Raw genomic sequence first — 56,397 nt, forward strand, 5'->3', positions numbered from 1 at the left:
ACAACGCCATCGACGAGCTATTGCCCCACAACTGGAAGCCGGCTATACCTGACAAGGTGTGATTGCCGGACGCTTACCGTGCCTGGCCAGTTTTACTCATTTAAGGAGGCTCCTGGCAATGCGCTGGCATGGAAGGAGAGCGCAAATAAAATCCGTAATAATGTTATTCGAACGCATACTGTACTGCGCATAATGTATATTATGTTAAACGTTATGCACAGTATCTTTTAATCCATGGGCTATTGAGCAACTCAAGCCTGGCGCAGTAACTGTTAGCTTTCCTGAATACACCACCGAAGACCTTCCCTTTTTCTTCTTGAATGAGCCGTGACCAGTGCATGCCTTTTTAATTTTCTACTAAGGAGCATCAAAAAACATAAATGAAGCCAACACCGACTTCCGCCTCGTAGTCATTTCGAGAGATCGGACTGTCTGAAACATCACTGCCAAAAGCTTCGTAAAGAGCTTCACCGAAAATCTGCCAGTTCTCGTTCACGTAATTACGGTAGCTAACATTGAAACCGGTTGATCTGTACCCGCTATCAACATCGGTTTCCGGAAGACCTGAGTCTATGGATTGTTGAGTGTCCACACCAAAGTCCCGGTTGGCGAGTTCTCCATCGTGGAAAGTGACAACAGCGCCAATTTCCCAACCAGTGCCGTCAGGTTGGCAGGCCAGGCAGGTTCCTGCGCCGAAAATCCCGAGCGTACCAATTTCTCCCGCTGAAACACGGCCATCCAGAAAGTAACGCCAGTCTTCTGCAAGGGCATAACGCACCTCCAACAGCACTGTCGCCCCAGAACTCGATTCACCTAATCCATCCAGTCTGCCATCTTCCGAATCGCCCTCTTCCCGGCCTTCTTCGTAACCTAAAGATGTCTGAAACAACCAGGAATCCCTAGCCAAAGTCCGCCATCCAATGGCTTCACCTGCCCAGAAGAAAATGTTTTCGCCAGTTCGCCACTGAACACCCCCGGCTGGATCGACCTCAACCTCAAATTCGTCCGAACCCTCATACGCAGTCTCATATTCAACGCCCAGCCCAAGCCCAACACCCCAACCATCGCCATTTGTAAAATCGCCGATAGAGGGAAGCGGAACAAGAGGGGTTCTCGTCTCCGTCGCATTTACCGATCCAAAACATGAAAGAGCGCCAAGAAATGTGGCGACTTGAAGGACTATTTTTTTCATGGTTCTTTCCATTATCAAGCAGTAGTCGGTAATACGACTTGCTCATCACTATGGATGAGTATTTTTAACTCGCTCTCCAGTGCTTTTGTTATCATCGTTCCGCGACCACCCATCTGTCACTCCTTGAAATAGACCACCTGGTGCGTCGTAGCAAGAAGCCCACCTGCCCTGCTCCATACCTCCGCGCTCTGATCAAAAAAGCCCTTGCCGAAGTGGTTCGCCCGGGCAATACCCAGCACATGCTCAGTGCCCGCCGAGGCCAATTGTTCGCCGTTGGTATGGAAGTAAGTGGTCAGGGAGACAGTACCAATAGGTACCAGTTTCGGCCGGCGAACATAGATGCGGGGGAAGAAAGCATCACACAGTGCCGAAAGGGACACGTAGTCCAGTGGGCGTGGCGGCTGGTCCCGCATCCACACGCGGCTTCTGGAGGGATGGTCTTGGTCTGGTGCTTCCATCAGCTCGCCATCCACAAATCGCATATCGTAATTCCGGGTCCAGGGTGGCACTGACTTTTTTGAGAATATCGGCAGGTCTGAAGCCAGCGGAACGTCGGGGAATGCAGCCTCCGTTTGCTCCCAGGTATCGCGCCGGCGAGCAGTTACCACTGTGGCAAAGGCCACGACTTGCCCATCCTGAACCATTTCAGCCCACCAGTGCTGGCTGTTTCGGTTGGTTCGAAGGGGGCGCGCAACCACCTCGAAATTGCCGTCAGCCACCGGTGCGGCAAAGTTGACGGTCAGGGAAACCGGTTCGCCCAGGAGCTCCTCATGGGACAACACGCCCTGGAGAAGCGTGGCGCCGGTGGTACCACCAAACGGACCCACCATGTTGGCGTAGGCTTGACTGGTCGTTCCCTGCCAGCGCCCCTGATCGAGCGCCTTGAGGGCAACCGCCTGATCAAGTGGATGAACGGTTAATTCGTTATTTGTCATAAGTGCCTCATGAGCAGTCATGTGTGCGAAAGTAATGAGCTGTTTGCTGACTCGCGCAGCTCACTCGAAAGGGTGTCGTCATCCAGTGAACCGACTCGCTCGGAGACACATTCACTAGCCCCCCCTTTTTATTCACCAATCCTACCCCCACAGTCCCTGCTAAGGTGTTACCCAGACACCACAGCGACTTTCCATCAACCCAGGATGGAGGATTGATGCAGAAAACCATTACCAGTCTTTCGTCACTAATCCTCAGTATTATCCTGCTCATCATGGGCAACGCCTTCCTGATGACCCTACTCGGGTTACGTCTCAGCATTGAGGAATTCAGCGCCAGCGTTATCGGCTGGATTCTGGCGTTCTACTCCATCGGCTTCGTTGCCGGTACGCTCTACGCCGGGCGAATCATCGAGAAAGTTGGTCATATTCGAGCTTTCGCGGTTTTCTCCGCAGTACTCGCCGCCTCAATACTGATCTACCCGATGGCAATCGAAGCCAGCCTTTGGAGCTTATTACGGGCACTGGGCGGCTTTGCGATGGCCGGGCTAATGATTGTCATGGAAAGCTGGTTCAGCAGCAAGGCTGACAACCGCAACCGGGCCAGCCTGTTTGCCATCTATCAGGTTATCTTTTTCCTCTCCACCGCAGGCGGCCAGGTTCTGATCCGGGTGGCCGATCCCGCCGGTTTTATTCCGTTTTCCCTGGCAACGATACTGGTTGTCCTTGCTCTCACACCCTTGTCGATGACTCGACGGGCATCTCCGGTCATTACGCAGGGGGACCGGCTGTCGTTAACCAAGCTTTACCGGAAATCGCCGGTAGGCACACTGGGGGCGTTGATTGCCGGGCTTTTGATCAGCGCCTTCTACGCCATGGGCCCGGTGTATGCTGATCGGATCGGGCTGGATCTGGGTCAGCTTTCCAACTTCATGGCCTCCGCCATTGTCGCCGCCATGCTGCTGGCCTGGCCTATTGGCCGTCTGTGTGATCGATTCGACCGTTACCGGGTGATGTTGGTGGCAGCGGTCATTGCTGCCCTGTGCAGTCTGGTCGCCGCTGTCATCGGAAGCCTCAACATGATCGCGCTGGTGCTCTTTGTGGGGCTGTATATGGGTATCAGCGCTGCCATCTACCCCATCGCTGTTGCTATCACCAACGACCTGATGGAGCCCCATCGGGTTACTTCCGCCAGTACAGCCCTGCTACTGAGCTATGGGTTGGGCAGTATCATCGGTCCGCTGGTAAGTGCCCTGTTCATGGATTTTGTGGGCCCACGCGGGTTGTTTATCAGTAACACCCTCATTTTGGGTGGGCTGATCGCATTCATGCTGTTGGTGTCGAAACGCCGTCATCCTCCGGTTGCGCAACAGGAACAGTACTACACCACAACCCCCGAAGCGGCGCTGGGCCTGTCAGAGCTTGATCCCAGGAATCCCGAGTTTGAAGAATCAGGCGAAATGAAAGAGGGAGAAATATCCGAAAACATCAATGAGCAGGAAGCAGAGGAAGAAAGGAATACGCCCGGGCGCTAACACTCTGTTATCTGGGGAGAAGACGAGGCTGCCCAAGCGCGGGGCAGCCTTCCAGACGTTTACTGCTGGAACCGGTCAGGCGGCGCGTTTCTGGTCAAACCAGTCCTTGGTGCCGCCTTCGTAATCGTAGACATTTGTAAAGCCGGCCTCTTCCAGCTTCTTGGCCGCCTTGGGAGAGGCGTCACACTCAAAATTCGCGCAGTAGACCACGATCTTCCGATCCTTACTGCCGGTAACCGCCTCTACCTGCTCCAGAAACGAGGGTTCTTCCACCGGAATATTGATGGATGTCCGGATGTGTTCCCGGTTAAAGACGTCCCGTGGCAGGACGTTGATGAGCACAAAATCCTCATGCTCGGTTTCGTTCATTTGTTTGAGGTCGTCACGGCTAATGCTTTTCATAGCGTTTCTCCTTCGCTGAGGAAATGTCTACCTCACCCCTATACCGTGATGATTTCTGAATCGATTTCAAGGCATTCAGAGAAGAGTTTCAAGAGAATCCGGAATTGGCCCGGACCACCTCTTTTACACGTTGTTGCAAGAAATACGACCATAGGTGTATTCGCCAGTTCTATTAGCTGTATAAACTGACAAGTTCTTGAGACTGTATTCCAGGATACCCGTAAATGACGTGCCGACGGTTTCTTGCGCTTGCAATGGTTGGGACACTCCTGTTGTTCAGCCAGGCGCTGTTTGCTGCACAAACAATCAGGATAGCCACGGGCCACTGGCCGCCCTACCTTAACGAGGACTTGCCAGATGATGGGTTCCTCGCTGAGATTATCCGGGAGTCGTTTGCGAACGAAGGCATTGAAGTGAAATTCTCCTTCCTTCCCTGGTCCAGGGCCCTGGCAATGGCCAAAACGGAAAACTACCAGGCATCCGCCGTCTGGTCGTGCACGGCATCGAGAAGCCTTGATTTCCTATATTCAGCGCGGATCCTGCCCTACCAGTACGTCTTCTATCACCGCGCGGGGGACGACTTCGATTGGGAATCCCTCGCAACGCTCAGAGGCGAAAAGATTGGCTTAACGCAGGATTACAGTTACGGCGAAACACTCAGTGGTGCTATTGAAAGCGGCCTGGTCAGTGCCGATGTGACGACGTCTGATCTTGCCAACTTCAAGAAGCTGCTTCTTGATCGCATCGACTTGTTCCCCATGGATCCTGTGGTCGGTGAGGCAATGATCAGAAACCAGTTTGCTTCCCAGGCCTCCCGACTAACATTTCACCCGAAACCGCTGAGAAAAGCGTTCTATCATTTGCTGTTTGCAAAGAAATCACCGGACGCTCCAGATCTGAAGCGCGCGTTTGACCAGGGGTTGAGAACCCTGCGGGAAAGCGGTCGCTATGAAGCAATTATTGAGAACGCTCTGACGGAGAACAGCTCACCGATAGCTGCGAAAATACTGGAGGAGAAACTGGTCAACTGGGAGGGTGAGTCGCTTCCCTGCCCGCCTCCTACTGGCGAGTAATACCGGCAGTTTGTTGCGATGCCTCCCGCAGGCCTTTTTACACTTGCTTATGCCACGAATGCGGCTAAACTCCTATTCAGCTTGCATTTTTTTCGCTGTTTGATCTATAAACACAAATCATTGCCACCCTTAAGCGCAGGATTTGTCGGGAGCGAGTCTCGGAGTGCAACCATTGACTGAATCGTTTCAACCAATGCAAAGACTAAAGTGCTGAGATGTCGCCATGCAGCAACTCCTATCGTCCCTGACCAAGCCTTCGCTTCCCTTTGCAGTTGCAAAGGTGTGCATCAGTGCCGGATGTATCACGTTTGCCAGTACCGTTTCCGCTGCTGATGAATCGCTCTGGGACATCCCACTGGAAGAGCTCAGTCAGATTCGAGTCGTCTCTATTGCCTCGGGAACCGAAACGCCGTTGGATAAGGCAGCAGCAGTCACCTCGGTAATCAGTGCTGAAGACATTGCCGCAATGGGTGCGACAGATCTCGACCAGGTTCTGGAAACGGTGCCAGGTCTTCACGTAAACCATTCAGACCAGGGGTTTTCCCCTAAGTATGTTTTTCGGGGTATAACGTCAAGTAACAACGCACAGGCGCTTCTACTGATTAACGGCATTCCCACAACCACCATGATGTATGGCAATCGTGGCAATGCATGGGGCGGTATGCCTGTGAAGGCAATCGAACGAATTGAGGTTATCAGGGGCCCTGGCTCCGCGCTTTACGGTGCCGACGCCTATTCCGGCGTTATAAATATCACCACAAAGGGCCCGCAATCGATCGATGACCAGACAGTTGGTGGCAGACTCGGTAGTAATGATACGCGCGGCGGTTGGTTGGAGTCAGGCCATCAAGTGGGTGATTTGGGCTTGAGTATGGTACTGGAATACCAAACCACAGATGGCTGGGACGACACTATTGAACGCGATGCGCAGACGAGTTTTGATGAAACCTTTAACACCTCGGCTTCTCTCGCCCCCGGGCCAGTAAATACCGAGATGGATCAGTTGGATGCCCGCTTTGAAATGGGCACCGAACAATGGACATTGCGTGCAGGTGTTCAGGACCGCAGCAATCTCGGTACGGGCCCGGGCCTGGCCCAGGCTCTGGATCCGAAGGGCCAGTATTCGTCTCGCCGGGTAAACCTGGACTACAGCTACCGTTGGCCCGATCTTACTGAAGGGCTGGATGTGGAAACCAGAGTGTCCTACTTCAATATTACTCAAGAGCCGGAAAACGATATCGTTCTTTACCCGCCAGGTGCGTTCGACGGCGACTTCCCGGATGGCTTGATTGGCAGCCCGGGGTACAAGGAAAATCAGATTCGGTTGGATCTGAGCGCTGTTTATCGAGGCCTCAAGAATCATCGCATACACACTGGCTTTGGTACGCTTTGGGCTGACCTTTATGAGGTTACCGAACGTAAGAACTTCAATCCGGATTTCAGCCCCAAGGGTAGCGTAGTTGATGTATCTGACGATCCCGATGAAGTCTGGATGCCGGAGGAAGATCGCACAAATTATTACATGTTCGTGCAGGACGAGTGGAAGCTCGCGCAGAACTGGCAACTGGTCAGTGGCGTCCGTTTCGATGACTACTCAGATTTTGGCAGCACAATCAATCCGCGGGCTGCGCTGATATGGGCCACCACCGATACCATTACGACCAAACTCCTATACGGCCGCGCCTTCCGTGCCCCATCATTGAATGAGCTTTATGTCTCAAATAATCCGGTGTTTACGGGCAACGACGAACTTGACGCTGAAACCATTGACACCTACGAAATTGGGGTGTCCCATCAGGTGACCCCGCGTGCTCTATACGCTCTGAACCTGTTCTATTATGAGATTGACGATCTCATCAATGCGGTACCGATTTCTGGACTTATCGCTACCGAATATCGAAATGCGGGTCAGAGAACCGGGCATGGGGGTGAGCTTGAATTGGCCTATCAGGTTTCGGACGACTTGTCGCTAAAGGCCAATTACGCGTATCAGACCGCTAAAGATGAACGTACCGGGCAACCCGTAGGCGATGCGCCCAACCACCAGATTTACGCCCGGGCTGATTGGTCCGTATCACCACACTGGCTATTCAGCTCACAGGTCAATTGGGTGGGCGAGCAGAAAAGAACTGCAGCTGACCAACGAGAGCCCGTACCAGATTCCACTACCGTGGATATGACCCTTCGGACACAAGGGTTATGGCAGGGGCTGGATCTTTCGTTATCCGTAAAAAATATCTTCAACGAAGATGTGAGAGATCCAAGCCCCTTTGCCGAACCAACCCCGCCCATTCCGAACGATTTCCCGATGCCAGGACGTCGCTTGGTAGGAGAGCTATACTACAGCTTCTGAAGGCAAGGGGCCCGAATTCAATCACCCCAATCTCGCTTACCAACCCCGCCATAAACAATACTGTCACACCGAATTGGGAAGAAGCTGCCTTCTGGCCGACTCTTCGCATCTTTGAAGCACGGAGCCATTCCGGTTACGAAGCCTGGTGACAGGAGGAGTTGGTACTCCTCGCAACTGAAACCCATGTCTGCAGCCAGCGCGGCGTGCACTGCAGCAACATTCATCGAGTATCCGTACTCTCGGTTCAGGTGTTCATAGACTGCGAACGCCATTTTTAAATGGCGCCCCTCGGAGAAGCCGTATTCCTTTGCCTTGTCCAGCGTGAATTCAATGCGCTCATCGGTTTTCGCCAGCGGGCGTCCGTAGCCATAAAGGATACGCCCCAAGGATTTTTCATGATCGACAAACTCCTCCAGCTTTCCACCGTCATCGCACCACTTACCTGCCCGGTAGAAGAAATCGAGCGCTCGGACCTCGGGTCTGCGACCATAAATGGACGCTTCCGAGATGCTTAAACCTGCCATCAGGCCAAGTGAGGGAGTGGTGCGAACGGAGCCGGCCAAGGCTGCAACATGATTGGGCCAAATGGACGGATCCGGGTAGCTGCTACCAACCCAATAACAGTTCAGCATATTGGCGACGTTCTTACCTGGATCTTTTCCGAGAATGGCGTACAGATACAGATGAAGCCATTCGAGGTGATCCAGTTCATGGTGGAGATCTTTGCCGTGCATGACCACGCGTTCGGTAAGAAAGGCCTTTCCAATACGGGTTACTAGGTGGCTTTCGGTTTCATACAGTTGTTCGTGGTTCATTGGTTGCCCTCCGCACTGGGCTTTTTATAAGGGCCTGGGTCGTCTTCCAGTTCAATAGCAGGGCCGTAGAAGGGAAACTTTTTCCAGCCCATTTTCCGTTGTTCCAGTGCATGGACTGCCGCACCAGGCAATCGGAGCATGAGGTAGAGCATACTGCCCTGATCCTGATCCAGATCGAGATCGACGAGTGCTGCCGCCGCAACCGCAGTGACGGAAATGGGGCAATCAAAGAATGCCTCCAAGGTGTTGCGATGGCTCTGCAGCCAGGCCAAAGCCCCATCCTCCGGTGCAAACTGAACCAAAAGCTCCAGTGATTGGCGAAGTATCGTCGGAATGTTGTCGCCATTGGGATCGAAGCCCGGTGGGTGTTCTATGGCTGGCCATATGTCAGCCCTTTCGTCCTCCTGGGGAGCCTGAAGGCGGGCTTTCCAAAGCTCGATATCCTGACCACACTCTCCCCACAAGCGAATACAGATCTCAAGTTCCTGAGAGCCCCCATAAAGACCGGAACCCACTGCAAGAGATGACATAAGTGCAGAGCTATGATTAGTGCCAGCCACGCCGCCGTTCATAGCTGCACGAACACTGGCCTCCTTAGGGCCCTGATTGGCAAGGACCATGGCCAGCCGCTCTAGCAAAGCCGCTTCAGTGGGTTCCGGTCGTTCACCTTTGAACATCAACAACAGGTACTCAAACCAGCTTGCTTTCGCGATAACCTGGCCATACACGTCATAACCATGACAGTAGCAGGCCTTTGCAGCGAATGGATTGGATTCTTCCGGCTCTTCAAACCAGAAATTGGAATGATAAACGTAGTCTGATGGCACGCCAGTTCCCCTACTCTATTTGTCAGTTTGTATTGAGCTGGTTAACACCTTCATTCGTGAACCCAAAGGTGGCACCTGGTCACCATCAACGATGACATCCACAAGGCATGGACCAGGCCGAGACAAAATCTCGGTGATATCGAGGTCCGCCAACTGCTCCATGGATTCGACCCGGTAGGACTCAACTCCCAGTGCCCGGGCCATCATTGAAAAATCGACACTTGGCAAACGGGTTGCTACCTGCTCCCCGCCACTCAATTTTTGTCCATGGCTGACCATGCCCAATGAAGCGTCATTGAGTACCAGCATGAGAATATTCAGGTTTTCCTGTAGCGCTATGGTCAACTCCTGACCGGACATAAGGTAACTGCCATCTCCGGTAAAACAGACCACCGGATGCTGACGACCGGCGGCGGCCATGCCGACAGAGGTTCCGATTGCCCAGCCCATGGCCGCGAAGCCCAGCCCTATGTGAAAGTGGTTTATTTCCGGAGGCATATTGGTGGGGCGACGCACATTCCAGTAGTGGATCCCCCACAGAAAACTGTTCCCGGTGTCCATTAAAACCCGGGTATCCAGAGGGCATATCCGGCTCATATAAGTCATCAAAGCCTGGGACTTTATGCGCCCGGATCTATCGAAGCACTTGTCAGGATCATCAAGCCTGGTGTTGACTGGTAGACGCTCGTCGCTGGATATTGATCTGCTGGCCTGGCTCGTTGGCCGGATGCTCCAAACTTTTGCCAACGATTCGAAAAGGACTTTTGGCGAACCCAGTACCACCAATCGTGCCATGGTTGAGCGGCTTAGGTGTGCCGGATTGTTTGAGATATGAATTAGCCGATCAGACAATATTGTTGTTGGATCCCAGCCACAGGTCGACACTTCATCCAGCGCTGTGCCAATGGCTACCACACGGTCGGCATTTTCCACCTTGAGTGCGTCAGTAGCGCTATCGTGCCCGGCAAAGCCAAATACTCCGCGGTAAAGCGGATGAAAACTGTCGATCAGCCCCTTCCCGCGTGGTGTTGTTACCATCAGCCACCTTCGGGACTCCGCGATCCTGATCAGCAGTTCGCTGGCTTCTGCCGCACCCTCCCCCAGAACCAGAGTAACTTTCTTTGCAGGATCCAACTCGCCCAACGCTGATTGAATAAAGCGCTCACTCGGTGCTACTTCGTGGTTGGTAAACGCGTTGAGCGCCCCGTCTATCACATTGTCGGGGATTCTGTGGCGCATTACATCCAGAGGTATCGCCAAGTGGGCTGGCCCCGGCTGGTTGCTCACTGCGTGACTCACAGCCTGAAGCAGTTTGGTTTCAAGTTGCGCAGGATGCGACACCAGGGTGTTATATCGGGTGCATCTGGCAAACATCTCGACAGTGTGAATTCCGGTGCAGGAGGTTTCCTGCAACGAGCCCTGGCCGAACCTATCAAGTGCGGTTTGCGCGGTGATAACGAGCATGGGAATACCATCGGCGTAAGCCGAAGCGACACCGGTGAGCAGGTTCGTGGCGCCTGGCCCAGCGGTGGAACAACAAACCCCTATTCTCCCCGTTTCCCGGGCGTAGCCCTCTGCCATGAATGCTGCACCAGTTTCGTGACGGGCGGTAATGGTTCGGATCCCTCCCCTCCTTTCACTCCTCGCCAATGCGTCATAAAAGGGCTCGATACTCCCGCCAGGAACTCCAAACACATACTCGACGCCCAATCGCTCAAGATAGCGCAGAATTAAGTCACCATTCTCAAACATTCAGAATCCTTCTAGAGTGAGGCACGAAGGGAGCTTAGAGGGCGATACACCGTTACCAGTATCAATCCAGCGGCCGCGGCTTGGAAATCCCGTACCCTTGAGCATAGTCAAGGCCCAGCTCAACCAGCCGTGACTTGACGTCGTCGTTTTCCACAAATTCGGCAACGGTCTTGAGGCCAGTGGCATGACCAATTCGGTTGCAGGCGTCAACAATGGCAAGATCGATCGGGTCTTCCAGCAAGTTACGCACGAAGCCGCCGTCAATCTTGAGATAATCCACTGGCAGGGCCTTGAGATAGGAAAAAGAACTCATGCCTGCACCAAAGTCGTCCAGTGCAAACTTAAAGCCTCTCCGCTTGGCGGCACTTATAAATCGCTGGGTTACGTTCAGGTTGGCGATAGCCGATGTTTCAGTGATTTCGAAACAGATGCGTCCCGGTTTGAGCTTATAACGTTCAGCGAGCTGGCTAATGTAGAGGAATAATTCCGGTTCGTTAAAGGAGCTTCCAGACAGATTGATGAAAAAAGTGCCCGTTTCCCGTCGTCCCAGCCCGGTGCGATCGAGGTATTGAAAAGCCAGTTGAATGACTTTCCGGTCAATTTTGGTCATCAGGTTGAAGCGTTCAGCTGCCGGGATAAACGCACCCGGAGGGATAGTTTCGTCACCTTCCGTCAACCGAACCAGGAATTCTGTTCGATAGCCGTCCGTGGAGCCCGGCTGTAGGGCTACCATTTCCTGCTGCCAGAGACAGAAACTGTCATTTTGCAACGCCTGCTGGATACGACTGGTCCAGTTCATATCGCTCTGGCGTTGCTGCATCTCAACGTCGTTTGTCTCATAGAGCTGGACGTTGTTGCGTCCCCGGTCCTTCGCAGCATAACAGGCCAGATCCGCATGGCTCAGGAGTTCGCCGGCGCTGTTGTAATGATCATCAATCAGTACCATGCCGATACTGAGGGATACGGAAAACGGTCTGCTTTGCCATACAAACCGGTACTCTCTGACCTCTTCACACAGTTTTTCGGCAACTTTCTGCGCATGGAGGATATCGCAGCCGCGCAGGAGCACTCCGAACTCATCGCCACCCAGCCTTGCCAGGGTATCGTCAGAACGAATTTGATGTGACAGCAAGCCGGCGATCTGTTTCAGCAAGTGGTCACCTGCCACGTGGCCGCAGGTGTCGTTGACAATCTTGAACTGATCAAGGTCGAGATACAGGAGAACGTGCTGGCGGCCGGTGTTGTGGGTGTCTTCCAGTGCCTGTACCAACCGGCGCTCAAATTCGCGGCGGTTCACAAGATCGGTCAGGCTGTCATAGTAAGCCATATGCTCCAGGGTTGTTTCGGCCACGCGCTTGGCCTGGCGCATGAAGCCTTCCCGTACCTCACGATCAATGGCGGGGATCAGCCGGGACAGGTTGTCCTTCATGATGTAATCCTGGGCACCAGCCTTCATGGCTGTGACGGCAACACCCTCCCCAATCGTTCCGGATACGATAATCACCGGTAGATCCGTGCAGTACTTTTTGGTCAGCTCCAGAACCCGGAAGGAGGAAAAACCGGGCATGTTGTGATCGGTAATCACAATGTCCCACTTACCACGGCGGAGGGCGTAGGTCAGGCGATCCTCACTATCAACCAGTTCATGATAGGGGGCTATGCCACCTTTGCGCATCTCTCGCAGCAGAAGCAGGGCGTCGTCTTCTGAATCTTCGACGATCAACATCCGTAATGGGCTGGTTGTATCTATCAATGACCTTACCTTATCAATACGAGCGAACTGCGCCAGCCTTGGGCACCTTGTTGACAACGAGCCAGTAGCGGGCAAGCAGTTTCATTTGTTCAGTAAACTCCCGATAGTTGATCGGCTTGGTGATAAAACTGTTGGCCCCCAGACGGTAGGCCTCCAGCAAGTCTGCCGGTTCATCGGAGGAGGTCACCATCACCACGGGCAGCCAGTTGGTAAGTGGTGAGGACCGAATACTCTTCAGTACCTCCAGTCCGCTGACCCTGGGAAGCTTTACATCAAGCAGTACAACACCAAGCGAATCCAGGTCTTTACACGGGTGTCTGGCGTGGTTGCCAAACAGGAAATCCAGAGCCTCCTGCCCGTCTTCCAGTACGATCACAGGACTGTTCTCGCTCGCGCTCTTAAGGGCACGCACTGTCAGAACCTGATCATCCGGATTGTCTTCAACCACAAGGATTGAATGGCCGTCCATGTTTTTAGTTGCCCTTTCAATAAATTGCATAAATGGCATGAGCGCTTTTACAGTCTAGCCCTGATCTCCGGAAACAGGCAACTTCACAACAAAACTCGCACCCTCGCCCACTTTTGACGTGGCGGAAATCTCACCATGATGCCGGCGAACCACCCGATAAACCGTCGCCAGGCCAATGCCCGTGCCGCCAAATTCCGATGGTGTGTGAAGCCGATTGAACGCGACGAAAAGTTTATCAATGTACCGCATATCAAAACCGACCCCGTTGTCCCTGACCTCAATGGCGATCCAGCGTCCTTCCTTTCGTGCAGATATGTCTATGATTCGCTTTTCTTCCCTCGCGCTGTATTTCCAGGCGTTTGCGAGCAGGTTCTGGAAGGCAACACGTAACATTCGGCTGTCGCCAATAACCCGGATGCCCTGTTGAATGTGCACTTCCGAGGGCACATCGTCACTGATATCTTCCAGTTCGTCTGTGATTTCCTGCAACAGTTGGGTCAAATCCACGGTCTGATTTTCAATCGGCTGCCGACTGACGCGGGACAGGACCAATAAACCGTCGATCAGGCCGGCCATTCGAACACTTGCCGCACGAATGCGCCGCAGGTAGTCCTTGCCGGCTTCATTCAGTTGGTCACCACAATCCTCCTCCAGTGCCTGCCCAAACCCTTCCACTGCTCGCAGGGGTTGTCTGAGGTCGTGTGAGACCGAATAGCTGAACGCTTCCAGCTCCCGGTTGGCCATGCTCAGTTCCGACGTTCTGGCGTCGACAATTCGCTCCAGGCTGTCGTGACTCTCCAGAATGCGGCGATTCTGCTGCTGAATGGTTCCGATCATATCGTTGAAGGTGTTCCCCAGCCGCCCAAGTTCGTCGGTTCCTGAAACGGGTGCACGAATGGAGTAATCATGGTCCTGAGCGATGCGCTCGGCGGTTTTCGAGAGTTTGAGGATGGGCTCGGAAACAATCCTTTGCAGCCTGAGTGCAAGGAACACCAGGGCCACAAGGATAACGGCACCTATGCCAGTGGCCACGAAGACGAAGGTGCGGATATGGCCGCGCAACACTTCAAGGTGGGACGTGAGGAACAACTGCCCGACGACTTCGTTGTCAAGGGTTACCGGCATCAGGAGCCGGTAGACCTCATCGACAAATCCCACTTCCATTTGTTGGTTAACAACTGGGCATTCCCGCTTGTCCATGCCGGCCAGGGACGTCATGACGTTACCTTGCTGGTTATAGACACAGGCCTGCTGGATAGTCTCGATGCGATCAAGGCTGGAGATAATGCTGTTGAGCTGTTCATTATCCTCGAACACCAGAGCGGCGGCCGACTGCTCGGCGAGAATCCCGGCGATAACGTGAAGCTCGGACTCAAGCTGTCTACGATAATTCTGGTTCTCAACGAAGATGAGGCTGGCGCAGACCAGGGCAATCCCCAGTGCGCTGGTGAACAGGGTCAGGAAGAGCAGTTTGGTTTTAAGCCGCCAGTAGCGCCACCGACCTATCATCGTACGACCCTCACCGCCAGCTCCAGAAGTCGGGAGTTTATGGTCAGGCCCGCTTCTGTAGCAGCTTTCAGACTTATTTCGAAGCGAATGACGTTGCCCTGTTTGACATAACCGACCATGCCACCCTTGCGGACAAAGTCCGGCAAATCACTGATCGTAAGCATGCCCTGTTGTTGGGCCAGTTTGAGCAGCTCGTCGAGGTTACGGGATTGCGACTGGGCAATATACAGCACATCGCACCCTGCCAGGTTTGTGACATCGCCAGGGTACCGAAGCTGAAGTTCCCTGCCCTGGGATTTACGACCGCGGAGAGGATCGAGCAGATCGTCAAACGGATCATCGCCAAAAACGCATACCTCAAGGGGCTCGGAGGTATTTTCGGTATGAGGCCAGCTGACAAAGCGCGTGAAATTGTAGAGAAAGGCTGCTTTGACTTCGTATTCCGAGCGTATGGAAGCGTGCGCGGATGCCAGCCCAAGACAAAGGCTGAGAACTAGGGAAATAAGGTATTTCAGGTGATCCCTCACAAGTCGGCCACGAAGCGATTAGTCATATTGGAGCATAGAGCAAATGGGAACCCGGCAACTACCGAAGGTTAGCACCCGTTCGGCTGGCGTCAACTGTATACCAAATCTGTGCTTCCCCAATAACACCAATCTGTATCTGTTCCACAAATACCGAACCAATAGAATTTCATGAGGCACCGGAGGTGAATCATGAACATATACGCAGCCTTGATCATCAGGTTAAAACGCTACCAGGACAACCACAGTACCCGCAGCAGGCTGAAAAAGCGCCTACGGAGCATGCCGGCAAGAGAAGTGGACCGGTTAGCGTGGGACATTGGCATCTCCAGGGCCGAGCTGCTGCGCGAGGCACACAGCCCGTTCTGGAAAACCGGTCGTTAAGCCTGGATTTCTATGTGGGGTCATTCCCGCCAGAAAGGTTTGTGTGCTTCCTCTGACAGGCTGCCGTGGGGTACGCCAATGTCCTTTTCTATCAACTGAGTGTCCATTTCATACAGCGACTGCCTCAGCCGGTAGCGCCTGCTCCAGCGTTCTGCATAGCGTTTGAGGGTCTCCCGGGTGCGCTTGAACGCCGTATTTTCGGATTGCTGTTCGCTGATGCCCGAGGTTGTGCAAAATGTCCGATTCATGGCTGTGGTTTTCATTTTCATCTTCCTATAAATATGAACGATGACTACAATGAAACCATTCTCGGCCCGCTTTTCCGGGTCGTCCATGGACATTTCATGAACCCGGTGTTCGAAAAATATGAACATAAAACTGGACAGACTGAAGTCATTCCTGCTGGTCGCGGAGGAATCCAATCTGACTCGGGCGGCGGCACGCCGTCATTCCACACCGTCGGCGGTGAGCGAGCATCTGCGCCAGCTTGAGGAAGAGTTCCAGGTTCTGTTGTTCGATCGAAGCAAACAGGGCATGTCTCTTACCGCAGCCGGAGAACGGCTGCTCATGCCAGTTCGCCAGGTATTCACTGCGGTAGAGGATGTGCGCAACACCGCTTTGTCCATGCGCTCGGTGCCGCAAGCTACCCTCCGTCTTGGCCTCAATTCGCCGCCGGAGTACCTTCGGGTGGATGAACTGTTGCGTCGGAAAACAACCGCATTGCCTCACCTCAACCTGGAAATGAAAACCCGGTCGTCCAATCAGGTTATTGAACAGGTGCTTTCCGAAGAGCTGGACCTGGGGTACGTATACGGTAACTGGAACGACCCGCGGCTCAGAATCGCGCCGCTGAAGCCGGTGCGCGTCTCCGTGGTAGGCCCGGCGGATGCGGGAATCGATATACTGCCAGACGACTTTGACTCGCGCCGCCGCCTGCCCTGGGTCTGGCCCAACCGGGACTGCCCTTTCTTTGACTTCATGAGCGATGTGCTTGGGCCCCAGGCGAGTCTTGCGGAGGCTGCCACCAGTTCCGACGACGAGTATTCCACGGTGGTTATGGTCAAGTCCGGAATGGGGTTCGGTCTTGTCGAACGGGAGTTCGCCTTGCAATCACAGAACCGGGGAGCCATTCGGCTGTTTGACCAGCCGGAGCTCATGACCGACCTGAGCCTGGTATGTGGGGTGCGCAGCTACGAACGCGCCGAATTGCGGGCGCTTTTTGATCTTATCGTGGGTGAATGGAAGCAAGGACAGGCTGTTATGCCCGGGTAAACTTGTTCACTGAACTGATTTCCTGACCGTTCCAGATAAACTCGAAATGTGCACTCTGGATAATGCTGCGAACGTGCCTCGGGGTGAACAACCCCCAGCAGGTGGCGCCGGGTTTCCGTACCGAGTGGTACTGGAGCCCTTCCGAACCGGCCTGATAGAGCTTGCGACCGAAAACCCGTGACGTGCCATAACTGTGGGGGTCGTAGATAGGGTCCCCAAAGTCGATGGTCGTGGCGTCGTGTATAGCCATCGCCCCTACTTTGCACTTGAGCCCACGGAAAACCAGCCGATCGTAGTCCAGGCCGTGGACGCCCTGCCAGTAACGTGACTGATGGTACGCGACTTCTGTAATAGCCGTATCGATGCTGTCCCCCATATACAGAACGCCGTACTGGCCATCGCTGAAACGGCTGCCTTCAGGGTTAACGTGGGTAAACGGACCGGTAGCGTAGGAGCAGCCGGGAATCCCGAACGGAATCTCGGCTTTATCGATAAGGTTCAGGTTACCCAGCTCCGTCTGCAGGCGCGGATTGGTAAGCGCCTGCAGTTCGTATAACGCATCAAACTCACCCTCATCCGCCACATCATCGAACAGACTGATGGGCGGAAACCTGGAATTAATCAGACGAAAGCCGGTGATGCCCTCCATTTTCACGATCGGCGGCAGATCCTTCTGGCTCACCAGAGACCCCCTCTTAGCACGTCGATACGTTTGAAGGTTTCATACAGCGCTGAGAACTGGCCGGTACTGATAATCTCAAGGGGGCTTTTGCCATTGAAGTAGGGATTATCGTTTTTCAGCGCCATAAAACCGTACACGTTCTTCGGGTTCTCAAAGATCATTCGCAGGCACCCATGGATATTCACCAGGTAGCTGAGGCGCTCAACCTGATCGTGGGTCAGATTCGCCTGCTCCGGCTTCTTGCGGTATTTGTAATACGCCGGGCGGGAGATCTGCAGAATTTTCTGGATCTGCTCCGATGTGCAGCCCCAGCGGTCCAGAATGATGAACACGGTTTTAAGGCCAACAGCCGGGGCCCTGCTTTTGTCAACGGCTTCAAGTTTCTGCGCATTACTCATAGCTGACACCACTGGCTTTCGGATTTCTGAATGATCAGTATCAGTGTATACATTTATCTATTTTTTGTCTACACGGATAAATCTAAAAACCACTTAGCCCGCATGTTCTTCCGCAAGTTCCGCAAGGCTTTTGTGTGCGCACTCCCGTGTGGCGAGAAAGGCGTCCGCAGAGTCGATCAGGATATTGTCGTCACGCATGAAGCGCCGCCCCAAAAGAGCCGGATAGGAGAACTTCCCGCGATCGGTGAGTGAGAACTCGGTCTTGTGGGTGGTTCCTGCAATGCAAAAGTCCATAACCACCACATACCGACGCTGGGAAGGTGCCCCCTTCCGCTTGATTTTCACGGTACGTTCAACCGGAAGGTTGAATTCCAGGATCACCTCTTCCAGGTCCTTTCCACCAGCATCATCTTCATCCTGGTGGTCGGCGAGGGGCAACTGGAAGCTTACCCACTCTTCCTCACCTTTCTTGAACGGTTCGACATTGACAGCATGCAGGGAGGATGTCTTGGCACCGGTATCAAGCCGGGCTTTCATCCGAAGCCCCGTGCCCTCAAGTACGAGCCATTCCACAAAGCCAAGCCTTTCGGGTGTGTTGTTCCCTTTTCCGGTCTCTTCAGCCATCAGGAGCGCAGGGCAAAGGAGAATAGCGACAAAAACACGCATCATGGAAACGGACAACATTACAGATCCTCTTGGGCAAAGTGTTTGAGTTCGGGGAAAAAACGCAGGAAGCGATGCTCAAGTTCGTGATCGTGTTCCCGGATTTCCTCGATGATTCCGCTGAATTCATTCCTGAAACGGATACGACCGGCAACACGATCCAGAGCATATCCGATGTTTTCAAGGTCCATATAGGAGTGGAACCAGTCATGACGTACGATCTGGCGGGTAACCTGTTGCATTCGAGGTGGCATTAACGAGGCATTGGCATCAAGCTCCCCATAGACTTGGTCTATAAAGGTATCAGCTTCGACATGACTGAACCGTTGCCAGTTTCTTAACAGGTAGTGATCGTAGAGGATATCCAGTGCCACGCCTGAAAAACGCCGCCTTTGCCGGGAGAACAGCCGCTTGCTGGCAATGACTTCCGGGTGCTGGTCAGTGAAGGCATCAACAGCCCGGTGGTGCTTCAGCCCTTCCCTGATTTCGGAGGGCAGATCATCCGGCACGATACCGCGTGCAAAATCCCCGAGCAGGCTACCAACACGGGCCTGGGGGGAATCCGGAGCAAGGAAAAGATGGGCAAGATGATTCAAGCAGACTCCCGGTGCTTTGGCGACGAACAGGCATCCGCCGCCAAAGAGCCGTGTTTCCGGAGCAACCGGGTCAGAAGTTGAAGGTTACGCCCAGCCCAAGGCCATCAACGGTGGAGCCGTCCTTGTCATAATAACGCATGTATTCAAGGTTGCCAGACACTTCAGGTGTCAGCTCAACGTTAACACCCGCGCCGTAGGAAAAGTCCGACTCATCCTCGGTAGTGGTACCCAGGAAGGACTCCGCTTCCACCTCAACCCGGGTGAAGCCGAAAATGGCGTAGGGTGTGGCCGGAGATTCATTCGCCAGGTTAAGAGTGGCGTACCCGCCGAAAAAGTTGTCCAGGGAATAATCCACGCCACCAATACGGTCGTCGTCCACACCAAAACCGCCCCGCGCTTCCAGGCCGAAGAAGGGTGTCACCAGGCCACCCACCTTGGCAGACAAAGTGCCGACATCCACCTCATCATTGCCGTTTTCTATATTAATAAAGCTGTAGTTCAGGCCGGCGTACAGGCTGGCATCTCCAGATTTGTACACGTCGGCGGATGCGCTTTGGGATACAGCCAGCAAAGGCATCGTGGCAAGACCCAACATCAGTGCAATTGGCTTATTCATTATCAACACTCCTTTTGGTTCCATAACCGGACTCTCAATCCGAAATTGCACCAGACTGACGACAAACACCAGCAAAGGGATCCCCGTTTACGTGGAATTTACAGTGATTTAATTTACCTGTAAGACCCTGACACACGGAGGGTTCCACCTTGCGAAAGCCCCAGGCCGCATGTATTCTGACGCCGTCTCTCTGTTCAGCCGGCTAGAGCGTCCTTTGAGAAACCTGACCCCCGTAATCTTTATCATGAGCGTCATGTTTATACTCTTGAGTATTTTCATGACCTTGCCCGTGCATCTTCTTGCATCCTCTGAATCGCCAAACGCCATGGCGTTTGCGGAGTCTGCGGCTATCTGTTTTGGCACCGGCATGCTGGGGATACTGGCGACCTACCGCCAGGCACGGGATCTTAAACCGCGTTATATGTTTGTGCTGACAGTTTCCAGCTGGTTCATCATCGCCCTGCTCTCCTCGCTTCCTTTCTACCTCAGTGACCTGGGGCTTACCCTTGGTGAAGCCTTCTTCGAAGGCACTTCCGGCATCACCACCACAGGCGCCACGGTACTTACCGGCCTCGACACCATGGACCAGGACCTGCTGCTCTGGCGCTCGGTGCTGCAGTGGATAGGTGGTATCGGGATTATCGGCATGTTCGTCGCAGTACTGCCCTTCCTGCGTGTGGGCGGCATGCGGCTTTTTGCAACGGAATCGTCGGAGTGGACAGACAAGGCGTTGCCACGAATGAAAACCCTCAGCCGTGGCCTGCTGTTTGTTTACGTAATGTTCTCAGTGATTGCAGTAACAACTTACTGGCTGTCGGGCATGAGCCTGTTTGATGCCTTTAACCATGGCTTGACCAGTATTGCGACGGGCGGGTTTTCCACGTCCGACCTCTCCATGGGCAAGTTCGATTCCAACCTGATCCTGCTGGAAGCCACCCTGTTCATGATGATCGGTAGCATGCCCTTCTTCCTGTTTGTACGGGAAATGCACGGCCAGCACGGTGTGCTATTCAGGGACCAGCAGGTTCGACTGTTTGTCACCATTCTTCTGGTGGTTCCCGCATTGCTGACGCTCTATCGCTGGTATGTCTCGCCAGTTGAGTTCGACCTCGTTAATGGGTACGTATCGACACTCTTCAACGTAACGTCGGTCGTCACCACAACTGGATATGCGTCGGAGGATTACTCGACTTGGGGGCCGCTGGCGTTCGTGCTGTTTTTCTTCCTGATGTTCATCGGCGGGTGCTCCGGCTCAACAGCCGGCGGAATGAAAATTTTCCGTTTCCAGCTTTCCGTTATTGTTCTTCGGGAGCAGTTAATGCGCCTGTTGCATCCCAGGGCGGTCTTTACCCGCAACTACAACGGCCGTGCGGTGAGTGACGAAATTATTTCCTCGATGATCGCCTACAGCTTCATTTTCCTGCTGAGCCTGCTGATCATTACCGTCGCTCTGGCGGCCCTTCAACTGGATTTCATCACCAGTCTCTCTGGCGCCCTGACGGCTCTGACCAACGTCGGCCCTGCCCTTGGTGGCACCATCGGCCCCGCGGGCACCTTTGCACCGCTACCGGAGGCCGCCAAGTGGATTCTGTCGGTGGGTATGCTGATGGGCCGCCTGGAGATCCTGAGCGTGGTGATCGTGCTGTCTCCTGCCTTCTGGCGGAGCTGAGGCCGGCAGTGCTGCAGCCCCACTTCTTGCGCTGCAGCCACTTTAAAAGCGCTCTCTCGTTTTACAGGACGTTTTTTCGCAGAAACTTGCCAATATCCACGATTTCTTCCATGCACACACTGTGCTCCATGGGGAAGGTCTTGTAGGACGGTTCGAAACCCAGCTCCTTTAGCTTCTCAACACTCAGCCGGCCCAGGGCCTCCGGTACCATCGGGTCATGAGTTCCGTGGTAGACAAGGATGGGAATACCCCGGTTGGCGTCAGAAACCTCAACGGTTTTGGCCGTAGCAAAATAAGTGGAAAGAGCAATGATGCCTGCCAGCCGTTTCGGATAGCTCAGCCCCAGTTCGTAGGCGACCGCACCACCCTGGGAGAAGCCGGCAATAACGATGTTCTCGCTTTTCACACCACGCTCGATTTCCCGGTCCACCAGCTTCGCAACGGCATCAGAAGACGTCATCAACTGGTCAGTATCCACCACTCGATCAATGTCCATTGCCTTGATGTCGTACCAGGCGGGCATGGTCATGCCACCGTTGATGGTTACCGGCATATTGGGCGCATGGGGAAAGATAAAGCGAACCGCCGCATCCTCCGGCAATCCGAGCTCCGGTACCACCGGCTCGAAATCGTGGCCGCTGGCACCGAGACCATGGAGCCAGATAACGGATGCGGTAGGGTTCGGGTTGGTTTCCAACTCAATATATTCAAGGTCTTGCACAAAATACCTCAGGTATCAGGAGTGTTCCGGGGTGTATCCGTGTCGCCATTGTGGGCTTCCAGCGCGGTCACCACGGGGTTGGCGTACATATCCAGCAGGTAGGGGCGAATCGCCGGGTCGCAGGCATCCAGCCGCCGCTCCATTTCTGCTTCGGCCGCTTCTATTTCCGCTGCTGACCAGGCCTCCGCCGTCACCACCGAATCGCTCACGGAATCCCGTGTGGTATGGGAGTCCGGGTGTATGCCACGTTGCTGGTAGGCCACAAGGTTGGACGTATGAAGGTGGTAGTTGGCGTGCATCTCGCGGTCTATCCGTGCCGCCAACGCCTTTGGCGAAGCTTCGGCGTCGGCGATAGGGGCGCCGAAATGAACGTGCACGTGCCCCTTGAACCCTGTCAGCCCGCGCATGATCTGGTCCGTGTCCTCGCCTTCCGCCTTGATGTATTTGCCGGTACGGGCTCGCGTTTCCAGCTCACAGGCCTTGTCGATATCGCAGGGGTCATACTCGTAGGCAATAGACACTGGCACGATATGCAGCCTGTTCATGGCTTCGCCAAAATCCAGCCCGCTTTTCTTCTTGCTCATGTAAAACATCTTGATGATGGCAGGGTCGGTAAAATCCAGGCCGTCTTTGGCACGACCTTCCCGCTGCGCAATCCAGATGCTCTCGTTATTGTCGATGCTGTGGTTTATAAACGCCGACAGCATGATGTAGGCGTCGCGCATTTCCCGTGGGCTGGTCATGCTGCGGCGAACAACAAAGCTTTTGTTCAGCCTCATCATCTCGGCAAACACACGGTTGGCCAGCAGGTTGTCACCAATGGCGATCCGGGTGGTGTTGAACCCATTGGCGAACAGCAGGTAGTTGACCACCATCGGGTCGAACACAATATCCCGATGGTTGGAGATAAACAGGTGCGCCGATTGCTTGTCCAGGTTTTCCAGCCCGCTGTGGGTCACCCGGGTGGTGGTGTGGTCCACCAGCTCGCCAACATACCCCGAAAGGCGGGCCTGGAGATCGTCAATACGGGAAAGGCCGCCAAAGTGGCTGACCAGCCAGCGCCTGACCCATATCCTGAGCATGGCCGGTGCCCATTTGGCCAGTGTTGGCGATTTGAAGCGGCCAACCATATCCAGAAATTCCGGATCCTTGACCAGGTTGTTGATGGCCGTTCCGGTTTCCTCGTCCGAATAGGGACGGATGGCATCGAATTCCTGCATGGAGTTCCTGTTTGTTGGGTGCAGAAAAAAGCCGCATTGTAGCGTTTATAAGGTTTGTTTGTCTCCGCCGATTCCGTGACGGGATTCTGGTATCATGGCACGCCTGCCAGAACGGCACGTTTTACCGTCAACCAACACCGCCGGCCAAGTCATGGATTTTGCAGAACTAAGCACAGAGCGCCCCCGTATTTCCGACCAGGACCCGGAAGAAGTCCTGCATCGTGTTTTCGGTTACGAGACCTTCCGCCCCTTGCAGGGAGACATTATTCGCGAGATTGTCGGCGGCGGCGATGCCCTGGTGCTGATGCCCACCGGCGGCGGCAAATCCCTGTGCTACCAGGTTCCGGCTCTCGTTCGTGCCGGCACGGCCATTGTGATCTCGCCACTGATCGCGCTGATGCAGGATCAGGTTGCCGCATTGAAGGAATTGGGGGTAAAAGCGGCGTTTCTCAATTCCACCATGGATTTCGAGCAGGCCCGTGACACCGAGAATGCCCTGATGACCGGCGAACTGGACCTGCTGTACTGTGCGCCGGAACGGCTGATCCAGCCCCGCACCCTGGACCTGCTGCACCACGCGTCCATCTCTCTGTTCGCCATCGACGAGGCCCACTGTGTCTCCCAGTGGGGGCATGACTTCCGCTCCGACTATCTGGAGCTGAGCCGGCTGGCCCACGAGTTCCCCGGTATACCCCGCATCGCCCTGACGGCGACAGCCGACGAGCGCACCCGCAAGGAAATTGCCGAGCGACTCTCCCTGACCGAGGCCCGGCATTTCATCAGCGGCTTCGACCGCCCGAACATTCAGTATCGAATTGCACCAAAAACCAATGCAAACAAGCAATTACTGGATTTTATTAAAGCAGAACATGATGGCGACTGCGGCATCGTTTATTGTCTGTCCCGCAACAAGGTAGACGCCACGGCAAAGATGCTCAGTGACAAGGGCTACACCGCATTGCCCTATCATGCCGGCCTCAACGGCGGTGACCGCGCCCGGCACCAGGAACGCTTCCTGCGGGAAGACGGCGTGATCATCGTGGCCACCATCGCCTTTGGCATGGGTATCGATAAACCCGATGTACGGTTCGTCGCCCACCTGGACCTGCCGAAAAGCCTGGAGGCCTATTACCAGGAAACCGGCCGGGCCGGGCGTGACGGCAAGCCCTCAACCGCCTGGATGGTCTATGGCCTGCAGGATGTGATCAAGCTTCGACAGATGCTCGAAGGCTCCATGGGGAACGACCACTTCAAGCGCGTTGAACGCCAGAAGCTGGATGCCATGCTGGGCCTGTGTGAAGTGACCAGTTGCCGGCGACAGGTGTTGCTGCGGTATTTCGGCGACACCCTGGAACAGCCCTGCGGTAACTGTGATACCTGCCTGAATCCGCCCGAGACCTGGGACGGAAAGGTTGCCGTGCAGAAAGCCCTCTCCTGTGTGTTCAGAACCGGGCAACGTTTCGGCGTCACCTATCTGATTGACGTTCTTCGCGGCTCTGAAAACGAGCGCATTATGCAGTCCGGCCATCACAAGGTATCCACTTATGGGATAGGCACGGAGTTGTCGGCCAACGACTGGAAGTCCGTGTTCCGGCAGCTCGTCGCCAACGGCTACCTGAGGGCCGATCCGGAAGGCTACGGAGCGCTGCAACTTACCGAGCAATGCCGCCCCCTGCTGAAGGGTGAGGTGGCCATCCAGTTGCGTAAGGATCCTGTGGTGAAAGCATCCGGTGGCCGAGGTTCAGGGGGGACGGGCCGCCGCAGGATTGCGGACCAGATCACCGATAAGGCCGGATGGGAAGCGCTGCGTGCCTGTCGCAAGGCACTGGCGGACGACAAAGGTGTGCCGCCCTATGTGATCTTTCATGACGCCACCCTGTTCGAAATCCTGGAGAAGCGACCAAACAGTCTCTCGGAGATGGCGGAAATCAACGGGGTAGGTGCTGCCAAGCTGGAAAAATACGGGGAGACATTCCTCACCGCCCTGCGTGAACTGGACCGCGTCTAGAGTCCGGCCGCGGTACTGTTTATCCACCAATCCGCTAGTCCGCCTTGAAGCCCTTCTTGCGAACCCGATACTGGGCAATGGACGTGGCCACGTGGTTGCCCTCCTGGTCGTACAGGGTGCCTTCCAGCGTAAACGCCGCCCTGCCTGTTTCATCCGCTTCGGCCCTGATGGCTTCCACCGTGGCTTCATCCAGAGAGAACTCAACAAACACATCCGAATTGGCCGGTTGCAGGAACTGCAGGGTCATCTCCTTGAGAATCGGTGTGTAAGCTGGGCCCAGGTCAAACAGGGTCAGCACACCACCGGGGATTTCGGCCACCAGGAAGTAGGCGCCGGCGTACAGGCTGCCAAAGTGGTTCTTGTTCCCCTTCAAACGGATTCTTGCCTTCACGAACCCGGGGCGGACTTCTTCAACACTGAAACCGTTGCGTGGCGCGAACGGAATCGACAGGCCGATAATCCGGTTTACTGCGGCGTATCCACTGGTTTTCCGGAGCCACGCCAGCGGCTGGGTGATTCGCGCCCCGGGGTCTGATGCAGACACCCATTGCCCGGTTGCACCGATCAGGCTGTCGATTATCGTCATACTTGTCTATCCTTCGCTGATGTAATATCAAGAACGAGTAGAATAATAACTCGAATGGACGCGGGGCTGGTATTCAATGAAAGTGAGGCGAGCGTATTGCTGGTTGGCGGGTGTGGCGTTTTCGCTGGTTGGCCCGGGCGTCAGTGTGACTTCCGCATACAGCACCGCAGAGGACACGGTAAAGGAATATCGCCTTTGGTACCGCAACTACGACAGCCCGCAGATCCGCGCCCTTGTAGCCCTCGCCTTTGATAAAACACCGGAATACGGCCCTTACCAGATTACCCGCACGCCTGAAATGGCCCAGGGCCGGGTTATCCGTGAACTGGAGCAGCAGCGATCCACTCTGGTAGACCTTGCCAACGTTGCAACAACGGGCGAAAGGGAGCGAGATCTGCGGGCGATACCCATCCCGATTGATGGCGGACTTTTGGGGCTTCGGGTATGTGTGGTGCTGAAGGAATCGCTACCAAAATTCGAGGGTATCCGCAGCCTGGATGACCTGCAGGAAGCTGGTATCCGCATTGGCCAGGGCGCGCACTGGCCGGACTCATCGATTCTGCAGGTTAATGGAGTTACCGTGGTGACTCACTCCCGGTACGAAATCCTTTTCCGAATGCTGGAGAATCATCGCTTCGAATGCTTTGCGCGAGGAGTCAGCGAAGTCCTCTTTGACCTGGCACTTGAAAACGACGCGGACTTTGTGATCGAACCCAACCTGCTTCTTGCCTACCCGATGCCCTCCTACTTTTTTGTCAGCCGCAACGACCATGAAACCGCACAGCGGCTGCAACTGGGTATGGAGCGGGCGATTTACGACGGAAGCTTTGGAGACTACCTGAACCGCTACTACGGCAGGGCCATTGACGAATTGGGGCTGGATAACAGGACCGTCCTTGTCCTGGATAATCCTTTTCTGACCGGCGAGTCCTGGGCCATTGGCCGTCAGACTCTCCGGGAGCTACGGCGACGCATCAAGCTGCTGTCTACACCCGACACAGACCCGGTCAAACCCTGAAGCGCGACACATTCTGGCTGAGGGTGTTGCCAATCGACTCGATCTGACCGCTGTAAACATCGTTTTCGCTGGCAGCTTTGGCAGCTTCCTGCCCCTGGTCTGCTATGCGGGTGATGGACGAGTTCAGTTCCTCAGTCACTGACGTCTGCTCTTCAGACGCCGTCGCAATCTGGGAAGTCATCTGGCTGATCGATGTGATGGCATCAGCAATCCGGTTAAGCGATTCCATGGCATCCTGGGCTTTTTCCATACTCACATTGGAAACCGCGGTTGATGCTTTCATGACGTCAACAGCCTGATTTGCCCCACTCTGCAGGCGTTCGATCATGTTGTTGATTTCCTTGGTGCTGTCCTGGGTGCGACGGGCAAGGTTGCGCACCTCATCGGCGACCACCGCAAAGCCACGGCCTGCATCCCCTGCCCTGGCCGCCTCGATGGCCGCGTTCAGCGCCAGCAGGTTGGTCTGTTCGGCAATGCCCTGAATCACCTCAAGAACAGACGTAATGTCGGTAACATCCTTGCCGAGCTTGTCGATAACCTCAGCCGCGGCATTAATCTCCTTGGACAACTTCTGCACCGCATCCCTGGAGGCAGTGACGGTTTCGAGCGAGGCGCGGCTGTCTGCATCGGCCGTGTTGGATGCATCCGCCGTCTGCTGGGCGTTCTGTGCAATCTCTCCCGCAGCTGCGGACATTTCATTGATCGCAGTGGCCACCATATCAATCTCGGCCTGCTGCTTTTCCACGCTGTCGCGGCTGGTGCTGGCGGTATCCCGTAGCGAGGAAACGTTATCTCCCAGTTCTGAAGTGCCTCGCTGAACATCGCGAACCACATTCTGTACATTCTCCACAAAACTGTTGAATTCCGCGGCCAGTTTGCCGAATTCATCGTTGGCACTGTCGTCCAGGCGCTTGGTGAGATCCGCCTCGCCACTGGCGATGGAGGCCATGGCCGCATTAAGCCTGTGGACCGGCGCCATCAGCACTCGGATGCCGAAGTGCAGGATGACCAGTGACACCAGCAAACCAATAACCGCGATGATCAGCCCCGTTACGCGCGCGGCCTCAACCGGCGCATTGATCTTGCCTTCATTGATGAAAGTGCCGAGATACCATTCAACACCACGGGCACCTTTTATCCGGTGGAAACTGGCTGTCCAGTTGGTTTCGCCCGCATCGTAACGGTGCGCCTCTCCGCTGAGCCGAGGTTCTTCCCCCAGAAGGCTATTGATCTTCTTACCCACCAGCTTCTGGTCTGGATGGAACAACACGGTGCCATCGTCACTGATCAGCGCAGCGTAGCCGGTATCAGCCAGGGTGATTGCGGAAAGGGTTTGTTCGATAGTCTTAAGGGCAATATCACCACCGACAACGCCCTGGTAGGCGCCACGCTTGACCGGCGCCAGGGTGGAAATGATCGTACCGCCAGTGCCCGCGTCCAGATACGGCTCTGTGAAGGAGGCCGAGCCCATTTGCTTTGCCTGCTTGAACCAGGGGCGGGTACGTGGGTCATAATCACTGGGCAGCGTGGCTTCAGAGGCGTCGTCCTTCATCAGCATGTAGCCATCATCGCGCCCGACATACACATCAATGAAACCGCCGCCTGTGGTTGCAGCCGCCAGGATGACCCTTGCCTCCGAGTCTGTCTCGACCGACTCCAGAGCCCTTGCCGTTGATTCCGTCATCGCAAGGCGGGTATTGAGCCAATCGGCAATACTGGACGTACTCTGGGCCACGGTGTCCTCAATCAGCGCATCCACATAGGTGTCCGTGGTGTCCTGTAGCCTGAGGTTGCCGCTGATGGTGAACGCCCCCATAACAAGCAAAAGCAAAATACCGAAGGCAATGAGCAACTTCTGGCCAAAACTCAGGTTCATTTCTCGGGTCCTTTTCGGGTCATTCTGGTCGCGGGGTGCAAGCATACAGCGTGTTGGCTGCGTGTTCTGTATAAGTTTGTTTTCGGCATTTGCGGCGAAGTCTTTAACGCTATCTGATAAAATGGCACGAACATTCAACGATTTTCTCCAGAACTTTCCTTCTGCATCCAACGGGAGCTGCCACGTATGGCCCACGAAGAACTGCACCTCAACCTTCGTAACCTGACCAACGATGACTACCCCCAGCTCCAGCGTTTAATGGACAGGGTTTACGATGACATCGGCGGCGCCTGGCCCGAAGACACCATCAAGGCGCTGGTTGACCAGTTCCCGGACGGGCAGATCTGCATTGAGGAATCCGGCGAATTGATCGCCGTGGCACTCACTGTCTGCGTCAAGTATGAGCGATTCAGCAACCCCCATACCTATGACGACCTGATACTGCGAAATGAGAAAATCTGGCACAACGCCAAAGGCGATTCGCTTTACGGGCTGGATGTGTTTATCCATCCGGACTATCGCGGTTACCGCCTTGGCCGGCGCCTGTATGAGGCTCGCAAGGAGCTGTGTCGCTCCATGAACCTGCGCGCCATCCTGGCGGGCGGCCGTATCCCCGGCTACCACAAGTATTCGGACCAGTATTCCCCGGAAGAATACATCCAGCGAGTGGATCGCAAGGACATCTACGACCCCATCCTCAGCTTCCAGCTGTCTAACGATTTCCAGGTCACCCGGCTGATGCACAAGTATCTGCCGGAAGACGAGAAGTCCTTGGGCTACGCCACCCTGCTGGAGTGGCGGAACATCCTCTATACGCCGCCTTCACCGGTGCTCAGTGTCAAGAAAACACAGGTGCGCCTGGGTGCGGTCCAATGGCAGATGCGTGAGTTCACGTCGGTGGAAGAAGTGTTGGAACAGGTCGAGTACTTCGTGGATGCCCTGTCGGACTACAAGAGCGATTTCGCGCTGTTTCCCGAGTTTTTCAACGCCCCACTGATGGGCCTGACGGACCAGTTGGACCAGACCCGCGCCATTCGCTTCCTCGCAGGCTTCACGGAGCAGTTCCGAAACCAGATGTCGGAAATGGCGGTCAGTTACAACATCAACATCATCACCGGGTCGATGCCCTTGCTGGAAAACGACCGGGTGTATAACGTTTCCTATCTTTGCCACCGTGACGGCCGTGTCGATGAGCAGAGAAAAATCCACATTACGCCCCACGAGCGCCGCGACTGGGTCATTGAAGGTGGCGAGAAATTCAAGGTGTTCGATACGGACGCGGGCCGCGTTGCCATCATGATCTGTTACGACATCGAGTTCCCGGAACTCGGGCGTCTGGCCGCCAGCGATGAGGTGGATATCATCATGGTGCCGTTCTGGACAGACACCAAGAACGGCTACCTGCGGGTTCGGCACTGCGCCCAGGCCCGTGCCATAGAAAACGAATGTTACGTGGTGATCACAGGCAGCGTAGGCAACCTGCCCAAGGTCGAGAATCTGGACGTTCAGTATGCCCAGTCCTCGGTATTCTCCCCCTCGGATTTTGCTTTCCCCCACGACGCAGTGATGGCGGAAACAACCCCGAACACGGAGATGATCATGTTCTCAGACATGGATCTGGAGAAGCTGAAGCTGGTCCGTAACGAAGGCTCGGTCACCAACCTGAAAGACCGGCGCACGGATATCTACGCGCTCAACACCATACAAACGGGCCAAAATGATACTGACAGTTGAAGAACTGCCTGAGAGCCCTATCGTATGACACTGAACACGTTGCCAAACTGTCTGAGTGTGGCTATTGTTTAACCATACACATCCAAGGTCACTCCCACGGGGTGTCACCCGGGCAAGCCCGGAGTCCAACAGAGATCGCGTTTAAATGAACGAAGCACTGCCGGATCTTGTTGCACATTTCCACATAAAGCGTGGCCTGTTCCGTCGCGAACGGGTGGAAGCCGCGCTGTTCGAGCTGGATAATTTCGGTTGTGTCATCAAGACCGACAAGGTTTTCAATCCCGGTGACACAATCATTCTGGACCTCGTCATGGAAATGCCGTTTGACAACATCAGGGCTGATGGCATTACCGGCCTGGTGACCGAGCGTAGAAAGCACTGCAGCAATTTCTTTTATTCGGTTGATTTTGTTGAACTTAATGACAGCTCTTCTTCAGCCCTGGCCGAGAAGCTCAGGCGCATCCGGGAAGTGGTCGGTAAAAAGCAGTCACTGAAATCCAGACGATCCTCCGGGCCCGCCTCCGGCCTCCGGCAAATGGCCTGAACCCACCCGTATACTCAAATCGCACCGTAAGGAGACAGCCCTCATGGCCAAGAAAGCCAAAAAGCAGAATGTTGATAAAGTCGTCAAGAAAGTGAATAAAGAGTTTGAAAAAACGTCGTCACAGATCGAAAAGCTGATCAACGATGCCCTCAAACAGTTCGACGGCCTCCAGAACCAGATTCAGGAACCCGTTCGCAAACTGTTGAAGGAACTGGATGAACTTCGTGACCGCGAAATGAAGCGCTTCAGCGATGAATATGAGCGCCGTCTGGGAGAGTTCCAGGAATTGCAGAACAACATCCTCGACCGCCTTGGCATCGCCAGTAAGGAAGCCAAAGAGGACGTACAAAAAGCTGCGGATAAAGCCGCCCAAAAGGCACCGTCTTCTGTCGCTGCCAAGTCTGCCCCGAAAAAAGCGGCAACCAGCAAAACAACTGCCAAAAAGCCGGCTGCAAAGAAGGCAACAACGGCCAAGAAAGCCGCCAAGGCCAAGGCCGGTACAACGGCCAAAAGCCCGGCTTCCACTGCGAAGGCCGCACCTGCTAAAGCAGCGCCAAAAAAGACCGCTACCGCTGCAAAGAAACCGGCAGCGGCAAAGCGTACTCCCAAGCCGAAGGACAAGAGCGATCTGACGCAGGTCAAAGGCATCGGCCCCGCCACCGCCCGGAAAATGAAAGAGGCAGGTATTACATCGGTTGACCAGATCGCCAACCCCTCGGCGGCCGACCAGGAAAAGCTGAAGGCGTTCTCGAACGTTAAAGGCTTCAGCACCTTTAGTGACGAAGCCAAGAAAGTCATTTAATGCAACAATCCGAACAGCCTGTTTTACGGGACATTGTCCTGGTTGGCGGCGGACACAGCCATGTTGGGGTTCTCAAGCGTTTCGCCATGAACCCCGTGCCTGGTGTCCGCCTGACACTCATCTGCAGGGACACCCACACGCCCTACTCCGGCATGCTGCCCGGCTACGTGGCCGGGCACTATTCCTACGATGACGTCCATATCGACCTCAGCAAACTGGCGGAATTTGCCGGCGCGCGCTTCTACCGGGATGAAGTCACCGGGATAGACCGCTCCCGGAAACGCGTTGTTTGCCGCTCCCGGCCGGATGTGCCTTACGACATCCTCTCCGTGAATATTGGCTCATCCCCCCGGGTTGGCGATGTCAACGGCGCCACGGAGCATGCGGTACCGGTCAAGCCCATTAACGGCTTCAATAACCGCTGGCTGTCCCTTTTGTCGCGCCTTGAAAACCACGAAGGCCCCATGTCCGTTGCCGTGGTTGGCGCCGGTGCCGGCGGCGTTGAACTTACCCTGGCCATGCAGTTCCGGCTAAGGGCGGAACTGCAGAAGCGCGGCCATGACCCGGACCAGCTTCACTTTCATCTGTTCGATTCGGAAAGCCAGATTCTGCCAACCCACAATGCGCGGGTGCGAGCGGTCTTTGCTGAAAAGCTGGCTAGCCGGGGCGTGAAGGTGCACTTGGGCTCGGCCGTTTCAAACGTCGATGCCAACCACCTGATGACCGAGTCTGGCGAGAAACACCCTGTTGACGAAGTTCTCTGGGTGACACGCGCTGGCGGCCCGGATTGGCTTGCGGATACCGGCCTTGCGCTGGATGAGGGCGGCTTTATCCGGGTGAAGGACACGCTGCAATCGGAATCCGACGACGACATCTTCGCCGCCGGTGATATTGCCAATATGGTGGACCATCCCCGCGAAAAAGCTGGCGTGTTCGCCGTCCGCCAGGGCCGCCCGCTGGCCGACAACCTTAAGCGCTATGCCCTGGGTAAAACGCCGAAGCCCTTCAACCCCCAGAAAAAGTGGCTGGCACTGATCAGCACCGGCGACAAGTTTGCGGTCGCTTCCCGGGGTGACATGTCCTTTTTCGGTAAGTGGGTCTGGCGCTGGAAAGACAGCATTGATAAACGCTTCATGGCAAAGTTTAATGACCTCCCCGCCATGGAAGAGAACACGGCGCTGCCCGATACCGGTGCGGCCCAGAACGCCGAGGAAGCCTCCCAGGCCATTTCCGCCGTGGCCATGCGCTGTGGCGGCTGTGGCGCCAAGGTGGGCAGTACCGTTTTGTCCCGCGCCCTGGGTGAATTGCGCCCGATTGAACGCGACGACATCCTGATCGGCCTGCATGCGCCGGATGACGCCGCTGTACTCACGGTTCCACCGGGCAAGGCGGTGGTGCACACCGTCGACTTCTTCCGGGCCTTTATCGACGATCCTTACGTGTTTGGCAAAGTGGCCGCCAATCACGCGCTGGGGGATGTGTTCGCCATGGGCGCCGAAGCCCAGAGCGCGACCGCCGTTGCCACGGTACCCTACGGCATTGAGTCCAAAGTGGAAGACGTGGTCTACCAGATGATGTCCGGAGCCGTGGAAGTACTGAATGAAGCCGGTTGCGCCCTGGTCGGAGGCCATACCGGCGAAGGCCGTGAGCTCGCCCTCGGATTCGCCGTTAACGGCCTGATTGATCCGGATGAAGTGATGAGCAAGGGCGGCCTGCGGGCCGGAGATGTGCTGATTCTGACCAAGCCGATTGGCACCGGCACCCTGTTCGCTGCCCACGCCAAGCTTGCAGCCAAAGGCCGCTGGATTGACTCGGCGCTCGCCTCAATGATCCAGTCCAACAAGGATGCAGCACAATGCTTGCGCCGATATGGCTCAAAAGCCTGTACGGATGTGACCGGTTTTGGGTTGCTGGGGCACCTTGTTGAAATGACGCGCCCGTCCGGTGTTGATGCGCAACTGGATCTGGGTGCAATCCCGATACTCCCGGGCGCCGAGGAAACCGCAGCAGCCGGAATCCTCAGTTCACTGCAGCCGGCCAATATTCGCCTGCGGCGTGGCATCCGCGACCAGGAGAAGTGGGTCAAGCACCCCCGCTATCCGTTGATCTTCGACCCCCAGACCGCCGGTGGTCTGCTGGCCAGTGTGCCCGCTGATCAGGCCGATGCCTGCGTCAGTGAGTTGAAAGCCATGGGTTATCCCCATACGGCGATCATTGGAAAGGTGCTGCCCCAGGACGAAAGCGGGCCTATCGAGCCGATCACGCTCCGGGACTGAGCCGGGCACGCCCGGCCAACGCCTTCTCAATGGTAGCCAGCAAGGCCGCCTGCTCCGCTTCAGGCGTAAAAAGGCGGGCCAATTCCCGGACGCGGTTGTGCAGTTCTCCGAGGAACCTGGAGGATTGCTCCGCTTGCTGCAGCACCCTGGCGAGATCGGCCTCGTCGCCAACACGGAAATAGCCGGGATAGTTGTCGCCCAGCAGGCCAAGGTTTCCGGAAATATCCGATGCAATCACGGGCAGGCCGGCTCTGCAGGCTTCAGACACAACATTGGCGCCGCCCTCCATCAACGAACTGATCACCATGGCGCGGGATGAGTGCATCAACCGATGGATAGCGGGCTTGTCCAGCTCCCCCAGCCATTTGAAGCGGGGGTTGGCTTCCTGCTCAGCCAGGGCCTGCTGCTCCCAGTCCGGGGTATGGGCCTTGCCGGCATTGAATACGCGAATAGCCGAGGTGTCGGGCAATAGCCGTGCCGCCAATGCGGCCCTCAGGGGGTCTTTCTCCTGGCGCAAGTGCCCGATGACGCAGATATCAAAGGTGTTTTTACGGTCATCCGTCCCGTTTACGGGTTTGTCGGCTGACTGCAGTACCGTGACCAATTTATCCGCAAAGCGTTCGGGAATGTCCCGGCCGACCCGATGGTGGAGCCCAACCAGGCAATCGGCAACCTCCATGGAGTTGTGGGTTTGTTCCGGATAACGGTACTGATGGTCGTAGATATCAGTACCCGTAAGCACGACAATCAATGGCGTTTCCGGGTGCAGGTGCCGGAAGCGGGTCACGGCTTCGTGGCTTCTCCAGGCGTGGAGCGCAATAAACAGGTCACAGGGCTCATCCGTGTATTCAGTAAGCAAGGACACCTGATGCCCTGCCTGCTGGAGAAGTCCGCTCCAACGCTCTGCTGTCGCCCGGTTACCGGCTTTGGACCCGGGCGGCGCGGGCGTGATTAATGCTATTTTCATCGGCGCAGGTGTCCGTAAAGATTTTCATTTTTGATGGATATCCATAACCTGTTTAGCTCAGTAAATCGTATAGCTGTTCAGAGTTGAGGTAAATCACGGTATTCTGAGTCGCTTCGAACATATCTGAATTACACACAAGGAAATTCAAATGGCCTTGAATCTCATACGGAAGTTAATGGTTTCCAGCCTCTTTTGTTTCGGCGCAGCGTCTGCCTCGGCGGAAACGTTTGTGTTCACTGCAATCCCGGATGAAGACGAAACCAAACTGGTTGAGCGTTTTCGCGGTGTCGCCGATTACCTGTCCAGCGAACTGGATGTGGATGTGCGTTACATACCGGTGAAATCCTATGCCGCCGCCGTCTCCGCGTTTCGCAATAACCAGGTTCAACTGGCCTGGTTTGGTGGATTGTCCGGCGTTCAGGCCCGGCGCCTGGTACCCGGTTCCGAAGCCATTGCCCAGGGCGTGGAAGACCAGGCTTTCGAGACCTACTTTATTGCCAACACCAGCACTGGTATTCAGCCAGCGGACGAGCTCTCCGCCCTCGAGGATGAGCTGGAAGGCAAAACCTTTACCTTCGGCTCCAAAGGCTCTACATCCGGGCGCCTGATGCCGGAATTCTACATCCGCGAAACCTTTGGCCAGCAGCCAGAAGAGTTCTTTTCGCGGGTGGGCTTCAGTGGCAACCACACACGCACACTCCGTCTGGTTGAAGCGGGCACCTACGAGGTTGGCGCCCTGAACTTCCAGGTATGGGAGAAGGAACTGGAAAACGGCAACATCGATACCGACGCGGTACAGGTGATCTGGAAGACCCCAACCTACCCGGACTACCAGTGGACCATTCGTGGCGATGTGAATGAGCGGTTCGGTGAAGGCTTCAAGCAACGCGTCACCGAAGCATTGCTGAACCTGGACGACCCTGAGCTTCTTGAAAGCTTCCCGCGCTCTGGATTCATTCCTGCGTCCAATGACGACTATGAGCCCATCAGCAAGACTGCGGAAGAGATTGGAATCCTCGATTGATGACTGGTTTCGATCTGTCAGGCCTAACGGCGTCGTTTGGGGGGGAGCGGGTCATTGGTCCGCTCTCCCTCAGAGTCCAGCAGGGGGAAAAAGTTGCCCTGGTTGGCAAAAGCGGAGCCGGAAAGTCGACCCTCATGCGCCTGATCCACGAGCAGGTTAACCGTGACGCCTCCCTTGTTCCCCAGGAGCTGGGCCTGGTAAACGCGTTGCCGGTGTTCCATAACGTATTCATGGGGCAACTGGACAGGCACCGTAGCTGGTACAACACCGTCACCCTCGTGCGGCCATTCTCCCGCGACCGGGATGGCGTGCGGGAACTGCTGAAAGCACTGGGTATGCCGGAAAAGCTATGGATACCCACTGCGTCCTTGTCTGGTGGACAGCGGCAGCGTGTGGCAATTGCCCGGGCCCTGTATCGCAATGCTCCACTGCTACTGGCCGATGAGCCTATTTCCGCCCTGGATGGGCCTATGGCGCATCAGGTAATGCAGTTGCTGAAAGAACACTTTTCAACCAGTGTGTTTGCGCTTCATGATGTTGACATGGCGCTCGCCTACTGCAACCGAATCGTCGGTATCCAGGATGGCCAGATAGCGCTTGACGAGCCCGCCGAGCGATTGGTGGCCTCAGACATCATGTCTCTTTACTAGCGAAGCCGACCCGTTTCATGCTCCAGTCCCCGACGGTCCGAACCAGCCTAATTTTCCTCGCCATTGCGTTGGTAGCGCTGCTGTTTACCGATATTGCCATCACCGCCTCCAACCCCTGGCGGGATCTCGGTAATTTCTTCCTCGGTGTGGTAACACCCAACTTCTTCAGCAGCGAAGGCCTGATGACGGCTTTACTCCGAACGGTGGCCTTTGCGTTCGTTGGGGTCGCCCTGGGCAGCGTTTGCGGGTTTCTTTTGGCGTTGGTGTACCGTTGGCTGCCCGTAAGGATTATGTGTGCCTTTGTGCGAGCCATACACGAGTTGTTCTGGGCGCTGATTTTTTTGCAGTTTTTCGGGTTCCATCCACTGACGGGCGTGTTGGCGATTGCCATTCCCTACTCCGGCATCTTCGCCAAGGTCTATTCAGAAATCCTCGACGAAGCCGATCCCGAGCCGGGCCGGTTGCTGCCCCCTCGCACCGGTGTGATTGCCGCGTTTCTCTACACCCGCATACCGGATTGCTGGGTCCAGATGCGAACCTACACCGCTTACCGGCTTGAGTGCGGCCTTCGGTCCAGCGCCATTCTGGGCTTTGTCGGGCTACCTACCCTCGGGTTTTATCTGGAATCGGCGTTTTCCCAGGGCCACTACTCCGACGCTGGCGCCATGCTGATTCTTTTCTACGTCCTGATCGCGACCATGCCGCTCTGGGTCAGGCCCAAACTGTTACCCGTTTATCTCGTTGGCGCCCCGTTTTTCCTCGGCGAAGGGCTGCCCATCGTCTGGGGCAATGTTGCCCGCTTCTTCACCCAGGATATTGTGCCATCGCCCTTACGGGGTGAAGAGGGTTGGTCGGGCATGGGCCCATGGCTAGGCGATATGCTCATCAATCAGGCCATGCCGGGCATCTGGAACACAGTGCTCCTCACCCAGGTTGCCCTGGTGGCGACCGGCATCATTGCCCTGCTGGCCTTCCCGTTGATCTCCACCCATTTCGGCGGGCCGGTGCGCCGCACCTCCGGCCATGTGTTCCTTGTGATCATGCGCTCAACGCCGGAATACATTCTGGCCTACATCCTGCTACAACTCTGGGGGCCTTCAATGCTACCCGCTGTGGTGGCATTGGCGCTGCACAATGGCGGCATTATTGGCCACCTTATCGGCCGTCAATCCAGTACCATCCGCCTGAGAACAGACGCACCAACCGGCCTGGACCGGTACACCTATGAACTCGTCCCCAGGGTATACCGCTCATTTCTGGCTTTCCTGTTTTACCGCTGGGAAATCATCATGCGGGAAACCGCCATCCTGGGTATCCTGGGTATCTACACACTGGGCTTTTACGTCGACAGTGCCATCCAGAACATCCAGTTCGACCGTGCCATGGTGCTGATTCTGATCACCGCATCCCTGAATATCGGTGTTGATATCCTGGGCCGCTATATCCGCAGGAAGCTCGCCCTGCAGACCATGCCTACCTGCTAGCTGACTACCCCGTCACAGTTCCGCAGATTCACACCCGGTTTGGCCCGGGTTCCCTTAGTGCTCAGATATACACTTGGTTACAATCCGATAACGGATGTAACAAACACCAGAGCAATGCGGAATGCTTATGATGAACAGCCTTGGAAATGCGTCACCTCCGCAGCCTGTCCAGAAACGTCCAGTTTCCGAGCGCCAGCCACCCCAACAGGGGCGCTCAGACAAGTGCGGGCTGATCACCCAGTTGCATATTCTGATCAGCCTCCAGGTGAGAGACTGCCGGGAACAGGGGCTGGAGATCGAGACCGCTCCACAGGCTGTAAGGGAATACGCGGTTGCCTGGTTATATGGTGCGGCCTGCGCCCTGTGTGATAAGCCGCAGCGCCATTCCGGCGCACTGATCAACCTCGTCAGTCAGTTGGCCAGTCGTAAAACCGGCATCCGGCAACCGGAGGCTGTCCAGGCGCTTTCAACGCTCACGGGTAACGCCACCCTGCTGGCCTGTTTCAGGAACGGTGTGAGTGGTGCGGAGCACTGGAGCGGGCATCGGTATGTTCCGCAGGAGAACAGCCTTTACGTGGCTGTCACCTCGAACGCGTTTATCTGACCGAAATTGTAAGAAGGACTGAGCCCGTTCAGTTACGGGCTGCGGGGCGTGTAGCGGTGTCTTCCAGTGCCCAATCGGTCCCCAGGTACTCGGCATCTACGGTTTCCGGACTGTCTGCCGGGGCACCGGTTATCGCGGGCCGGGAAAAGCTGCCATCCTCCTGGCGCTCCATGCTCTCTACGTCCACGGAACGCACGACGTAGCTGGCTCCTTTACTCGTCACCTTTGTGCGATGGCTGAGCCCGAAGATGAAGCGGCAATAATCGAGTTTGAGCTGAAGCAGGTCCTGTTCCGCCTTCTGGATTTTCCTCAGCAGGACTTTCTGAACGCTATCGCCATAATCCATATGCGCTTCCCTGGACGATTGTTGTGATTCCGTGATTTTACACAATCCTGACACACTGTCATCCTGTCGTCAGGCGCGGCCCTCGGCAATAAAGGTCAGTTTTACAGGCATCGCGGTTTCCTGGTCCATGCCGGCCTGCAGGTCAACTCTCCAGGTCATTTTGGGGTCCGTGGTGCAGAAAGGCGCCGTAAACCGCGCCTCCCATAACTGGCCTCCATCATCCGGCGCCAGCCCGGCCCTGGCCATGGGAACCGGGTACTCGCCCAGGTACATGGACTCACCGCGCAACACAGCCAGCAAACGGGGCTGGCTGCTGTCTGTCTTTATCGTCAGGTGATACTCCGTGCCCTGCCCCTGAACGCCCTCTTTTTTCAGCTGTGCCTGCCAGTTCCTGCCCTGTTGTTCCCAACTGCACGTATCATTGAGCAGGTCGCATAGCACCTCACCCTGATCGGCCGGGGCGCGGTCTTCAGACATCAGCCAGCGCGGGCCGAATATACCCAGCGCGATCACACCAATGATGGCCAACACAGCAACAAGCGCTCTCAACACATCCAACCCTCCACGGTTAAGCGGGCATTATGGGGATAATCGCTGACAAGGCAAAGCTTTCTAAATCATCACCGGTCATGAGAAAATACCGCGCTTTGATCCACCACCAACAGGACAAGCCAGTGCAACCGGATATCTCCGTCAAGCACCTCAACAAAGTCTACGCGGATGGTTTCAGGGCCCTCAACGACATCAACCTCGACATCAAGCCTGGCGAGATCTTCGCCCTGCTGGGGCCGAACGGCGCCGGCAAGACCACGTTGATCAGCATCATCTGTGGCATTGTGAACCTATCGGAAGGCGAAGTGAAAGCGGCCGGCTACGACATCGTCAAGGATTACCGCAAGGCCCGCGAAAGCATCGGCCTGGTTCCCCAGGAGCTCAATACCGACGCCTTCGAGACCGTCTGGGACGCCGTCTCGTTCAGCCGGGGCCTGTTCGGCAAACCACCCGCGCCGGACCACATCGAAAAAGTGCTGAAAGACCTGTCGCTGTGGGACAAACGCAACAACCGCATCATGTCCCTGTCGGGGGGCATGAAACGCCGTGTGATGATTGCCAAGGCACTGTCCCACGAACCTCGCATCCTGTTCCTGGACGAGCCCACGGCCGGTGTGGACGTCGAGTTGCGCCGGGACATGTGGGAAATGGTGCGCAAGCTGCGGGAAAACGGTGTCACCATCATCCTCACCACCCACTACATCGAGGAAGCGGAGGAAATGGCCGACCGCATCGGGGTTATCCGCCACGGCGAGATCATCCTGGTCGAGGACAAATCCCGGCTGATGAGCAAACTGGGCAAGAAGGAACTTCGCCTGCACCTGCAGAACCCACTGGAAAAAATACCGGGAGAACTCATCCTGGAGCCCCTGGAGTTGTCGGATGATGGTTACGAGCTGGTCTACACCTTCGACTCCCAACAGGAACAGGCAGGCGTGGCACGGCTGCTGCGAACCCTGGGCGACCTGGGCATCGAATACCGGGATCTTCAGACCAGGGAAAGTTCCCTGGAAGAGATTTTTGTTGGCCTGGTGCATGAATAAAACCAACCGGTATGCGGGAGTAACGCAATGAACCTTTACGGTGTCCGAGCAATCTACAACTTTGAAATGGCCCGCATGCGCCGCACCCTGATGCAGAGCGTGGCCTCGCCGGTTATTTCCACGTCGCTGTACTTCGTGGTGTTTGGCTCCGCCATTGGCAGCCGTATGGGCGATATCGACAACATCAGCTACGGGGCCTATATCATTCCGGGCCTGGTGATGTTGTCACTGCTGATGCAGAGCATTTCCAACGCCTCCTTTGGCATCTACATGCCCAAGTTCTCCGGCACAATTTACGAGTTGTTGTCCGCGCCCGTCTCCTACATGGAGGTCGTCCTCGGCTATGTCGGTGCCGCCGCCACCAAGTCGGTGATCCTGGGCGTCATCATACTGATTACCGCCAGGCTGTTTGTGGACTACGACGTGTTACACCCCTTCTGGATGTTCGCCTTCCTGGTGCTCACCTCCATCACCTTCAGCCTGTTCGGATTTATCATCGGCATCTGGGCGGACGGCTTTGAAAAGCTGCAGATCGTACCACTGATGATTGTGACCCCATTGGTGTTCCTCGGGGGTACCTTCTACTCGATCGAAATGCTGCCGGAAATCTGGCAGACCATCAGCCTGTTCAACCCCGTGGTGTACCTGATCAGTGGCTTCCGCTGGGCGTTCTACGGCGTGTCGGATGTGCATGTGGGCATCAGCGTGGGCATGACCCTGCTGTTCCTCACCGCCTGCATGGTGGCCGTGTGGTGGATCTTCAAAACCGGCTACCGGCTGCGTTCCTGATGCAGCATCGGATACCGGGGCGCAGCCTCAGGGCGTTTTTGCCTGTGATGGCCCTGCTGTTCTCCGGGTGCCTGGCCGCGCTTCCCGATAACGAGTCGTTGCCAGTGAAGCAGGCCTGCCTGATATCCGGGGAGCAGGCGGTTCCCATCACCGTCGAAATTGCCAGGACTTCGGCAGAGAGGAGCCGGGGGCTGATGGACAGGGTAAGGCTGGCTCCGCACTCAGGAATGCTGTTTGTCTACAATGACCAGCGCCGGGCGGATCACGGCTTCTGGATGTACCGCACACTGATTCCGCTGGACATCGCCTACCTGGATCGCGACGGCATCATCGGTGCGATTCGCCATATGGTTCCCTGCCCGTCAGACCAGGGCCGGGACTGCCCCACCTATCAGGCGGGCGTCCCTTTTCGCCAGGCACTTGAGATGAACCTGGGCTATTTCGAAAGCCAGGGCATTGGCGTGGGAGATCGGCTTTCGCTGGAAGCGACTGACTGCCGTTAGTCAAGTCCTCCCTACTCGTCTTTCCATTCCGGTTTGCGTTTGTCCATGAAGGCACAGATGCCCTCCTGGGCGTCCACCGCCTGCAGGTTCTTCGCCATCACTTCCGAGGTAAAACCATAGGCTTCGGCCAGCCCCATTTCCAGTTGCTGGTAAAACGCCTCTTTACCGATCTGGAGGGTACGCCCGGACTTGCCCGCAATGGTGGCAGCCAGACGATACACGGTTTCATCCAGCACCTGCTCATCCACCACCCGGTTCACCAGCCCGATCTGCTCTGCTTTCAGCGCGTTGACCATCTCACCCGTCAGCAGCATTTCCATGGCGTGCTTGCGGGACACATTCCGGGACAGCGCCACCATGGGCGTGGAACAGAACAGCCCAATATTCACCCCCGGCGTGGCAAAACGCGCGGTATCGGCTGCAACCGCCAGGTCGCAACTGGCCACCAGTTGGCACCCTGCGGCCGTAGCGACACCAGCCACGCGGGCAATCACCGGTTTCGGCAGGTTTACAATCTGCTGCATCACCTTACTGCACAGGTTGAACAGCTTTAGCTGGAATTCGTGGCTGTCCAGCTGGTCGCGGATCTCCCGCAGGTCATGCCCGGCGCAGAACACCTGCCCGGCCGATGCAATGACCACCACCCGGGTGCTCACATCACCCGAGACCGATTCGAGCTCTTCGGACAGTGCCGTCAGCATAGCCATGGACAGGCTGTTGCGGCGTTCCGGCTGGTTCAGCGTGAGCGTGGTGATTCCATTTTCAGTGTATTTTTTTACCAACGCTTCGGTTTGCTCGGTCATCATACCCCCTGTTCCGTTTTCCTGTTGTATCCTTTATCCCATGAGAGATGCAAAGAAACAACGCCGTAAACTGAAACAGCAACTCGCCGAAGCCACTTCCTACGAACAGTGGCTGGCCATCGCCACGCACCTGGACGAACTGGAAGGCATGCTCGCCTGGCGGGAAGAGGAAGGCTGTGAACTGCTGCATGAAGCGCTGATTCGCGAGCATATCGACGCCATGGTGCGCTGCCGTGAAAACGGCGATACCCGTGGCCTCACCCGCGTTCTTCAGGAAAGCCTCTACCGCCACCTGGGTGAGATCGCCAACCCGGACCTCTACGCCATCGCCTGGACCGGCACCAAGTATCTGGTGTCTGAATTCCTTGATGAAGTGGAACGCTCGATGTACTTCATCTGCGACAACCGCATGCCGGGTGTGACCAACCAGCAGAAACTGCGGCTGTTTCAGGACGCAGAGAGGGTTTATGGCCGCCCCGCTCTGATGCTCAGCGGTGGCGCCGCTTTCGGGATCTATCACATTGGCGTTACCCGTGCCCTCTGGCAGCAGGGGCTGCTTCCGGACGTGATCGCCGGCTCCAGCATGGGTGCCATTGTGGCAGGCGCCATCTGCACCCGGAGCAATCCAGAGCTGGAACGCTTCTTCTATGAGCCCGGCGAGGTCCACCTGGACGCTTTTCGCTGGCTCGAACCCGGCCGAATCTGGCGTAAGCGCCACGCCATGGACCAATCCCAGCTTCTCCATCACATCCATAGCAATATCGGCAGCATCAGTTTCCGTGAGGCAGCAGAACATAGCGGGCGTACCCTCAATATTTCAGTATCGCCCACCAGGACCCGCCAGAAACCCAGGCTACTGAACAACCTGGCGTCGCCCGAAGTACTGGTGGACTCTGCCATCCTGGCCTCCTGTGCGGTGCCGGGGATCTACCCACCAGTCACACTCCAGGCCCGGGACGGCGCCAAAGGCAAAGCTGGCTCGAAGCCCTATATGCCCACCGAGCGCTGGATCGACGGCAGTGTGCACGGGGACCTGCCATTGATGCGCATGGCGCGGCTGCACAACGTCAACCGCACCATTGTCAGCCAGGCCAACCCCCATGTGTTGCCGTTTATCAGCTATCACCACCAACGCGGCCCCGCCGCATCGGCAAAACAGGCCGCCACTTCGCTGATGCACGCCCAGGTAGCCACCACCCTGAACCTGACCCGTAACAGCTGGTCGTCAACCATCCTGCGGCCATTGCTGGAACAGGCCCATGCCATGGCCACACAGACCTACCTGGGGGATATCAACATACAATTCCCGTTCCGGCCGTTGTTGTATCGCAAATTACTCACCAACCCCGGCCAGGAGGAGCTGGAAATGTTCATCCGCCTGGGTGAGCAGGCCACCTGGCCGCGACTGGCCATGATCCGGGACCAGACCCGAATCAGCCGTACCTTTACCAACTGCATCGCGCGGCTTCAGCAGGCCTGCGCCGCCAACGACAACGCCCCGGAGTAGCTCCTTGCAGACAACGCGGATAAAAGGCCTGACCATTGCCGCCCTGGGCGTGCTGTTTATCGTTCCAGACGCACTGCTTATCAAGATTACCTCGGTGAACCCCGTGGTCTTCCTGTTCTGGCGTGGTTTGCTGCTGGCCGCCAGCTTCCTGGTGATAGGCTCGCTGAGATACCGTTCCCGCCTGGGCCCGGAAATCAGGCGCTGCGGCTGGAAAGGGGCGTTTTGCGCCGTTGCATTCGGGTTCAGTCAGCTCGGCTTCGTGATGGGCATGAAGAACACCGCCGCCGGTAATGTGCTGGTGATCCTCAATACGTCACCGGTCATCGCCGCGCTCATCGCCTGGCTGGTCTGGAAGGAAGCCCTGCCCTGGCGAACCTGGATTGTCATCCTCGTGTGCGTGGCGGGCGCCACCCTGATGGCCATGGGGGAATGGGGCCGCGGCGACCCGCTGGGGCTGATCATGGCCGGTGTTGCAGCAACGGCCCTGGCCCTGAACCTCAACATGGCACGCTCGAAACCCGACAGTGACATGAGTGTTGTGCTGATGTTCGGCTCGCTGGCCGTCGCCGGCGTGGCCGCCCTGGCCGGTGGCGCGGTATGGCTCTCGCCACGGGACGGCTTCTTCATCGCTCTGCTGTGCCTGTTTTTCCTTCCGATAGCCTGCGTCCTCATCCAGATTGGCCCACGCTATATTCCGGCGGCGGAAGTCAGCCTGATGCTGCTACTGGAGACTGTGCTGGGCTCGTTTCTGGTGTGGCTGTTTCTGGGAGAGGTGCCCACAACGCTCAGCCTGATCGGGGGAGCGATTGTCTTCTCTGCATTGTTGGTTCACGGCTGGGTTGAGGTAAAACGCTATCGGCAAACCCGAGCGGCCTGACGCATCCGTTGATGTACGGACAATCCCGCCCGATTTGTAAGCCACCCAAGACTTGAGGCGGCAAAAACTGGATAATGGCAGCCGGCTTTTCATAGCCCGCTCAATTCTGCAAACGCGGTACCCTGTTCATGGAAATCAAAGTTAATTTTCTCGAAAACCTCAGGCTTGAAGCCAAGTTTGATGATTTCACCGTCGTCACCGACCAGCCCATTCGCTACAAGGGCGATGGCTCGGCACCCAGCCCGTTCGACTATTTCCTGGCCTCGTCGGCGCTCTGTGCGGCTTACTTTGTACGGGTGTACTGCAAGGCGCGGGACATTCCCACGGAAAACATCCGCCTGTCGCAAAACAACATTGTCGACCCGGAGAACCGCTACAACCAGATTTTCAGAATTGAGGTGGAACTGCCGGAAGATATTTCCGACAAGGACCGCCAGGGCATCCTGCGCTCAATCGACCGCTGCACCGTGAAAAAAGTGGTGCAAACCGGCCCCGAATTCCAGATCGAAACCGTCGAAAACCTCGACGAAGACGCCCAGGCCCTGCTGATGGCGCCGGAAGGTGATACCAGCACCTACATAGAGGGCAAGGATCTGCCGCTGGAACAGACCATTGCCAACATGAGTGGCATACTGGCGGACTTGGGCATGAAGATCGAAATCGCCTCCTGGCGGAATATCGTGCCCCACGTATGGTCCCTGCACATCCGCGACGCTGCCTCCCCCATGTGTTTCACCAACGGCAAGGGCGCCACCAAGGAAAGCGCACTGTGCTCGGCCCTGGGTGAATTCATCGAGCGACTGAGCTGCAACTTCTTCTACAACGACCAGTTCTTCGGCGAAGACATCGCCAACAGCGAGTTCGTCCACTACCCCAACGAAAAATGGTTCAAGCCGGGACCTGACGACGAGCTGCCCGACGGCATCCTCGACGATCACTGTCTGGCCATCTACAACCCGGAAGGTGAGCTCTGCGGGTCCAACCTGATTGACACCAATTCCGGCAAAACCGACCGGGGCATCGTGTCGCTACCGTTCGTTCGCCAGTCCGACGGCGAAACGGTGTATTTCCCTTCCAACCTGATCGAGAACCTGTTCCTCAGCAACGGCATGAGCGCGGGCAACACCCTGCCAGAAGCCCAGGTACAGTGCCTGTCTGAAATCTTCGAGCGCGCGGTCAAGAAGCAGATCATTGAAGAGGAAATGGCGCTGCCGGACGTGCCCCAGAATGTGCTGGATAAATACCCGCACATTGTTGAGGGCATCAATGCTCTGGAAGCACAGGGTTTCCCGATTCTGGTGAAAGACGCCTCCCTGGGCGGTCGATTCCCGGTTATGTGCGTGACGCTGATGAACCCGCGAAACGGCGGCGTGTTCGCCTCTTTCGGCGCGCATCCGAGTTTCGAGGTGGCGCTGGAACGCAGCCTGACCGAACTGCTGCAGGGCCGCAGCTTTGAAAACCTCAACGACGTACCGGCGCCCACCTTTAGCACCCAGGCGGTGACGGAGCCCAACAACTTTGTCGAGCACTTTATCGATTCCACGGGCGTGGTGTCCTGGCGGTTCTTCAGCGCCAAATCCGATCTGGCGTTCTGCGAGTGGAACTTCTCCGGCACCAACGAAGAAGAGGCCCGCACCCTGTTCGGCATTCTGGAAGACCTTGGTAAAGAAGTGTACGTGACTACCCATGAAGACCTGGGCGCACCGGTATGCCGCATCCTGGTCCCCGGCTATTCCGAGGTCTATCCGGTAGAAGATCTGGTGTGGGACAACACCAACATGGCGCTGGACTATCGCGAAGATATCCTCAACCTCCATACCCTCAGCAATGATCAGCTGGCCGATCTGGCCGAGCGCCTGGAAGCCAGCCAGCTCGACAACTACATGACCATCATCAGCCTGATTGGCATCGAGTTCGACGAGAACACGGTCTGGGGCCAGCTCACCATTCTGGAACTCAAACTGCTGATCTGCCTGGCCCTGCAATGGCACGAAGAAGCCCAGGAATTTGTCGACATGTTCCTGCAGTTCAACGACAACACCGTGGAACGCAACCTGTTCTACCGCGCCATTAACACCGTTCTGGAAATCACCCTGAGTGACGAACTGGAACTGCCCGATTACCTGCCCAACCTGCAGCGTATGTTTGGCGAAGACACCATGGCCGCCGTGGTTGGCTCGGTCAGCGGCGAAGTACGCTTCCATGGCCTGACGCCCACCAGCATGAAACTGGAAGGCCTGGATAAGCATCAGCGGTTGGTTGACAGCTATAAGAAATTGCACGCGGCGCGGGCTGCCAACGCGGGTTTATAACGGCTACCGCCCCCGAACCAGGCGTTACCAAGACCTATGGACAGGTGGGTCTCCGAGACCTAACTTGGCTATAAACGTCTTTAAAGGAAAACGGCATGAAAGTTGGCACGGTTGAATCAGTCTGGCGTTACCCTGTAAAAGGGATGGCCGGCGAACGCCTGGAGCGCTGTGACTTTGATCATGAAGGGCTGAAAGGCGACCGTATCTGGGCGGTGCAGGACGTAAGACGTCAGGAAATACAGAGCTGTAAATTTCGCCCGCAGCTACTGCAGTGTCGTGCCCACACTCGTGGAAATGGCCAAAGCCGGTATATTGAGATCCAGTTTCCCGATGGCAAGCTGTTTCGGTGTGATGACCCCGAGGCAAGCATGAAAGTGTCCGTCCTGGTTGGCCACGACAGCCAATTGCGAACCTTGCAGCCAAAGGCGGAGGCAGACTTCTATCGCCGCTACAAACGGGACAGTCACACATGGCTGGATGAACTGAAAGCGACGTTCGAACGTGAGGAGGGTGAGCCACTACCGGATCTGGATAACCTGCCAGAATCCGTGCAGGAATTTGTCTCCCTGCAGGGTACGTTTTTCCTGGCCTCGACCTTTCATGTTCTGACCACCGCCAGCCTTGACCACATGAGGCAGGTGCATCCCCAGTCTGACTGGCATATTGAACGTTTTCGGCCCAACCTGATGATCGATACCCTGCCAGGAATAGAAGGGTTGGCGGAACAGGCCTGGGTCGGAAAAACCCTTCAAATCGGTGAGCTGGTCTTCGACTGCAGTGACCCGGCCCCACGCTGCGGCGCTGTCACCAGAAAGCAGAGCGGACTGGCTGCAGATACCAGCCTGCTGCGCAGCATTGTGCGCCAGGCGGATCAGAACCTTGGTATTTATGGCAGTATTCTGAACGCCGGGGTGATCAATACTGGTGATGAAGTTCGTCTGATTTAGACGATCTCTGGCCTGTGGGCGGCAAGGCTCTCAAACAAACGCGCCACGGCTTCGGCTCCCGGGTCAATATGACCCTGAAGCTGCTCGGCATTGATGTAGGACGCCCGCCCCACTTTGGCCTTAACAATGGTTGACGTATGAACGGCGCCTTTGCGTGCTGCCTCCGCGGCGGCCGCATAACCGTTATCAAGCGAGTCCAGGGCGGGTTTGAGTGCATCCACCATGGTCCTGTCTCCCAACTGGGCACCGCCAATCATTTGCATCCGGTTAAGCCCTTCTTTCAATGCCGCAACCCTGGGTTGCCCGCTGGAAGCTGCGTCACCGGCGGCGGTGAAGAAAATGGCAAGCAGGACGCCAGACGAGCCGCCCATGGTCTGGCTGAGTTCTTGCCCGATAGCCCGGTAAAGCTGGGTGTGGTCCGCCAGGGGCATTCTCTCCAGGGCGCTTAGAAGGGCCCGGGCGGCGCCTGCCAGGGTTGACCCGGTATCGCCATCGCCGGATTTGGCATCCAGGGCGTTCAGGTCCGCCTCGGAGTTAATCAGCACCTGGCACCATCGGGTAAGAAAATTCGCTGTCTGGTCGTGCCAGGAGGGAATGGGCTGAATCGGCATCAAGCCATCGGGCAGCTCTTTGACTGCAACCGGTCTTACCGCTTTGCAGCCAGGCCAGGCGCTGGGGCTGCAGGGGGCTACAAGAAGGGCTTCATCTTCCTCATTCACAGGGTAGACAGAAACCGAGAACCCCCGCATATCCAGCGACGTCATCATCGGAGCAGGCCCAACAATGAGTTTCAGTTGTTTTGCAATGGAAGAGGACAACAGTTCATTGGCTAGAACAGACATCTCGAGGGTTGAGGCGCCGCCCAGATTGTTCAGCAGCGCCACGTGGGGCTGCTTGCCCATAGTCGTTGCAAGTTTCCCCGCGACGGCGGCAATGGCGTTTTTTGCACCATCGTAAGGAACCTGCTCGACACCAGCTTCACCATGAATACCCAGCCCCAGCTCTGCCATTCCGGCGGGAATGCGGTGTTCCTTGGGGGACCCGGGAACTGTGCAGGTATCCAGCGACATACCGATGCTGTGGATGTTTCCGATCACCCTTTCGGCGGTTCGGGTAAGTACCTGCAGGTCTGCACCCCGCTCGGCCAGCGCGCCGACGATCTTGTGGACAAAGAGAGTACCTGCAATCCCTCGTGCCTGGGGCAGATCAGGCAGCGCGATGTCGTCATCCACTACCACCATGGTGACCTTATGGCCAAAGGCGCGAGCGCGTTCGGCGGCCAGCCCGAAATTCAGGCGGTCGCCGGTGTAGTTCTTGACGATCAGCAGGCACCCGGCAGGCCCGGTCACCGCCAGAATGCCGGCCAGAACGGCATCCACTGAAGGCGAGGCGAACACATCGCCGCAAACCGCAGCCGTCAGCATACCCTGGCCGACAAATCCGGCATGGGCGGGTTCGTGTCCGGAGCCGCCGCCGGAAATCAGCGCGACCCTGGATTTGTCCCAGTCGGCCCGCACTACCACCCGAATGTGCGGATAGCCGTCCAGGCGGGCCAACTGGCCACCGGACGCCCTGACAAGGCCGTCGATGGCTTCGGTGACCGTGTCTTCTTTGCGGTTGATGAATTGACTCATGTTGTGGTCCTCGGAGGAATGCGAGCGCCATTGGCGTCAAAATAAAAGGGATTCTGCGGGCGGATCGGAACAATATCCCCGGGCTTCAGCTCGGTGTGGGCGTCGGTGACAGTAATCAGTTTGTGGTCCTTGAAAGCCAGATGCAGGCGGGTCTGGTCCCCCAGGCGTTCCACCCGCTGGACGAGGCTGCTTTCGCCCTCGCCCTGTTTGATCTGCTCCGGTCGCAGACCAATCTCGGTGGCATTCTCAGGAGCACCAGGGAACAAGTTCGCGGGAATCAGGTTGATGCGGGGCTGCCCCAGGCGGCTGGCGGCGTAAATGCTGACCGGGTTTTCGTAGATTTCACGGGGCGTGCCAAACTGGACCAGCCGGCCATGATCCAGAACGCCAACATGGGTGGCCATGGTCATGGCTTCAATCTGGTCATGGGTCACGTACAGGAAAGTGGCGCCTGCCCTGGCCTGTATGTTCTTTATCTCAATCCGCAGGTCGGCTCGCAATTTGGCATCAAGGGAACTCAGGGGTTCGTCCATCAGGAAGACCGCCGGATTGCGTACCAGGGCGCGGCCAATCGATACACGCTGCATTTCCCCACCGGAAAGCTCCGTGGCCCTGTTGTTGAGTTTATGGCCAATCTGTAGGATGCCGGCGACTTCGTTGACCTTACGGTCAATCTGAACTTGCGGCGTCTTGAGCTGGGGGGATTTGAGCGGGAATTCCAGGTTCTCCCGAACCGTCAGGTGCGGGTACAGGGAATATTGCTGGAACACCATCGCCACATTGCGCTGGGCCGGTGTCAGGGCGGTGACATCCAGGCCACCAATGAAGACTCGTCCTGAATCCGGCCGGTCAAGCCCGGACACCATGCGCAAGGTGGTGGTTTTACCGGCACCCGTCGGGCCCAGTAAGACCACAAACGAGCCATCGGGCACGGTCATGGTCAGATTGTCCAGCGCTGTGTCTGAACCAAAGGATTTCGACACCCCGGTCAATGTTACTTCAGCCATGTTGGAGCACCCCCTGATTGGCTTCAGACAGCAGCGCCCGGCCAGACGCCGCGTCGAACAGTGTCACGGTACGGGCATCAAATTTAAGGCCGGTCAACTCCCCGACCCTTGCTCTCTCGTGGCTTTCAATCCTGGCCTTGACCGGTCCGTTGGGTGTATCCAGGCTGACGATCTGGGTGGTGCCAAGGTACTCGGTGGCCACAATCCGGCCCTTGTAGGGGGCGGTGCTGTCCAGGCGGATGTGTTCCGGGCGAATGCCGAAGGTCAGTTCGCCCTGGGTGCCTTCCAGAAGCTTTGGAACCTCAAGCTCGGTGCCGTCGAGAGTCACTTTGTCCATACCGTTGCCGACCATGCCGTGGAACTCGAGAAAGTTCATCGGCGGCGATCCAATAAACTGGGCCACAAATTTGGTGGCCGGCCAGTCGTAGATTTGCTGGGGTACGCCGAATTGCTCGACAACACCCTGATCCATCACCACGATCTTGTCGCCCATCTGCATGGCTTCCAACTGGTCGTGGGTAACGTAAACCGTGGTGGACCCCATCCGGTCATGCAGCGCCCGCAATTCTTCCGACATGTGTTCGCGGAACTCCGCATCCAGTGCCCCCAGTGGTTCATCCATGAAAAAGGCCTTGGGTTCCCGCACAATGGCCCGCCCCAGCGCAACCCGTTGTCGGTCGCCGCCAGACAGGCCGCCGACCGGCCGGTTAAGGATGTTTTCAATGCCCAGAATGCGGGCCACCTCAACCACCTTTTTACGGGCCTCGGCCCGGGACATGCCCTGGCTTATCAGCGGGTAGCTGATGTTCTTGCCTACATTCATATGGGGGTAAAGAGCGAACATCTGGAACACGAAAGCGATATCCCTCTGGCTGGCGGGCTTCTGGCCAACTTCTTCACCGTCGATGTAAATCTCACCGCTGGTGGGCAGTTCAAGCCCCGCCATCATTCGGAGAGTGGTGGTTTTACCGCAACCTGAGGGCCCCAGGAGCATGAAGAATTCGCCGTCCTCGATGGTAAAACTGGAGGATTCGACCGCCGTAAAAGCCCCGAACTCCTTGCGCACGTTTTCAATTCTGATCTGTGCCATGGGCTACTCCGGGAAGTGGCTGACGGTGAGAAACATCACCGTGCCAACCAGAATGACAATGAAAGAATAGGTGTAGAGCGTCATCCAGAACGGCTGCATCAGCATCAGCACCCCCACTCCAATCAGCACGGATGCCACCATTTCCCAGGGGCCGCGGCGGATGTCCAGAAGGCCACGAATAAAAGCATTCATTTGCGAACCGCTCCAAAAGTAATGCCGCGCAACAGGTGCTTGCGCAAAAGAATGGTGAACACCATGACCGGTACCAGGAAGACAGTGGCGCCGGCGGCCACCGCAGGCCAGTCTTTGCCGCTAACACCAATAATGGTGGGAATGAACGGTGGCGCAGTCTGTGCGGTACCCGACGTCAGTAACACCGCAAAAGCATACTCATTCCACGCAAAAATCAGGCAGAAAATGGCAGTGGAGGCAATGCCGGTGGCAGCCTGCGGCAGTACCACCTTGTAGAAGGCCTGGAACCGGGTGTAACCGTCAATCAGGGCCGCTTCCTCGTATTCGATCGGGATTTCGTCAATGAAGCCCTTCAGTAGCCAGACCGACAGTGACAGGTTTACGGCGGTGTAAAGCAGAATCATGCCCAGATGGGTGTCGTTCAGACCCAGGCTGCGGAACATAAGGAAGATGGGGATGGCCACGGCAATGGGTGGCATCATCCGGGTGGACAGGATGAAAAACAGAAGGTCATCCTTGAGCGGCACCCGGAAACGACTGAAGGCATAGGCAGCGGCCGTTCCCAGGATCATGCACAGGGCCGTCGAGCCAAACCCGATAATCACCGAGTTCATGAACCGTTCGCCATACCGGGACGGGCCGGCAATCACCATGCCCTGGTCGTGAACGATGGCTTCATACCAGGTGGCTCCTTCACTCACCTGGGCCAGCGTTTCTTCGGTGGCGCGGGTGCGTTCGGTAAACAGGTTTACATAGCCTTCCAGCGTGGGGTCAAAGACCACTTTGGGCGGGTAGGCAATGGCGTCTGACGGCGACTTGAAGCCGGTCGCGATGATCCACAGCAGGGGGATGATGGTGATCAGCGCATAACCGACCACCAGAATGCTCGCGACCCACTTGGTGCGCCCGGATGGCTCCATAACTGAGGCCTTCATCTCTGTTTCACCTTATTGAGGGCTTTTACGTAGATTGACGCCAACCCGAAAACAGTGACGAACAGGATCACCGCATAGGCGGAGGAATAGCCGGTACGCCATTTTTCGAAGGCTTCACGTTTGAGATTGATGGAAGTCAGTTCAGTCACCGATCCGGGGCCGCCACCGGTCAACTGCACTACCAAGTCGAACATCTTGAAGTTCTCGATGCCCCGAAACAGTACCGCCAACATCAGAAATGGCAGCACCATGGGAACGGTTATGGTCCAGAACTGTCGCCAGTGGCTGGCGCGGTCGCACTCGGCGGCCTCATAAAGACTCTCCGGAATCGATCGCAGGCCTGCGAGGCAAATCAGCATGACGAACGGCGTCCACATCCAGGTGTCGGCAATCACGATAGCCCAGGGCGCCAGGTTCACATCGCCAATCATGGAAAAGCTCGCCGGATCGGTGCCGGTCAGGAACCCTACCGCGTAATTGAACAGGCCGATCTGAGGCTGGTACAGGAATGTCCAGAAATTGCCCACCACCGCAGGTGACAGCATCATTGGCAGCACTATGATGGTGGTCCAAAGGTTGTTGCCCTTGAATTTCTTGTTGATCAGATAGGCCAGCGTGAAACCAATCAGCACCTGGATCAGGATGGTCCAGAACAGAAAATGCGCGGTAGCCTGCATGGTGTTCCAGATATCCGGATCCGAGAGGATGCGTTCGTAGTTGCGTAAACCAACCCAGTCAACGTCGTTGTTCGGGCGGTTTACGCGGTAGTTGGTGAAGCTCAGCCAGATGGTTCGCAGCAGTGGGTAGATATTGACGGCCAGTAGCAGAAAAATCGTAGGTGCAACAAATATCCAGGCGATGGAACGGTCGGATAATCCGCGGATGCGCCTTGCCACAGGTTCTGGTGTTGCCTCAGCTGCTTTGCTGATTTGAGACTGAATCATGAGCTCGGGTCCTCTCACCGCAGAGAGCCAGGAAGCTCTCCACGGTGGACTGGGTTCTCAGGTAGGTCGGAGCGTTCAATGATGGCAGGTGTTACAGCTTGCCCTCGTATTCGAAGGTCTCAGTCCAGTCCCGGACGACACCATCCAGCGCCTCCTTGGCAGTGCCAGACCCGGCGACGACGTAAGTATGCAGGCGAGCCTGCATGGCCAATAGAAGCTCGGCATAGGCGGGCTCGGCCCAGAAGTCCTTCACGATGGCCATGGAGTCCAGGAAGGTCTGGGCATAAGGCTGGCTGCTGGCGAAATCCGGATCTTCAACCACGGCTTTGAGCGCAGAATAGCCACCCAACTCCCACCAGCGGGCCTGGACCTCAGGTTGAGCAAACCAGCGAATGTATTCGAGTGCGGCTTCCTGTTTTTCGGAATAGGCCACCACCGAAATACCCTGCCCCCCAAGCTGTGCATACTGGCCCGCGGGGCCGGCAGGATTGGGGAAGTAACCTGAACGCTCACCACCGACATTGGGGTCGGCGTGCACGCCCGGCCAGATGAATGCAAAGTTCATCTGCATTGCCACCTGACCGGATTTGTAGGCGTCGATGTTCTCGCTCATGTACCAGTTGGAGGATCCCGGAGGCGTGCCGGTTTTGTAAAGCTCCTTATAGTACTCAAGCCCTGCGACGGCGCCCGGGGAGTTCACATAGCCTTCCAGTTCATAGGGATTGTCCGGGTTCTGATATTCGAACCCATAGTTATACAGAGCGTTGGTTGCGCCCATGGTGATGCCTTCGGAACCCCGCTCAGTGTAGATGGAAGCGCCATAGACCGTATTGCCGTCAATGGTCCGGCCCTGGAAGAACTGGGCGATGTCTTTCAGCTCCTCGAGTGTGGCGGGCGCCTCCAGGTCACGACCATATTTTTCCCGAAATTCCGCCCGTAGTTCAGGCCGCTCAAACCAATCGCGGCGGTAGGTCCAGCCAACAACGTCGCCAAACGCAGGCAGCGCATAATAGTTTGGCGTGCCTTTGGGCCATTCGGCGTAACCGGTAACCGTTGCCGGAATGAAGTCGTCCATGGAGATGCCGTTTTTCTCAAAGAACTCATTGAGTTTCACGTAGTGTCCGCTTTCTGCACCCCCGCCGATCCATTGGCTGTCGCCGATCATCAGGTCACAGAGCTGTCCGCCGGAATTCAGTTCATTCAGCATGCGGTCGGCAAAATTGGGCCAGGGTACGAATTCGAAACTCATTTTATGGCCGGATTGCTGCTCGAAGTCCTTGCTGAGCTCAGTTAATGCGTTAGCCGGGTCCCATGCCGCCCAGCAGAGTGTCAGTTCCTCTGCCTGGGCCGAGCTGGCGGCGGCTGCCATCGCGAATGAAGCCACGGTGTAAGTCAGTTTCTTGTTCATTGTTGATGTCCTCACTGGGGGCTGTCGCGGCTCATGGGTCGCGAATTGTTGTGTTGTCATTTCAAGCTAGTTGAGGTACGCACCTCATGTCAATAAAATTCTGAGGTGCGCACATCAGAAACTTGCGCTAACTTTAAAATCACAGTACAAGGCCCTGAGTTGAAAGAGTTCCCGAAGAATAAGGACAGCATGAGACCGACGACAAAAGACCTGGCGCAAGCGGCAGGTGTAAGCCTGGCTACAGTAGACCGTGTTTTGAACGGGCGCCCGGGCGTTCGCAAGAAAACCGTGGATGCGGTTAACAACGCTATCCAGAAAATCGGCTTCGAACGCAATCAGGTGGCCGCGACACTGGCCAGAAAGCGAGGTTATCGTTTCGGATTTGTCCTGCCAAAAGAGGGTGATGAATTTCTGGATGAGATCATGGAGCGCATCCGCGAGATCCAAAGGGCCGGTCGTGCCGAAATGATGAGCGTAAAAACAATTCGTATCGACGAACAGGACCCACACAAGGCCGCCGCATCGCTTTCACGACTGAAGACCGAGGATTTCGATGGCATTGCCATCATGGCCCCGGA

Annotated in this window: 55 protein-coding genes (1 of these 55 only partly in view); 24 read left to right on the top strand and 31 right to left on the bottom strand. The window is 56.3% G+C overall.

The features are described 5' to 3' along the window. Positions 1 to 367: 367 nt before the first annotated feature. Entirely contained in the window at positions 368 to 1,192 is an 825-nt protein-coding gene (locus NLU14_RS08010) for a MipA/OmpV family protein (RefSeq protein WP_275705702.1), read from the bottom strand. Between the two features lie 116 nt (positions 1,193 to 1,308). After that, complete coding sequence (locus NLU14_RS08015; RefSeq protein ID WP_275705703.1) at positions 1,309 to 2,127, bottom strand: acyl-CoA thioesterase; 819 nt, start codon at positions 2,125 to 2,127, stop codon at positions 1,309 to 1,311. Positions 2,128 to 2,342: 215 nt separating this feature from the next. Between NLU14_RS08015 and NLU14_RS08020 the strand changes: the two genes are divergently transcribed. Further along, positions 2,343 to 3,659 (top strand): MFS transporter, encoded by a 1,317-nt coding sequence (locus tag NLU14_RS08020; protein ID WP_275705704.1) that lies wholly within the window; start codon positions 2,343 to 2,345, stop codon positions 3,657 to 3,659. Positions 3,660 to 3,734: 75 nt separating this feature from the next. Here the strand turns inward: NLU14_RS08020 and NLU14_RS08025 are convergent, their stop codons facing one another. Then, positions 3,735 to 4,061 (bottom strand): rhodanese-like domain-containing protein, encoded by a 327-nt coding sequence (locus NLU14_RS08025; RefSeq protein WP_275705705.1) that lies wholly within the window; start codon positions 4,059 to 4,061, stop codon positions 3,735 to 3,737. A 224-nt stretch (positions 4,062 to 4,285) separates the two neighbouring features. Here NLU14_RS08025 and NLU14_RS08030 point away from each other — a divergent pair, with 224 nt between their 5' ends. Together NLU14_RS08030 and NLU14_RS08035 are read left to right on the top strand one after the other, a co-directional pair. Beyond that, entirely contained in the window at positions 4,286 to 5,134 is an 849-nt protein-coding gene (locus NLU14_RS08030) for a substrate-binding periplasmic protein (RefSeq protein WP_275705706.1), read from the top strand. A gap of 223 nt (positions 5,135 to 5,357) precedes the next feature. After that, positions 5,358 to 7,487: a TonB-dependent receptor plug domain-containing protein gene (locus tag NLU14_RS08035; RefSeq protein WP_275705707.1), complete on the top strand. Its 2,130-nt coding sequence runs from the start codon at positions 5,358 to 5,360 to the stop codon at positions 7,485 to 7,487. Between the two features lie 17 nt (positions 7,488 to 7,504). Here NLU14_RS08035 and NLU14_RS08040 read toward each other — a convergent pair whose 3' ends face one another. The 7 genes from NLU14_RS08040 to NLU14_RS08070 form a co-directional block, all read right to left on the bottom strand. Continuing rightward, entirely contained in the window at positions 7,505 to 8,302 is a 798-nt protein-coding gene (locus NLU14_RS08040) for a citrate synthase family protein (protein ID WP_275705708.1), read from the bottom strand. Further along, positions 8,299 to 9,129 carry a citrate synthase family protein gene (locus tag NLU14_RS08045; RefSeq protein ID WP_275705709.1) on the bottom strand — a complete coding sequence of 277 codons (831 nt, stop codon included), beginning with the start codon at positions 9,127 to 9,129 and terminating at the stop codon, positions 8,299 to 8,301. Before NLU14_RS08045 ends, NLU14_RS08040 begins: the two co-directional genes overlap by 4 nt. A gap of 15 nt (positions 9,130 to 9,144) precedes the next feature. Continuing rightward, entirely contained in the window at positions 9,145 to 10,881 is a 1,737-nt protein-coding gene (locus tag NLU14_RS08050; protein ID WP_275705710.1) for a thiamine pyrophosphate-binding protein, read from the bottom strand. A gap of 61 nt (positions 10,882 to 10,942) precedes the next feature. Beyond that, positions 10,943 to 12,634 (bottom strand): EAL domain-containing protein, encoded by a 1,692-nt coding sequence (locus tag NLU14_RS08055; RefSeq protein WP_275705711.1) that lies wholly within the window; start codon positions 12,632 to 12,634, stop codon positions 10,943 to 10,945. Between the two features lie 13 nt (positions 12,635 to 12,647). Continuing rightward, entirely contained in the window at positions 12,648 to 13,103 is a 456-nt protein-coding gene (locus NLU14_RS08060) for a response regulator (RefSeq protein ID WP_275705712.1), read from the bottom strand. Between the two features lie 54 nt (positions 13,104 to 13,157). Next, complete coding sequence (locus NLU14_RS08065; RefSeq protein ID WP_275705713.1) at positions 13,158 to 14,612, bottom strand: ATP-binding protein; 1,455 nt, start codon at positions 14,610 to 14,612, stop codon at positions 13,158 to 13,160. Then, on the bottom strand, positions 14,609 to 15,139 hold the full coding sequence (locus NLU14_RS08070; RefSeq protein ID WP_275705714.1) for a TOL_0243 family YfiR-like periplasmic protein: 531 nt from the start codon (positions 15,137 to 15,139) through the stop codon (positions 14,609 to 14,611). The genes NLU14_RS08065 and NLU14_RS08070 overlap by 4 nt, the downstream gene beginning before the upstream one ends. 189 nt (positions 15,140 to 15,328) lie before the next feature. Between NLU14_RS08070 and NLU14_RS08075 the strand changes: the two genes are divergently transcribed. Then, positions 15,329 to 15,520, top strand: a complete 192-nt coding sequence (locus NLU14_RS08075) for a hypothetical protein (protein ID WP_275705715.1) — start codon at positions 15,329 to 15,331, stop codon at positions 15,518 to 15,520. 20 nt (positions 15,521 to 15,540) lie between these two features. On the opposite strand, the gene NLU14_RS08080 is transcribed toward NLU14_RS08075, so the two are convergent. Beyond that, the gene (locus NLU14_RS08080) at positions 15,541 to 15,783 is read right to left on the bottom strand and encodes a DUF1127 domain-containing protein (RefSeq protein WP_275705716.1); all 243 of its coding nucleotides are present in this window, start codon (positions 15,781 to 15,783) and stop codon (positions 15,541 to 15,543) included. 103 nt (positions 15,784 to 15,886) lie between these two features. On the opposite strand from NLU14_RS08080, the gene NLU14_RS08085 reads away from it, so the two are divergent. Next, positions 15,887 to 16,792, top strand: a complete 906-nt coding sequence (locus tag NLU14_RS08085) for a LysR family transcriptional regulator (RefSeq protein ID WP_275705717.1) — start codon at positions 15,887 to 15,889, stop codon at positions 16,790 to 16,792. Here the strand turns inward: NLU14_RS08085 and NLU14_RS08090 are convergent. The 5 genes from NLU14_RS08090 to NLU14_RS08110 all read right to left on the bottom strand — a co-directional run bounded on the left by NLU14_RS08090 (position 16,779) and on the right by NLU14_RS08110 (position 19,747). Further along, positions 16,779 to 17,441 carry an RES family NAD+ phosphorylase gene (locus NLU14_RS08090; RefSeq protein WP_275705993.1) on the bottom strand — a complete coding sequence of 221 codons (663 nt, stop codon included), beginning with the start codon at positions 17,439 to 17,441 and terminating at the stop codon, positions 16,779 to 16,781. The genes NLU14_RS08085 and NLU14_RS08090 overlap by 14 nt on opposite strands. A 29-nt stretch (positions 17,442 to 17,470) precedes the next feature. Then, positions 17,471 to 17,872 carry an antitoxin Xre-like helix-turn-helix domain-containing protein gene (locus tag NLU14_RS08095; protein ID WP_275705718.1) on the bottom strand — a complete coding sequence of 134 codons (402 nt, stop codon included), beginning with the start codon at positions 17,870 to 17,872 and terminating at the stop codon, positions 17,471 to 17,473. Between the two features lie 93 nt (positions 17,873 to 17,965). After that, a complete protein-coding gene (locus NLU14_RS08100) occupies positions 17,966 to 18,556 on the bottom strand; it encodes an ATP-dependent zinc protease family protein (protein ID WP_275705719.1) in 591 nt (196 codons plus the stop codon). Then, complete coding sequence (locus tag NLU14_RS08105) at positions 18,556 to 19,131, bottom strand: acyl carrier protein phosphodiesterase (RefSeq protein ID WP_275705720.1); 576 nt, start codon at positions 19,129 to 19,131, stop codon at positions 18,556 to 18,558. The genes NLU14_RS08100 and NLU14_RS08105 overlap by 1 nt, the downstream gene beginning before the upstream one ends. A gap of 70 nt (positions 19,132 to 19,201) precedes the next feature. After that, positions 19,202 to 19,747: a porin family protein gene (locus tag NLU14_RS08110; RefSeq protein WP_275705721.1), complete on the bottom strand. Its 546-nt coding sequence runs from the start codon at positions 19,745 to 19,747 to the stop codon at positions 19,202 to 19,204. Positions 19,748 to 20,000: 253 nt separating this feature from the next. Here NLU14_RS08110 and NLU14_RS08115 point away from each other — a divergent pair, with 253 nt between their 5' ends. Beyond that, complete coding sequence (locus NLU14_RS08115) at positions 20,001 to 21,416, top strand: TrkH family potassium uptake protein (RefSeq protein ID WP_275705722.1); 1,416 nt, start codon at positions 20,001 to 20,003, stop codon at positions 21,414 to 21,416. A 61-nt stretch (positions 21,417 to 21,477) separates the two neighbouring features. On the opposite strand, the gene NLU14_RS08120 is transcribed toward NLU14_RS08115, so the two are convergent. After that, on the bottom strand, positions 21,478 to 22,137 hold the full coding sequence (locus tag NLU14_RS08120; protein WP_275705723.1) for an alpha/beta hydrolase: 660 nt from the start codon (positions 22,135 to 22,137) through the stop codon (positions 21,478 to 21,480). A gap of 8 nt (positions 22,138 to 22,145) precedes the next feature. Beyond that, on the bottom strand, positions 22,146 to 23,357 hold the full coding sequence (locus tag NLU14_RS08125; RefSeq protein WP_275705724.1) for a lysophospholipid acyltransferase family protein: 1,212 nt from the start codon (positions 23,355 to 23,357) through the stop codon (positions 22,146 to 22,148). A gap of 94 nt (positions 23,358 to 23,451) precedes the next feature. Between NLU14_RS08125 and recQ the strand changes: the two genes are divergently transcribed. Further along, positions 23,452 to 25,365, top strand: a complete 1,914-nt coding sequence (recQ, locus tag NLU14_RS08130) for a DNA helicase RecQ (RefSeq protein ID WP_275705725.1) — start codon at positions 23,452 to 23,454, stop codon at positions 25,363 to 25,365. 34 nt (positions 25,366 to 25,399) lie between these two features. Here recQ and NLU14_RS08135 read toward each other — a convergent pair whose 3' ends face one another. Next, the gene (locus NLU14_RS08135; RefSeq protein ID WP_275705726.1) at positions 25,400 to 25,951 is read right to left on the bottom strand and encodes a PaaI family thioesterase; all 552 of its coding nucleotides are present in this window, start codon (positions 25,949 to 25,951) and stop codon (positions 25,400 to 25,402) included. 76 nt (positions 25,952 to 26,027) lie between these two features. Here NLU14_RS08135 and NLU14_RS08140 point away from each other — a divergent pair, with 76 nt between their 5' ends. After that, entirely contained in the window at positions 26,028 to 26,969 is a 942-nt protein-coding gene (locus tag NLU14_RS08140) for a hypothetical protein (protein WP_275705727.1), read from the top strand. Here NLU14_RS08140 and NLU14_RS08145 read toward each other — a convergent pair. Then, positions 26,959 to 28,845 carry a methyl-accepting chemotaxis protein gene (locus NLU14_RS08145; RefSeq protein WP_275705728.1) on the bottom strand — a complete coding sequence of 629 codons (1,887 nt, stop codon included), beginning with the start codon at positions 28,843 to 28,845 and terminating at the stop codon, positions 26,959 to 26,961. The two genes, NLU14_RS08140 and NLU14_RS08145, sit on opposite strands and share 11 nt — an antisense overlap. A 186-nt stretch (positions 28,846 to 29,031) precedes the next feature. Here NLU14_RS08145 and NLU14_RS08150 point away from each other — a divergent pair, with 186 nt between their 5' ends. The 4 genes from NLU14_RS08150 (at position 29,032) to selD (ending at position 34,201) form a co-directional block, all read left to right on the top strand. Continuing rightward, positions 29,032 to 30,579 carry a bifunctional GNAT family N-acetyltransferase/carbon-nitrogen hydrolase family protein gene (locus tag NLU14_RS08150; RefSeq protein WP_275705729.1) on the top strand — a complete coding sequence of 516 codons (1,548 nt, stop codon included), beginning with the start codon at positions 29,032 to 29,034 and terminating at the stop codon, positions 30,577 to 30,579. Positions 30,580 to 30,724: 145 nt separating this feature from the next. Continuing rightward, on the top strand, positions 30,725 to 31,123 hold the full coding sequence (locus NLU14_RS08155; protein WP_275705730.1) for a hypothetical protein: 399 nt from the start codon (positions 30,725 to 30,727) through the stop codon (positions 31,121 to 31,123). A gap of 43 nt (positions 31,124 to 31,166) precedes the next feature. Further along, positions 31,167 to 31,925, top strand: a complete 759-nt coding sequence (locus NLU14_RS08160; RefSeq protein ID WP_275705731.1) for a helix-hairpin-helix domain-containing protein — start codon at positions 31,167 to 31,169, stop codon at positions 31,923 to 31,925. Further along, positions 31,925 to 34,201: a selenide, water dikinase SelD gene (gene selD, locus NLU14_RS08165; protein ID WP_275705732.1), complete on the top strand. Its 2,277-nt coding sequence runs from the start codon at positions 31,925 to 31,927 to the stop codon at positions 34,199 to 34,201. The genes NLU14_RS08160 and selD overlap by 1 nt, the downstream gene beginning before the upstream one ends. On the opposite strand, the gene senB is transcribed toward selD, so the two are convergent. Beyond that, the gene (senB, locus tag NLU14_RS08170; protein ID WP_275705733.1) at positions 34,185 to 35,168 is read right to left on the bottom strand and encodes a selenoneine biosynthesis selenosugar synthase SenB; all 984 of its coding nucleotides are present in this window, start codon (positions 35,166 to 35,168) and stop codon (positions 34,185 to 34,187) included. The genes selD and senB overlap by 17 nt on opposite strands. A 148-nt stretch (positions 35,169 to 35,316) precedes the next feature. On the opposite strand from senB, the gene NLU14_RS08175 reads away from it, so the two are divergent. The 4 genes from NLU14_RS08175 (at position 35,317) to NLU14_RS08190 (ending at position 38,930) form a co-directional block, all read left to right on the top strand. Beyond that, positions 35,317 to 36,192 (top strand): putative selenate ABC transporter substrate-binding protein, encoded by an 876-nt coding sequence (locus NLU14_RS08175; RefSeq protein WP_476738648.1) that lies wholly within the window; start codon positions 35,317 to 35,319, stop codon positions 36,190 to 36,192. Further along, a complete protein-coding gene (locus NLU14_RS08180; RefSeq protein WP_275705734.1) occupies positions 36,192 to 36,842 on the top strand; it encodes a phosphonate ABC transporter ATP-binding protein in 651 nt (216 codons plus the stop codon). The genes NLU14_RS08175 and NLU14_RS08180 overlap by 1 nt, the downstream gene beginning before the upstream one ends. 17 nt (positions 36,843 to 36,859) lie before the next feature. Further along, positions 36,860 to 38,326: a PhnE/PtxC family ABC transporter permease gene (locus NLU14_RS08185; protein ID WP_275705736.1), complete on the top strand. Its 1,467-nt coding sequence runs from the start codon at positions 36,860 to 36,862 to the stop codon at positions 38,324 to 38,326. Between the two features lie 127 nt (positions 38,327 to 38,453). Beyond that, positions 38,454 to 38,930, top strand: a complete 477-nt coding sequence (locus tag NLU14_RS08190; protein ID WP_275705737.1) for a hypothetical protein — start codon at positions 38,454 to 38,456, stop codon at positions 38,928 to 38,930. Between the two features lie 28 nt (positions 38,931 to 38,958). On the opposite strand, the gene NLU14_RS08195 is transcribed toward NLU14_RS08190, so the two are convergent. Beyond that, entirely contained in the window at positions 38,959 to 39,276 is a 318-nt protein-coding gene (locus tag NLU14_RS08195) for a hypothetical protein (protein ID WP_275705738.1), read from the bottom strand. Positions 39,277 to 39,345: 69 nt separating this feature from the next. Next, entirely contained in the window at positions 39,346 to 39,828 is a 483-nt protein-coding gene (locus tag NLU14_RS08200; RefSeq protein WP_275705740.1) for a hypothetical protein, read from the bottom strand. A gap of 122 nt (positions 39,829 to 39,950) precedes the next feature. Between NLU14_RS08200 and NLU14_RS08205 the strand changes: the two genes are divergently transcribed. The 3 genes from NLU14_RS08205 to NLU14_RS08215 are packed head-to-tail and all read left to right on the top strand — an operon-like array spanning position 39,951 to position 42,163. Next, positions 39,951 to 40,871: an ABC transporter ATP-binding protein gene (locus NLU14_RS08205; protein WP_275705741.1), complete on the top strand. Its 921-nt coding sequence runs from the start codon at positions 39,951 to 39,953 to the stop codon at positions 40,869 to 40,871. Between the two features lie 27 nt (positions 40,872 to 40,898). Continuing rightward, entirely contained in the window at positions 40,899 to 41,660 is a 762-nt protein-coding gene (locus NLU14_RS08210; protein ID WP_275705743.1) for an ABC transporter permease, read from the top strand. Continuing rightward, positions 41,624 to 42,163, top strand: coding sequence for a DUF192 domain-containing protein (locus tag NLU14_RS08215; RefSeq protein WP_275705745.1), 540 nt, complete (start codon positions 41,624 to 41,626; stop codon positions 42,161 to 42,163). Before NLU14_RS08210 ends, NLU14_RS08215 begins: the two co-directional genes overlap by 37 nt. 11 nt (positions 42,164 to 42,174) lie before the next feature. Here the strand turns inward: NLU14_RS08215 and NLU14_RS08220 are convergent, their stop codons facing one another. After that, positions 42,175 to 42,966, bottom strand: coding sequence for an enoyl-CoA hydratase (locus NLU14_RS08220; protein WP_275705995.1), 792 nt, complete (start codon positions 42,964 to 42,966; stop codon positions 42,175 to 42,177). A gap of 40 nt (positions 42,967 to 43,006) precedes the next feature. Here NLU14_RS08220 and NLU14_RS08225 point away from each other — a divergent pair, with 40 nt between their 5' ends. The 4 genes from NLU14_RS08225 to NLU14_RS08240 all read left to right on the top strand — a co-directional run bounded on the left by NLU14_RS08225 (position 43,007) and on the right by NLU14_RS08240 (position 48,609). Further along, positions 43,007 to 44,473: a patatin-like phospholipase family protein gene (locus tag NLU14_RS08225; protein WP_275705746.1), complete on the top strand. Its 1,467-nt coding sequence runs from the start codon at positions 43,007 to 43,009 to the stop codon at positions 44,471 to 44,473. 4 nt (positions 44,474 to 44,477) lie between these two features. After that, the gene (locus NLU14_RS08230) at positions 44,478 to 45,350 is read left to right on the top strand and encodes a DMT family transporter (RefSeq protein ID WP_275705747.1); all 873 of its coding nucleotides are present in this window, start codon (positions 44,478 to 44,480) and stop codon (positions 45,348 to 45,350) included. 128 nt (positions 45,351 to 45,478) lie between these two features. Further along, the gene (locus NLU14_RS08235; protein WP_275705748.1) at positions 45,479 to 47,662 is read left to right on the top strand and encodes an OsmC domain/YcaO domain-containing protein; all 2,184 of its coding nucleotides are present in this window, start codon (positions 45,479 to 45,481) and stop codon (positions 47,660 to 47,662) included. Positions 47,663 to 47,757: 95 nt separating this feature from the next. After that, positions 47,758 to 48,609 carry an MOSC domain-containing protein gene (locus tag NLU14_RS08240; RefSeq protein WP_275705749.1) on the top strand — a complete coding sequence of 284 codons (852 nt, stop codon included), beginning with the start codon at positions 47,758 to 47,760 and terminating at the stop codon, positions 48,607 to 48,609. On the opposite strand, the gene NLU14_RS08245 is transcribed toward NLU14_RS08240, so the two are convergent. The 7 genes from NLU14_RS08245 to NLU14_RS08275 form a co-directional block, all read right to left on the bottom strand. After that, entirely contained in the window at positions 48,606 to 50,243 is a 1,638-nt protein-coding gene (locus NLU14_RS08245; protein WP_275705750.1) for a dihydroxyacetone kinase subunit DhaK, read from the bottom strand. The two genes, NLU14_RS08240 and NLU14_RS08245, sit on opposite strands and share 4 nt — an antisense overlap. Beyond that, positions 50,240 to 51,250 carry an ABC transporter ATP-binding protein gene (locus NLU14_RS08250; RefSeq protein ID WP_275705751.1) on the bottom strand — a complete coding sequence of 337 codons (1,011 nt, stop codon included), beginning with the start codon at positions 51,248 to 51,250 and terminating at the stop codon, positions 50,240 to 50,242. The genes NLU14_RS08245 and NLU14_RS08250 overlap by 4 nt, the downstream gene beginning before the upstream one ends. After that, the gene (locus NLU14_RS08255) at positions 51,243 to 52,340 is read right to left on the bottom strand and encodes an ABC transporter ATP-binding protein (protein ID WP_275705752.1); all 1,098 of its coding nucleotides are present in this window, start codon (positions 52,338 to 52,340) and stop codon (positions 51,243 to 51,245) included. Before NLU14_RS08255 ends, NLU14_RS08250 begins: the two co-directional genes overlap by 8 nt. A gap of 3 nt (positions 52,341 to 52,343) precedes the next feature. Further along, complete coding sequence (locus NLU14_RS08260) at positions 52,344 to 52,532, bottom strand: hypothetical protein (protein WP_275705753.1); 189 nt, start codon at positions 52,530 to 52,532, stop codon at positions 52,344 to 52,346. Then, the gene (locus NLU14_RS08265; protein ID WP_275705754.1) at positions 52,529 to 53,467 is read right to left on the bottom strand and encodes a carbohydrate ABC transporter permease; all 939 of its coding nucleotides are present in this window, start codon (positions 53,465 to 53,467) and stop codon (positions 52,529 to 52,531) included. Before NLU14_RS08265 ends, NLU14_RS08260 begins: the two co-directional genes overlap by 4 nt. Further along, entirely contained in the window at positions 53,464 to 54,411 is a 948-nt protein-coding gene (locus NLU14_RS08270; protein ID WP_275705755.1) for a carbohydrate ABC transporter permease, read from the bottom strand. Before NLU14_RS08270 ends, NLU14_RS08265 begins: the two co-directional genes overlap by 4 nt. Positions 54,412 to 54,502: 91 nt before the next feature. Next, positions 54,503 to 55,819, bottom strand: a complete 1,317-nt coding sequence (locus NLU14_RS08275; protein ID WP_275705756.1) for an ABC transporter substrate-binding protein — start codon at positions 55,817 to 55,819, stop codon at positions 54,503 to 54,505. Between the two features lie 189 nt (positions 55,820 to 56,008). Here NLU14_RS08275 and NLU14_RS08280 point away from each other — a divergent pair, with 189 nt between their 5' ends. Then, on the top strand, positions 56,009 to 56,397 hold the 5' portion of the coding sequence (locus NLU14_RS08280; protein WP_275705757.1) for a LacI family DNA-binding transcriptional regulator. Its footprint extends 637 nt past the window's final position; only the first 389 of its 1,026 coding nucleotides appear in the window; the start codon lies at positions 56,009 to 56,011; the stop codon falls past the right edge of the window.

This window comes from Marinobacter iranensis (assembly GCF_029207565.1).
In the GTDB taxonomy this organism is placed as follows: domain Bacteria; phylum Pseudomonadota; class Gammaproteobacteria; order Pseudomonadales; family Oleiphilaceae; genus Marinobacter; species Marinobacter iranensis.

What these genes read in the sequence shown, in the direction of transcription:
- NLU14_RS08270 (WP_275705755.1), bottom strand. Translation starts at nt 54,411, where the DNA reads ATGATTCAGTCTCAAATCAGCAAAGCAGCTGAGGCAACACCAGAACCT.
- NLU14_RS08260 (WP_275705753.1), bottom strand. Translation starts at nt 52,532, where the DNA reads ATGAATGCTTTTATTCGTGGCCTTCTGGACATCCGCCGCGGCCCCTGG.
- NLU14_RS08225 (WP_275705746.1), top strand. Translation starts at nt 43,007, where the DNA reads ATGAGAGATGCAAAGAAACAACGCCGTAAACTGAAACAGCAACTCGCC.
- NLU14_RS08110 (WP_275705721.1), bottom strand. Translation starts at nt 19,747, where the DNA reads ATGAATAAGCCAATTGCACTGATGTTGGGTCTTGCCACGATGCCTTTG.
- NLU14_RS08090 (WP_275705993.1), bottom strand. Translation starts at nt 17,441, where the DNA reads ATGGAGGGCATCACCGGCTTTCGTCTGATTAATTCCAGGTTTCCGCCC.
- NLU14_RS08080 (WP_275705716.1), bottom strand. Translation starts at nt 15,783, where the DNA reads ATGAAAACCACAGCCATGAATCGGACATTTTGCACAACCTCGGGCATC.
- NLU14_RS08135 (WP_275705726.1), bottom strand. Translation starts at nt 25,951, where the DNA reads ATGACGATAATCGACAGCCTGATCGGTGCAACCGGGCAATGGGTGTCT.
- NLU14_RS08065 (WP_275705713.1), bottom strand. Translation starts at nt 14,612, where the DNA reads ATGATAGGTCGGTGGCGCTACTGGCGGCTTAAAACCAAACTGCTCTTC.
- NLU14_RS08255 (WP_275705752.1), bottom strand. Translation starts at nt 52,340, where the DNA reads ATGGCACAGATCAGAATTGAAAACGTGCGCAAGGAGTTCGGGGCTTTT.
- NLU14_RS08245 (WP_275705750.1), bottom strand. Translation starts at nt 50,243, where the DNA reads ATGAGTCAATTCATCAACCGCAAAGAAGACACGGTCACCGAAGCCATC.
- NLU14_RS08190 (WP_275705737.1), top strand. Translation starts at nt 38,454, where the DNA reads ATGATGAACAGCCTTGGAAATGCGTCACCTCCGCAGCCTGTCCAGAAA.
- NLU14_RS08085 (WP_275705717.1), top strand. Translation starts at nt 15,887, where the DNA reads ATGAACATAAAACTGGACAGACTGAAGTCATTCCTGCTGGTCGCGGAG.
- NLU14_RS08010 (WP_275705702.1), bottom strand. Translation starts at nt 1,192, where the DNA reads ATGAAAAAAATAGTCCTTCAAGTCGCCACATTTCTTGGCGCTCTTTCA.
- NLU14_RS08240 (WP_275705749.1), top strand. Translation starts at nt 47,758, where the DNA reads ATGAAAGTTGGCACGGTTGAATCAGTCTGGCGTTACCCTGTAAAAGGG.
- selD (WP_275705732.1), top strand. Translation starts at nt 31,925, where the DNA reads ATGCAACAATCCGAACAGCCTGTTTTACGGGACATTGTCCTGGTTGGC.
- NLU14_RS08095 (WP_275705718.1), bottom strand. Translation starts at nt 17,872, where the DNA reads ATGAGTAATGCGCAGAAACTTGAAGCCGTTGACAAAAGCAGGGCCCCG.
- NLU14_RS08035 (WP_275705707.1), top strand. Translation starts at nt 5,358, where the DNA reads ATGCAGCAACTCCTATCGTCCCTGACCAAGCCTTCGCTTCCCTTTGCA.
- NLU14_RS08100 (WP_275705719.1), bottom strand. Translation starts at nt 18,556, where the DNA reads ATGTTGTCCGTTTCCATGATGCGTGTTTTTGTCGCTATTCTCCTTTGC.
- NLU14_RS08020 (WP_275705704.1), top strand. Translation starts at nt 2,343, where the DNA reads ATGCAGAAAACCATTACCAGTCTTTCGTCACTAATCCTCAGTATTATC.
- NLU14_RS08235 (WP_275705748.1), top strand. Translation starts at nt 45,479, where the DNA reads ATGGAAATCAAAGTTAATTTTCTCGAAAACCTCAGGCTTGAAGCCAAG.
- NLU14_RS08155 (WP_275705730.1), top strand. Translation starts at nt 30,725, where the DNA reads ATGAACGAAGCACTGCCGGATCTTGTTGCACATTTCCACATAAAGCGT.
- recQ (WP_275705725.1), top strand. Translation starts at nt 23,452, where the DNA reads ATGGCACGCCTGCCAGAACGGCACGTTTTACCGTCAACCAACACCGCC.
- NLU14_RS08115 (WP_275705722.1), top strand. Translation starts at nt 20,001, where the DNA reads ATGTTTATACTCTTGAGTATTTTCATGACCTTGCCCGTGCATCTTCTT.
- NLU14_RS08275 (WP_275705756.1), bottom strand. Translation starts at nt 55,819, where the DNA reads ATGAACAAGAAACTGACTTACACCGTGGCTTCATTCGCGATGGCAGCC.
- NLU14_RS08025 (WP_275705705.1), bottom strand. Translation starts at nt 4,061, where the DNA reads ATGAAAAGCATTAGCCGTGACGACCTCAAACAAATGAACGAAACCGAG.
- NLU14_RS08030 (WP_275705706.1), top strand. Translation starts at nt 4,286, where the DNA reads ATGACGTGCCGACGGTTTCTTGCGCTTGCAATGGTTGGGACACTCCTG.
- NLU14_RS08015 (WP_275705703.1), bottom strand. Translation starts at nt 2,127, where the DNA reads ATGACAAATAACGAATTAACCGTTCATCCACTTGATCAGGCGGTTGCC.
- NLU14_RS08195 (WP_275705738.1), bottom strand. Translation starts at nt 39,276, where the DNA reads ATGGATTATGGCGATAGCGTTCAGAAAGTCCTGCTGAGGAAAATCCAG.
- NLU14_RS08050 (WP_275705710.1), bottom strand. Translation starts at nt 10,881, where the DNA reads ATGTTTGAGAATGGTGACTTAATTCTGCGCTATCTTGAGCGATTGGGC.
- NLU14_RS08075 (WP_275705715.1), top strand. Translation starts at nt 15,329, where the DNA reads ATGAACATATACGCAGCCTTGATCATCAGGTTAAAACGCTACCAGGAC.
- NLU14_RS08265 (WP_275705754.1), bottom strand. Translation starts at nt 53,467, where the DNA reads ATGAAGGCCTCAGTTATGGAGCCATCCGGGCGCACCAAGTGGGTCGCG.
- NLU14_RS08140 (WP_275705727.1), top strand. Translation starts at nt 26,028, where the DNA reads ATGAAAGTGAGGCGAGCGTATTGCTGGTTGGCGGGTGTGGCGTTTTCG.
- NLU14_RS08040 (WP_275705708.1), bottom strand. Translation starts at nt 8,302, where the DNA reads ATGAACCACGAACAACTGTATGAAACCGAAAGCCACCTAGTAACCCGT.
- NLU14_RS08145 (WP_275705728.1), bottom strand. Translation starts at nt 28,845, where the DNA reads ATGAACCTGAGTTTTGGCCAGAAGTTGCTCATTGCCTTCGGTATTTTG.
- NLU14_RS08220 (WP_275705995.1), bottom strand. Translation starts at nt 42,966, where the DNA reads ATGACCGAGCAAACCGAAGCGTTGGTAAAAAAATACACTGAAAATGGA.
- NLU14_RS08060 (WP_275705712.1), bottom strand. Translation starts at nt 13,103, where the DNA reads ATGGACGGCCATTCAATCCTTGTGGTTGAAGACAATCCGGATGATCAG.
- NLU14_RS08125 (WP_275705724.1), bottom strand. Translation starts at nt 23,357, where the DNA reads ATGCAGGAATTCGATGCCATCCGTCCCTATTCGGACGAGGAAACCGGA.
- NLU14_RS08250 (WP_275705751.1), bottom strand. Translation starts at nt 51,250, where the DNA reads ATGGCTGAAGTAACATTGACCGGGGTGTCGAAATCCTTTGGTTCAGAC.
- NLU14_RS08150 (WP_275705729.1), top strand. Translation starts at nt 29,032, where the DNA reads ATGGCCCACGAAGAACTGCACCTCAACCTTCGTAACCTGACCAACGAT.
- NLU14_RS08180 (WP_275705734.1), top strand. Translation starts at nt 36,192, where the DNA reads ATGACTGGTTTCGATCTGTCAGGCCTAACGGCGTCGTTTGGGGGGGAG.
- senB (WP_275705733.1), bottom strand. Translation starts at nt 35,168, where the DNA reads ATGAAAATAGCATTAATCACGCCCGCGCCGCCCGGGTCCAAAGCCGGT.
- NLU14_RS08185 (WP_275705736.1), top strand. Translation starts at nt 36,860, where the DNA reads ATGCTCCAGTCCCCGACGGTCCGAACCAGCCTAATTTTCCTCGCCATT.
- NLU14_RS08175 (WP_476738648.1), top strand. Translation starts at nt 35,317, where the DNA reads ATGGCCTTGAATCTCATACGGAAGTTAATGGTTTCCAGCCTCTTTTGT.
- NLU14_RS08210 (WP_275705743.1), top strand. Translation starts at nt 40,899, where the DNA reads ATGAACCTTTACGGTGTCCGAGCAATCTACAACTTTGAAATGGCCCGC.
- NLU14_RS08160 (WP_275705731.1), top strand. Translation starts at nt 31,167, where the DNA reads ATGGCCAAGAAAGCCAAAAAGCAGAATGTTGATAAAGTCGTCAAGAAA.